We start from the raw sequence: 56,867 nt of genomic DNA, 5'->3' as shown, positions 1-56,867 counted from the left end.
TCCTACAAGAGAGACGAAGGCCGAAGCGTTCGCGCTGGCTACTTCGCCTTCTTCTCCGCCTGTTCCTTCTTCCACTGCTGGTAATCGGCGAAATGCGGCATCTCGCGCAGCAGCTTGCTGCGGGGATCGATGATCACCAGCGCGCCGGTAGGTGCGGCAATGCTGGCGTTGCCGCCATTCATGGGGACGGTCAGCAGCTTGTCGCCCACTTGCACATCGACGGGCATCGGAAACGGCTTGTCGTGCGGCACCTGCCAGTGCAGCGTGAGCATGTTGCCTTCCTGGCGCGTCTCCAGCTTCGGCAACGCGGCTTCGCGCAGATACACATCGAAGAACCAGTTGAGATCGCGGCCGCTCACCTGGTTCACGATCTCGATGTAGTCGTGCGTGGTGGCGTAGTGCGGCGCGAAATTGCCAGGCTTGGGATCGGGGCGTCCGTATACGAGCCGGCGAATGCTTTCGAAGAAGGCCTCGTCGCCGATCATCTGCCGCAAGGTGTGCAGCATCAGCGAGCCCTTGTTGTAGATGTCGTTGCCCGGGCCTTGCTTGGCGTTGTACACGTCCTCCTCGTACTGGCTGTGGCCCGCGACGATGGGATAGGCGTTCTTCACCAGGCTGCGTTCGTTCTGAAGCATCGAGAAATACGGCATGTCGCCATAGAGGTACTGGCCGAACAGCGGCTGCATATACGTGCCGAAACCTTCATGCAGCCACATGTCGTCCCAGTCGGCGTTGGTGAGCTGGTTGCCGAACCACTCATGCGAGAACTCGTGCTGCAGCAGCCAGTCGAAGCTGTACTCGCTGCGCGGATAGCCGTTGCCGTAGGCGTTGATGGTCTGGTGCTCCATGCCCAGATGCGGCGTTTCCACCACGCCCATCTTCTCGTCGCCAAACGGGTAGGGCCCGATCTCCCGCTCGAAGAAGTCGAGCATGCGCGGGAACTCGGCGAACAGCTGTTTGGCCTGCGCCTCGTGGCCGCGCAGATACCACATCTGCATCGGGATGGTGTTGCCGTAGCGGCTGCGGTAATCGCCCTTCAGCACGTCGAACGGTCCGATGTTGAGCGAGATGGCATAAGTGGTCGGGTGTTTCGCGCGCCAGTGATAGGTGTGCGTGGCGCCGTGCTCCTTGATGTCGACCAACACACCGTTGCCTGGCGCCGCCAGCGCTTTGGGCACGGTGACATAGGTATCCACCAGGTCGGGTTTGCCCTGCGGATGATCGATGCACGGCCAGAACAGATCGCAACCTTCGCCTTCTACCGCGGTGGCGACCCACGGCTGGCCGTCCTCGGTGTGGCTCCAGACGAAGCCGCCGTCCCACGGCGCCTTCTTGGCTACGTGCGGTTTGCCGCCATAGCGGATATCGATGACGACCTTCTCGCCCTTGGCGAGCGGCTTGGGTAGTGCCAAGCGCAGGCGCCCATCGGGATTGCTCCACTTGTCGTTGGCCAATGCCTTGTCGTTGACGGATAGCTTCGAAATGGCGAGATGCGGATCGAGATCGAGCAGCAGGGTGTCGGTTGCTTCGCGCGCCCTGAAGCTGAGGCGCGCGTCGGCATCGATGCTCTGCTGCGCGATATCCACCGTGAAGTGCAGCTCGGCGTGATCGAAGTTTACGCGCTGCTGTTCGGCGGGCATCGCGCCGCCGGTGCGTAGCGTTTGTTCGGTGAGCGGCGGCTGTTCGGATGGCTTCGCGTCTTCGGCGTGGGTGGCCGCGCAAAGCGCGAGGCAGAGAGCGAGTGTCAGAGGGCGCAGACGCGTCATGGGGAAGCCTTGTGGTGAATAGGGCGGAGGATGCCAGTCGATGGCGATGCTGTCACCGACCTGCGCCACACGAGCCGCTTCGCGCTACGCCCGCCTCTTGGCGTGACCGCTCCTCTTCGCACCACCGAACCTCCTGGCGCACCCCTACCTTTGTAGGAGCGCACTTGTGCGCGACCGCGGAGCTCCGTCGATTCCTCTGTGCAGAAAAGTGCGGCGACAACCGACCACAGGTATGACCTCAACCTCCGCGGTCGCGCACAAGTGCGCTCCTACAAGGGAGAGGCGGCCCCACAAAAAAAGGCGCCGCCATGCGCCGCCTTTTTTTGCCGATATCGGTAACGACTCAGCCCTTGTAGCGCTTCTGCAGAAACGCAAAGAACGCACGCAGACCTAGCGCCTCACCACCACGCGGCCGACCCTGCCGGTCGCCGTCGTTCCACGCATAAGTATCCAGATGCAGCCACGGCGTGGTCTCGGGAACGAAGCGTTCCAGATACAGCGCCGCAGTGATCGCGCCAGCGTGGCGCGATGCGCCGGAGTTGGCGATATCGGCCAGGTAGGACTCCAGCATCTTGCGATACGGACGCCACAGCGGCAGGCGCCACAGCGGATCATTCACGGCGCGGCCGGCGGCGATCACGCTGTCGGCGGCGTCATCGTTGTTGGCGAACAGCGCCGGCACGTCGGGGCCAAGCGCGATGCGTGCGGCGCCGGTGAGGGTTGCGTAGTCGATGATCAGATCCGGCTTCTGCTCGCCCGCATAGGTGAGCGCGTCGCACAGCACCAGGCGGCCTTCGGCGTCGGTGTTGTCCACTTCCACGGTGATGCCAGCGCGCGTGGTGATCACTTCGCCCGGACGCATCGCTGCACCCGACACCGCGTTCTCCACGGCGGGGATCAGCAGCTGCAGGCGCACCGGCAGCTTGGCCTGCATGATCAGGCCGGCAAGTGCGATCGCGTGGGCGGCGCCGCCCATGTCCTTCTTCATCCAGCGCATGCCGTCGGCGGGCTTCAGATCCAGGCCGCCGGTATCGAAGCACACGCCCTTGCCGACCACGGCGATCTTCGGGTCGCTGCTCTTGCCCCAGTTCAGTTCGATCAGTCGCGGCGAGCGATGGCTGGCGCGGCCCACGGCGTGGATGGTGGGGAAGTTGGCATCGAGCAGTTCATCGCCCACCCACTCGCGCACCTTGGCCTTGTGCGTCTTGCCCAGTTGCTTGACCGCATCGGCGAGATGTTTGGGGCCCATGTCCTCGGTCGGCGTATTGACCAGGTCGCGCACCAGGGTGGTGGCCTCGGCCAGCGGTTGCAGCGTGGCGAGGTCCGCGGCGGCGATGGCGAGCTTGGCCGGCGCGCGGCGCGCCTTGCGGTAGCGGGTGAATTCGTAGGCGCCCAGGGCCCAGCCCAGCGCGGCCTGCAGCTTGTCCTTGAGCACGCCCTCGTCGGCGAGGTGATAGGTCGCCTCCGGCAGCGTACGCGGCAGCGCGCCCAGCGCACTCAGTGCATCGCTGGCATCGACGCCGACCAGCACGCGCACCAGCTTGCCGCTCTCATCCGCAATCAGCGCGAACGTGCCGGGCGCCGCTTCGAAGGCGGAGTCCGCTACCCAACGACGCTGCGCGGCACTGAGGCGGCGTTTGGTGGCGGCTAGGTGCTGGATGTCGGTGGTCTCGATGGCGATGCTCTGGCGCTCGCCGGCTTTGCGTTCGATCAGGACGGACATGGAATTCCTTGCGCGGCGGCTGTGCGGGCGCGGTGGGCTTTTGGTGATGGTTAATGATGCGCGCTTTTGGGGGCGGGGGCGAGACGGTATTTGGGTGGGAGCCTGGCTTCCCCGCCTGGCGCCAACCTCTGTGGGAGCGCACCCTGTGCGCGACTGCCACGCTGGAGTGTGACGCTCCGTAGGCTTGTCGCGCACAGGGTGCGCTCCCACAGAGAAGGCGGTCGCGCGGCATGGGCTGCCACACCCTTGTAGGAGCGCACTTGTGCGCGACCGTCACGCTGGGGTGTACCGCTCCGTTGGCTGGTCGCGCACAAGTGCGCTCCTACAAGGGTGCGCTACGGGAAGAGCCGCGACGCCTCGCTACTGACCCTGCGCTTCCAGCCAATCCACCAGCGCGCTCATATCGCGCAGGTCGAGGTCAGGTGCGGTGCCGAGGAGGCCGGGCCAGGGATGGCCGTGGCGGTTGATCCACGCGGTGCGCAGGCCCGCATCGCGGGCGCCGACGACGTCCAGTTCCGGATCATCGCCAACGTGGAGGATTTCTTCAGGCCGCAGCCCGAGGTGCTCGGCGGCAGCCACAAAAATACGTGCATCGGGTTTGGCGATGCCGGTGTCGCGGGCGCAGATGTGATGCGCGAAGTGTTCGCGGATGCCGATGCGATCGAGGTCGGCGTTGCCGTTGGTGAGGCTGACCACCGGCCAGCGTCCAGCGAGGCGCTGGAGGGCGGGCAGGCTGTCGGGATAGAGCTCGACGCTGTTGCGCGCGGAGAAATAAACCTCCCACAGCGTCTCCAGCGGTGCCTCGTCGATGCCGCAGGCGGTGAAGGCCCGTTGCATGGTGATGTGGCGCTGCGCGGTGAAGTCGTGGGCCAGATCGGTGCGCTCGGCGGCGACCTCGGCACGCAGCGCACGCATGGCCGGGATGGGCCATGCGCGCGCGACGTCGGGATAGTGCTGGCGCAGGTACGCATCCAGATCGCGGTCCGCACGCTCCAGGGCCGGCAGTACCGGCCACAAGGTGTCGTCCAGGTCGAGCGTCAGGGCGCGGATGCGCACGTGCGGTGCGATCAGTTGCCGCTGACCTTCAGCACCTGGTCGATCTTCACGTTGTCGCTGGACAGGTCGTTCCACTTCTTGAGATCGGCCACCGACACCGAGTACTTCTTGGCGATCACACCCAGCGTGTCGCCCTTGGAGACGGTGTAGGTCTGGCCGGTAGCGCCACCCTTTTCAGCCGTCGGCGAGGTTACGGCAGCGGCCGTCGGTGCGGTCGGCGCGGTCACCGGCGTTGCCGTCGGGATCGGATCGGCGACCACGTCCATCTTGATGCCGTTCTCGGCGAGCAGCTTCTCGCGGCGGGTCTTGTCGTTCTGGGCCAGCTGCGGTGCATCGGTGTACGGCACCAGCTGGTGGGCGCGCGCCAGCGAACGCACTTCGTCGGTGTGCAGGAATTCCATGAAGGCAGTGATCTGCGCGGCCTTCGGGCTTTCCTTGTTGGTGACCAGATACAGCGGGGTGTACAGCACGTAGCTGCCATCGGTGACAGTCGACAGGCTAGGACGCACGCCGTCCACGCTGACCATCTTCACCTTGCTGTTGCTGGCCACCCCCGACAGGGTGGTCACGCCCAGTGCATTCGGGTCGAGCGTCACGGCTTCTTCCAGCTTGGCCGTGTTGACGTACAGACGCGGTGCGGCCACCGGCTGGTTGCCGCGACCGAAGATCAGGCGACGCAGGCTGTATTCCACGCCGTCACCCGGGCTGGCCACGGCATACAGGTTGATCGGCGCGTCCTTGCCGCCGACGTCCTTCCAGTTGGTGATCTTGCCGAAGTAGATGTCGTGCAGCTGCTTGACGGTGAGGTTGCCCGTGCCGTTCGACGGATGGGTGATCATCACCAGCGCGTCAAACGCGACCGGCGTGAACACCAGGTCGGTCTCGGTGCCGCCGGCGCTGTTGCGCGCGCTGCCGGCGATGTCGGCCAGGCCGTGTGCCACGGCGTCCAGGCCCGAGGCGGTGTTGAACGGCTGGATTTCGATACGGCCCTTGCCGCTCTTTTCCCAGGCCTTGCTCACGTCTTCCACCACGCCACGGGCGGTGGCGTAGTCGCCGCGCCACACGAGTGCCGGTGCGGTCGGGGTGGTCGGCTTCTTGGTGGTCTTGGTGGTCTTGGCGGCCGCGAGGGCGCCGGTGGTTGCGAATGCGGTAAGCATCGCAACGATGAGCAGGCGGGAAATGCGTGATGACATGGCGGTGGGGAACCTCGAATGATGATGATGGTTCGCAGGCCGCCTTAGCTGGGCGTGCGTGCAAGAAAGGTGTAACTCGGCTATTTCAGCCAGCCTGCACGCAAACCGCAAGCGAATTCCTGCCCTTGCATCGTGGAAAAACGCGACGACGGACACGCATCGCCAGTCGCGTTTATCCCCCGTTCCCGCATGTCACGACAAAGCGGCCTGTCGCAGCTCCATTGCGACATGAGCCGCCTTGTCGCGGCGGGGAGTGACATCAACGGATATCTACGTAGCGCACGCCATCATCGCCCGACACCACCAATACCAGCTGCCGCGGATTCACGCCTGCCAGCTGCTGCAGGGTGCGCAGGTCGGGAATACGCAGGTTGCCGATGCCGATCACCACGTCGTTCGCCTGCAGGCCCGCTTGCGCCGCGCGGCTGCCTGCACGCACGGTGCTCACGCTCACACCGCCCAGGCCTTGCGAGCGCAGGTTCTGCGGGAGCTCGCTGAAGGTCACGCCGGTCAGTCGTGCATCGAGCTTGGCCCCATCCACCGTGGCGAGTTTCTCCGGCACCAGCTTGGCGCTGACGTTGCGCACCGCGCCATTGCGTTGCACCGCAAGCGTCACCGTGCTGCCCAGCGGCAGCAGGCCTTCGGCGTTGCGCAGATCCTGCGCGTTGCGCAGCGGCTTGCCATCGAGCGCGGTGATCACATCACCCACCTGGATATCCGCACTCTCCGCCGCCGAGCCGGAGTTGACGCGCGTAACCACCGCGCCGTTGCTGTCCTTGAGCCCCAGCACCTTGGCGATGCGCGGCGTGATGTCCTGCGTTTCCACGCCCAGGTTGCCGCGGTTGACCTTGCCGTGGACAATCAGCTGCTTCATCACCTCCGTGCTGAGATTGGTGGGGATGGCAAAGCCAATGCCCACGTTGCCGCCCGACGGCGAGAAGATCATGGTGTTGATGCCGACCAGCTCGCCGCGCAGGTTCACCAGCGCGCCACCGGAGTTGCCGGGGTTGATCGAGGCATCGGTCTGGATGAAGTTCTGATAGCCCGTGCCGCCCAGGCCCGAGCGGCCCAGCGCCGACACGATGCCCGAGGTCACCGTCTGCCCGAGGCCAAATGGATCGCCGACGGCCACGACAAAGTCGCCCACGCGCAGCTGCGCGGAATCGGCCATCGGCAGTGCCTGCAGATTCGTACCCTGGATCTGCACCACCGCCACGTCGGTGTCCGGATCGGTGCCGACCAGCTTGCCCTTGAAGTCGCGGCCATCCTGCAGCGTCACCGTGATGTCGTCGGCGCCGCCCACCACATGGTTGTTGGTGAGGATGTAGCCCTTGGCCGCATCCACGATCACGCCCGAACCCAGGCTCTGTTCCACCCGCGAACGCGGCGAACCCTGCAGGCCGAAGAACTGCCGGAACAGCGGATCGTCGAAGTACGGATCGCGCACCTGCACCCGCGTCTTGGTGGAAATGTTCACCACCGCCGGCGTCACCTTCTCCAGCATCGGCGCCAGCGAAGGCAGTGGTTGTCCATCGATCGACACGGGTAGCGCGGCGTGACTGGCGAAGGGTGTCGCGGCAATCAACACCAAAACCGCGGCGGCCAGTCGGCGGACGAAACGAAGAAACATGGGGACTCCTTGTGCGTGGGTCGAATCGTTGGTCATTCGACTCGGCGCGGCGTCGGCGGTTCCACCGTTTGGTATTGACGAATTTACTTTACAAGGCGAAAGGGCAGCGGTAACTTTCCCTCGTTCGCGACCACAACATCTTGTGTGACTAGGCCGGGCCTAAACCCAAGAGCTGGTGTCACAGGGCACTCTCAGGGGGGAGTAGCCGAAGGGTCGGGCAGGGAACGCAAGGATCGGGCTCTACGCGCGGCTTTTGCTTTTCAGGCGCGACCCGATACGAGCGGCTTAGCCGAACAGAACAACACCAACACGGGGCCGTGAGGCCAAACCGAGAGGTCAGGAAGCCGATGAGCACCGCGCGTGCACCAGCCGTAACCCGCGATACCGTCATTCCGCTGCAGCCTGCGTCCTACGATATCTGGGACAAGAAGTACCGCCTGAAGGCGAAGTCCGGCGCGCCGGTCGATGGCAGCGTGGACGAAACCTACCAGCGCGTCGCCCGCGCCCTGTCCGATGTGGAAGCCACGCCGGAGCTGCGCGACCACTGGTTCGAACGCTTCCTGTGGGCGCTGCGCCGTGGCGCGATCCCCGCCGGCCGCATCACCTCCAACGCTGGCGCGCTGGAACACAAGCCCGCCACGTCCACCATCAACTGCACCGTGTCCGGCACCATCCGCGACTCCATGGACGACATCCTGGAGAAGGTGCACGAGGCCGGTCTCACGCTGAAGGCCGGTTGCGGCATCGGCTACGAGTTTTCCACGCTGCGTCCGCGCGGCGCGTATGTGTCCGGCGCCGGTGCGTACACCTCCGGCCCGCTGTCCTTCATGGATATCTACGACAAGATGTGCTTCACCGTGTCCTCGGCCGGTGGCCGTCGTGGCGCGCAGATGGGCACGTTCGACGTCAGCCATCCGGACGTGAAGGAATTCATCCGCGCCAAGCGCGAAGACGGCCGCCTGCGCCAGTTCAACCTCTCGCTGCTGATCACCGACGGCTTCATGCAGGCGGTGGAGCACGATCACGACTGGCCGCTCGTCTTCCCGGTGCACGTCAAGGAAAAGGACGAAGTCGACCTCACCGACGCCGAGAAAATCGTCTGGCGCGAGTGGCCCACCCACGAAAACTACGTGGGCCGCGACGACGGCCTGGTGGCCTGCAAAGTGTACGGGCACATTCGTGCGCGCCACCTGTGGGACATGATCATGGTGTCCACCTATGACTTTGCCGAGCCGGGTTTCATCCTGATCGACAAGGTCAACGAGATGAACAACAACTGGTGGTGCGAGCACATCCGCGCCACCAACCCGTGTGGCGAGCAGCCGCTGCCGCCGTACGGCTCGTGCCTGCTGGGCTCGGTAAACCTGACGACCTTTGTGCGCGACCCCTTCGGCCCCAAGGCCCGCTTCGACTGGGACGAATACCGCGAAGTGGTGAAGATCTTCACCCGCATGCTCGACAACGTGGTGGAGATCAACGGCCTGCCGCTGGAACAGCAGCGCCACGAGATCCTCTCCAAGCGTCGCCACGGCATGGGCTTCTTAGGGTTGGGCACCACGCTCACCATGCTCAAGATGCGCTACGGCACCGCCGAGTCGGTGGCCTTCACCGAAGAAGTCTCCCGCGAGATGGCCGTCGCCGGCTGGGAAGTGGCACTGGACCTGGCCAAGGAAAAGGGCCCCGCGCCCGTGCTCACCCGTGACTACACCGTCACCGGCGAGATGCTGCGCAAGCGTCCGGAAATGGCCACCGACGGCTACAAGGTCGGCGACACCATCCCCGGCCGCGTGCTGCACGCCAAGTACAGCCGCTACATGCAGCGTATCGCCAGCGTGGCGCCCAACCTGGTGGCCGAGCTCGCCGAAACCGGCGCGCGCTTCACCCACCACAGCTCGATCGCGCCCACGGGCACCATCTCGCTGTCGCTGGCCAACAACGCCAGCAACGGCATCGAGCCGAGCTTTGCGCACCACTACTCGCGCAACGTGATCCGCGAAGGCCGCAAGACCAAAGAGAAGGTCGAGGTTTTCAGCTACGAGCTGCTGGCCTACCGCGCGCTGATCAATGCCGATGCCTTGCCCTACTCGGACGACGCCAAGTCCAAGCTGCCCGAGTACTTCGTTTCGGCCGACGACATCTCGCCCAAGGAGCATGTCGACATCCAGGCGGCGGCGCAGCTGTGGGTGGACTCGTCCATCTCCAAGACGGCGAACGTCCCCACCGACTACCCGTACGAAGATTTCAAAGATATCTATTTTTACGCGTATAAGCAGGGTTTGAAGGGATGCACCACGTTCCGTTTCAACCCCGCGGCGTTCCAGGGTGTGCTGGTTAAAGAAGCCGACCTTGAGAGCACCCTCTACCGCTTCGAATTGGAGGACGGTAGTGTTGTCGAACTGAAAGGCAACGAAGAAGTGGAATACGACGGCGAAATGCATACCGCCGCCAATTTGTTCGATGCCTTGAAGGAAGGGTATTACGGAAAGTTCTAAACTATCCGCGATACCTGATCTCGGGTGTCAGCCCACTGCCAAGAGCAATACCGTAGTGTCCTTGCGGCAAGGCTCAACATAAAGTCCAGAATCCACGTCGGAGGGGATAACACGCATGTCCATCGATACCGAGTTTGATGTGAAAGAAGTAACCGCCCAGGTCGTAGACGCGCCGGTCGAGGTTCCCGTGGTCGAAGTGACCGCGGCAGCCAAGCCCAAGAAGGCTCGCGCCAAGAAGAAGGTGGCCGCGGCCAAGAAGGCTGCTCCGGCCAAGAAGGCTGCTGCAAAGAAGGCTGTGAAGAAGGCCGCCGGCAAGAAGACCGCCAAGAAGGCAGTCAAGAAGGCCGTGAAGAAGGCAGCTGCCAAGAAGACCGTGAAGAAGGCCGTCAAGAAGGCCGCCGTCAAGAAGGTCGCCAAGAAGGCCGTCAAGAAGGCAGCTGCCAAGAAGGTCGCCAAGAAGGCGGTCAAGAAGGCAGCCGCCAAGAAGGTCGCCAAGAAGGCCGTGAAGAAGGCAGTGCGCAAGTCCGCTGCCAAGAAGGCCGTCAAGAAGGTCATCAAAAAGACGGCCAAGAAGGCCGCCGTTAAGAAGGCGGTCCGCAAGGTCGCCGGTAAGAAGGCCGCCAAGGCGGTCAAGAGGTCCACTGCCAGCAAGAAGGCGAGCGTGAAGAAGGCCGTCCGCAAGGTCGCCAAGAAAGCCGCACGCCGTAAGTAAGCCGTAACGCGACCCGGCCCGGCGCTGAACACGCCGGGCCGGATCGTTCTTAAAAGTTCGTCATTCCGGCGCAGGCCGGAATCCAGTAGCGACACCGCCCAAACGCGCGACCACCTCAAGACGCCGGTTCTTAGCCAAACAAACCGCCGCGCCGCCAACCCGTCGGAAGAACACACCATGGCGATCAAGATCGAAAAGAAGATCAAGGGCTACAACGTCGTAAAGCCCGAGGACAAGGCCGCGTCCGCCGCTGCGCCCGCCGTTGCACCGGCAGCTTCCAAGGAAGCGCCCAAGGCGGAAATCATCCAGATGCACGAGAGCCTGGAGCGTCCCGAGACGCTGGTCGGCTCCACCTACAAGATCAAGTCACCGCTGTTCGAGCACGCGTTGTACGTCACCATCAACGACATCGTGCTCAACGTCGGCACCCCCTACGAACAGCGCCGCCCCTTCGAGATCTTCATCAACTCGAAGAACATGGACCACTTCCAGTGGATCGTGGCGCTCACCCGCATCCTCTCCGCCGTGTTCCGCAAAGGCGGCGACGTCACCTTCCTGGTCGAAGAGATGAAGGCCGTCTTCGACCCCCGCGGCGGCTACTTCAAAGCCGGCGGCGTCTACATGCCCTCCATCGTCGCCGAGATCGGCGCGGTCATCGAGCAACACATGAAGATGATCGGCCTGATCCACGACCCGGAAATGGACGAGTCCACCCGCAAGCTGGTCGCCGAGAAGCGCGCTGCCTATGAGGCGGTGACGAGCGGCAAGAAGGCTGCTGCCACCACCACGGAAACCGCTGCCACCGAATCCCCCACCGGCTTCCCGCCGGGCGCCACCCTTTGCGCCAAGTGCAATACGCAGGCGCTGGTGCTGATGGATGGGTGTCAGACTTGTTTGAATTGTGGGTATAGCAAGTGCGGGTGAGAAGCGTCTGACTCGAAATCAGGCGTACTTGCAAGCGTGCCGCGGGTTCGAATCCCGCCCTCTCAGCCAAGGAAATAGGGCTTGCATCGCTGCAAGCCCTTTTTCTTTACCCGGTTTGCGGGGTGTACGCGAAAATATTGATCCCTTTTGCATCTGTGCATTCGTAAAGATGCACGCGCTCCGGACGCCTAGTCATCATCCACTTCCAATCCCACCCCATTGCCGAATAGCTCTTTGCTGTGTTTGTCGACGTAGGGCGAAACAACAAAAGGGGTCAGAACACTTTTTCAGCCTTGCTTCGTGGCCGAATCTTCGCCACGCGACCTAGTTCTGAAGCAGTGAGCTTCCAGAAAAAGTGTTCTGCCCCGTTTGTTCTGGCCTACTTCGCCCCCGCAGCTGCCACAGGCTTACCGTCGATGAAGTTGTGAACCGCCGCGATGGTGGTGCTGGGGGCTTCCTCCATGAGCCAGTGACCGGCATGTGGGACGACCAGCTCAGTGACGTTGGTGGCGGCATTGCGCATCACAATGGCTTCGTTTGCGCCGAACGACTTTTCACCGCCGATCGCGAGCACGGGCATCGTGAGTTTGGTCGCCATGGCCGCCTGGTTGTCTTCGACGTCCTTGCGGAAGGCGCGGAACTGCGAGAACGCATCGTGCATGGCGTTCGGTCGGGCATAGAGTTCGGCGTAGTGCTGGCGCGATGCTTCGTCCATTTTCGATGGATCACCGGCGAACTCGTTCCAGAACCGGTCCAGGTAGATGCGTTCGCGGCCCGCAACGAGGCGCTCCATATCCGGGCCTCCGAAATCGAAATGCCATAGCGCAGGCCAGCGCACGATCTGGTCCCACGGCGGGATGCCGGGCACGGGGGCATCCATCACCACAAGGCGATCGGTCTTGTCCGGATAGCGGGCGGCATAGGCGTACGCCACCATGGTGCCGATGTCGTGCCCCACCACGGCCGAGTGATCAATGCCTAGCTTGGTCAGCACGCTGCGAATATCCGCGGCCTGTGTGCGCTTGTCGTAGCCGCTTTCGGGATGTGAGGACAGGCCCATGCCACGCAGATCGGGCACGACGACGGTGTGATTGCGCGCCAGGTCCGCCGCCAGCGGCGCCCACATGTCGCCGGTGTCCCCAAAGCCATGCAGCAGGACAACGGCGGGCCCTTTCCCGCCAACGCGAACGTGGATGGTGGCCCCGTCCGTCTGGATGTCCTGGACGCGGAACGATGGCGGAAAGGGTTGAACGGTTGCAGCAACGGGCAGGCTGGCGCCCGCGAACAGGCACGCCAGAAGCAATATGCGAATCATCAGCATGACTCCCTCAGGAAAGGCCGGGTCAGGTAATGCCCCAGAGGACCGCTGCCATAGGCTCGCCGGTCCGGGCGTAGTTCAAGGCAGGTCGCGTTATCTGGACGTGATCAAGGCGCTGAATAACGCGGACGGGTAGAGACATGGTGCTGACGTCTAGCCGGCCTTGCGCCGTCACGCATCACCTCACCCAGGTGGACACCCATCTCGCCGATCCCTGACAGACGTTGCCAACCCTGCTTGTTAGGGTCAGTCAGTCATTCGCGCTGTCGTATTGCACGCCCTCGCGAATGACCATGACCACCAGGTCATGAGGCGCGGGCCGTGTGTGCTTGCAACACCCACGACCCGCTAACCATCACCAACTTATAGAGAGTTGATCATGGCTACCCGCGATCATACGGTACGCATTCGCTCGTCCGTTCCCCCTGACGACACCCTCACTCCTCCGCCCGGCGACTCATCATGCACGTCTGTTGCATGGCCAGAAACCCCGCGTCTTGTCACTCGCGGTGACATCGCCCTGGCGGTGCTCACCTTCACGCGCCTGCGTCTCGACAGCGAGCAGTGCCGCCACGCGCAGTCGCGGGGATTCCCCGGCAGAGCGCTGCCATGGCCGCTTCCCATGGCCGTCACGGCCAGCCTGGGCACGGCCATCCACTGCCTGCAGCAATACGCCCGGCTGCTCGGTGACGAGCCTCGAGTGAACACCACACGCCTCCGATGATCGCCGTTGCAGCGCATCGGCCGGCATGGCGATGCGCCGCATTCGGGCGATCACCGACAAAGTTGCCAAGCATTCACTGACACGGAGCGCTGTAAGCGCTGAGCCGCTGTGCGGCCGTGTCCGACAGGGAGGAACCACCATGGAACTGATCCAGCTCACCCCGCATTCGGAAGTCGACCCCTCGCAACCCCTGCGAGCCCCCGGCGACATCCTGCTGCACGCGTACCTGATCCCCAACGCACTCAACCCCGCCCAACTCGCCCGCCGCACCGGCATACCGTCCAATCAGATCAAAGCCTTCATCGCCGACACACAACCCATCACGCCAAAGATCGCCTTGCGCCTTTCGCTGACCTTCGACACCACCGCCTTTTATTGGCTGGCACTTCAGGCGCGCTACGACTTGGAGAAGGCCAAGCCTGTGATCCGCGCTTACCGCCCTCTCGTGGATGACGGTCCGCTAACCACGACCAACTACTAAGGCGTTGATCATGGCCAAGTCCAAACACACGGGGCGCATACGCGGCAACGCTGCCACACCCAACCCAGGCAAACCCGTCAACCCGTTGAGCCGCCGCTACTGGATCTTCGACGAGTTTCCAGAACCGGCACAGCGTCTGGCGGCCACCAGCGCAACGCTTGCCGAAGGCATCCAGGCCGTGTCCTGCGTGCTGGCCAACAGCGAGGCCTACCGGCTCATCCAGGAAAGCTCGTCCGGCTATCCGCCCGCCAACTTGCCGCTCTCCCCCGCACTGACCGAGGGCCTGTTTGCGGCGCTCTGCATGTTGAACGAGCGGGCTGCGGAAATTGCCTGGGGGATGTTGGAGCTGGAGGAGGGGAGTGCTGTGAGCGGCTGAAGGCGCTCTGCCGGTGGTTGTGGCGCGACAAAAGGAAATGGGCGGGGCAAATGCGACCGCCCATCCAAAGAACGGCAATAATGGAGTCAAGTTCACTTCTCGCCGCCTTTGAAGTGAATCTGACCCCACCGCCACTACGGTGCCAAAAACGGGTCAGGTTCACCTTTCAAATGGAAGTCCATCGATAGACCTGAACCTGACTCCGTCATGGCAAGGATCTAACGTCGATCCGTGCGCGACTTAAGTAATTCAATACAGCAGATCATAGCTATCGCACCATAGACGAATACTTTGATGCTATGTGTGGAAAGGTTCCTTGCTGCAAGAGTCGCGAACATAAGTGCGAGAAGAGATAGAAATACCAATCTGAATAGTTTCTCATTCAATTAGCCACCTCGCAGGACAAGAAGGAGCACCGAACCACCCTTCTCGAGAAAAGTGGTCGGGGTACTCATCTCTCAGTAGAAAATCGCTCTGACCACTTTAGTTCTCTGACCACTTTAGTTCTCATCAAATGAATGTTGAGCGAGCCGCCGTTTGGGCCACCCCCGAGGCTTTCGTCAAAGATCGCTCTTATGCGGTAAGAATAATATAAACCAGAAGCCGAGACCGATAAGAGTTCCATTGAGCATAGACGAGAATGCAAATTCACGAAGCCGGAAGAAAGAGAGCCCTTCTCCAGCTAGTAAATGCATACCGCAGTAAGAAATAAAGCTAATACTGCCTATAAGACCAATTCCAAAAACAAGCATAAAAGAGACGATCCCGCGATCAGCAATCTGACGTCGTCTGTCGAGTTTCATATACGCACCCACTGGGGTCAGATATCGGGGCTCTATGCCGCCTCTCTGCTTAAAAGTGGGCGGCATAGAGGTCACACTTTATCGAACGCTAAGCGCATTTCGGCAATTAATCGATGCAGTCATTGCGCCCAGGCCGGCCCCCAAGACCGCGCCGCCCGCAGCGGAAAGGATGGCGCCCGGCCCACTGGCTGCTCCAGCAATGGCGCCACCAATGCCGCCAGTGATTGCTCCGGCCTGAACATTACTGACGAGGTTAGCAGTCGAGCAAGCGTCCGGCAGAACAAGCTTGCCGTTGATATAACGAGCCGTGCCAATATTGCCATCGGCAGTGCTACCACCACTAATGTTTTCGAACTCAGTAGCTCTAATAGAACGCATTGCGCGTCTCCTTAGTAGTTGTCTGGAATTGCCCGCCCAGACATTCGGTATCCTGCCCTTGCGGGCGAGAACTATCGGGCGAATTCACTTTGGCTTGTGCGCTCTTCAGGTTGCGCGCACTCGGTTTCGTGAGTTCTCCCATCTTCAACGGCCAGGATGTAATCCGCTGCCGCAATCGTCTCTGGCCTGTGAGCCACGTAGATTCGCGTGATGTTTAGCTCACGCAGCATGGCGTTGATGCGTCTTTCGCATGCCACGTCAAGGTGACTGGTCGCTTCGTCCAGAATCAAAATGTGTGGCTTGCGATACAGGGCACGCGCGAGCAGCAAGCGCTGACGCTGGCCACCGGACAGCGCAGCGCCCATGTCCCCGCACAACGTGTGGTAGCCCATCGGCATGGCCGCAATGTCGTCATGAATCTGGGCCAGCCGCGCTGCTTGTTCAATTCGCGTTTGCGAAGCGTCTTCAGCGAAGAAGCTGATGTTGTCGGCAACGGAGCCCGCTATAAGTGCGTCGTCCTGCATCACGCAACCGACCATCTGCCGGAACGTCGACTTGCCCAAACTCTTCAACGGGATGCCGCCGACGTATATGTGCCCGCGGTCGGGATCGACCAGGCCTAACATCAAGCGCGCGAGCGTACTTTTGCCACAGCCGCTAGGGCCGGTCAGCGCAACAGACCGTCCCGCCTCAATATGAAAGCTACAATCATTCACCACCCACGGCTCGCCGTCGGCGTAGCGGAAGCTCACGCAGTCGAATGACAGCGACGGGGCCGGCAGCGGACCGATGTAAGTACCATCTGTATCTGCCTCCGTGGGCGTCATAACGATGTCGGCTAACCGCTCCGCCTGGATGCGCAACATGCGCAGTTCGATGGCGTAGTCGACTAGGTTGCTGGCCCGACTGATGAACTGGTCGCTATAGGCCAGAAATGCCATCAGCATGCCCGCGCTGAACTGGCCGTCCAGTGCTAACCGTGCCCCTGTGCCCAACAGGCCAATCCGTAGCGCACCGCTCAACAGGCCTTGCAGCGAACCGTATACAAGGCCGAACTGCTGCACCTGCACGCCAACATTGAGTGTGTTCGTGGTGGCGTTGATGAACCGCGCCGATTGTTGGGGTACTTGATTAAAAAGGCGAATGGTTTGCACGCCTCGTACAGCTTCCATGAACTGACTCTGCTGCCTGGAGGCCAGCACAACCTGCTCGAGGTTCTTTTCGCGATAAAACCGATAAGTAAGCGCGCGAAATAGGCCGTACAACGCCAAGCCGGCAACGGTGAGCGCCGTCAACAGTGGGCTATACAGCAACAACATCACCAGCGTGAGCGACGCCATGATTCCGTCCAGCACTACCTCCACTGCGCGTGTCGTCAGAGTTTGCTGAATCACCCCGATGGCGCCAAAGCGGGACACCACATCGCCCAGATGGCGTTTCAAGAAGTACGCTTGCGGAAGGCGCAATAGATGCTGAAAAACGTTGGCTGTCCATTGAAGGTTGAATCGCGTACTCAGACACACCACTGTCCAGCTACGTACCGCCGATAGCCCGACTTGCCACACCAGAAGCACCAAGAAGCTCACGGAAAGAAACATCAAAAGGTCGTGATCACCATCGGCGATCACGTTATCCACTGTGATTTGCATGAACTGCGGTCCGAGTAAGCCGAACAGCTCCAACGCCAGTGCCAAGGCGAATACTGTCAGCAACGCGCCTTTCAATCCCGACACGCTGCCCGTCAGGGCACGTAGCGACATCTCCGTGGCCGGCGCCTTGCGCTCAAACGTAGGGCACGGAAAAAGCTCGATGGCTACACCCGTGAAATGCTTGCTCAGTTCGTCATAGCTCAGCCGGCGCTCGCCCGCCGCTGGATCATGAATCACGGCGTCGCGCGCGGTTGCTTTGTGCAACACCACAAAATGATTCAAATCCCAGTGCAAGATGCATGGCACTGACAATTGCCGCATTTCGTCTAGTTCTAGCCGCACTGGATTGCCATTCAAACCCAGCCCATGTGCTACTGCCAACAACTGCGTCAGCGTCATACCTTTGAGCGATGTAGCGAAGCGCCGCCGCAGTGTCTGCAGGCTGTGATGCTGGCCATGGTACGCCGCGATCATGGCGACACATGCGAGCCCGCATTCGGCCGCCTCGGTTTGCCGAATCATCGGCAGCCGCCGCCGCCAACTTAGTAAGGGGCCTGCTACGGCGTCGTCGACCGGTGACGCCACCGGGCTGCGCGCAGCCAGGATGACCTCCTTGTTATCGGTGGCCACTGCTCGCGTCATGCGTGACCACCCGAAGAGCGGCGACCGAGTCCATAAAGCGGCTCAAAGATCCATTCAACCATGCGGCGCTCTTCGAGCAGCAAATCTGCTTCCACCGCCATGCCGGGCCTCAAGCTTTCCGGCTGGTCGTACACGTCAATGTGTTGGGCAGGCAATGCCACATCGACGCGATAAAGCGATTCTTGCGCGGAGGCTTGACCGAGCACCGCGGCTAGTTCCGCGGGCGTCAGGGCACTACGTGAGACGGCCGTCACGGTGCCGCGCTGCGCCCCAAACTTTTGGTAAGGGTAGGCGGTGTAGCGGAGCACGACGGACGTGCCAGTATGTACAAAGCCAATTGCCTTGCTTGGCACCCACAATTGCGCCTGCAACACCGAGTCCTTCGGCACCAGCGACACTACGGCTTGGCCTGGCGTGATCGTCTGTCCCGGCTTGACCAGTACAGCAGATACGACACCGTCGGCGGGCGCGCGTAACACTGAGGTGCGCTCGGATTCGTTCTGTGCGAGCGACTGATTGACTTGCGCCAATTGGCGATGCAGGTCGTTGAGCTTGGCGGCTGTCGTGAGCGGCAGTTCGTTCAACTGGTTACGCGCGCTATCTCTTTGTTGCTGTAGCTCCACACGCTGGCGCATAAACGCCTGCGCTTGTTGTTCTGCATTGGCCTTTTGGTTGCGCTGCTGCTGCACCTCAATGACCGACACATAGCCCTTGTTGCCGAGGCCCTCGAAGCGGGACAGAAGGGCCGATAGCTCGGCTACTTGGCGCCGTTCCACCGCAATCTGTGCATTCACCTGGACCAATTGACGGTCAAAGGTGATGATCTGCTTACGCAATTCGCTGGCCTGCACGCCCGCCAGCTTCTGCGCGCCGTCGATGTCCGCTTGTAAGCGTTCCTGTTGCTGACGCAACTGCGCGCTAATGTCCGCCGCCGTATCGTCAAAGGTGGCGCTGCTGCGCTCAGTACTGATGGTGGCCAGCGCATCCCCCGCGCGTACTGTCGCGCCTTCGGTAGCATGTACCGTTGCGAGGTTACCGAGGACTCGCGCCGAGACGGTGAGGAGGCCCGCCTGGGGCGTCAGGTTGCCAACAACGCGCTCGCGCCGCGTGTAGTGTCCCACTCCAAGCCACACGCACAGACTGGCGGCAAAGCACACCCCAAGAGCGGCCCATACGCGGTGTGATAGTGGCGTGGCGAGACGAATAGCGCCGACGGTCGCGGGTGCCCGCGCCTGCAAAACCTCTCGCCGAAACAACGCGTGCTCAGCCAAATGTGGATCCATCCGTAGAAAGGTCTTGCCTTCGACGCTAAATCTATTCCGCGGGTACGATCAATGAGACCTATCTCAAAGTTGCCGCGATATCTCGCTTAAGGACGCTCCGCATAGTTGGCTTAGAATTTATTTCGGCAGCCAGGGCTTGGCTATCGGACGAGTCCTAACAAGGATCAAAACGGAGTCAGGTTCACTTCGCGCCGCTTTGGGAGTAAGCGTGACTCCATTTCCACTACTGTGACTGCGATGGAGACGACCTGCGAATGAGTTCATCAATCCTTCTTGCCGTGGCACTTGCAGCAGGATTCCCTGATGCGAGTTCGTCGCCTTCATTTCCAGCGACACCGCAGCTGACCTGCGAAATAGGCACCCGGAACTGGTGCTTCATCAGGATCGGCGCTGTCATCAGCATGAAGGACGCCGGTGCTGATCGGATTTGGACGGTGGAACAGAAAGGCGAGATGGCAGATGGGCCTCTAGTGATTGTCGAGAACAAATTGTGTTCCGAGAAATCAACCGCCAGCTTGAGGCTGCTGGGAAGCTCCACGCAAACCTATGATGGCCGTCCTTACGTATCGACAAGGTACCAGGTGACGTCTCAAGGCTGCGTGCTGGAGTTTCGCTGGCCTCAACAGTCGAAGCATCAAGGGGTCTATCGCGAGGTCATGCGATACGGGGTCTTTGTGGGCGATATGGAGGTAAACCCCGAGCGTTTGACTCAGTTGTATAAGGTTGAAGCCGTTGAGTGAGGGTGTCCGTCAAACTCGGGTCAGCTCAGGCTCACTACTCTCGCGTACAGAAATGACCCTGACTCTGAAGATCGACTTTGCCGCGGTTATCAACCTACTCACGAAGGGACCAATCGCTACATCTCAATCGGTGTTATGCGAATGGTTGGTTTAAATCCCCAGTGGTATCCCGTACGACTCCGGCGCTAGCCGTTGAGCCGCAGGCCGGAATATTTCGCTAGTGGTCTTTCCAGCATTGATCACACTGGAGATGGCAATGAAGATGCGCGCAAATTTCGTGCTCGTGTTTGTCGGTGTCCTCCTTTTCGCGAGTGGCCATGCGGGCCAGGGCTTGCCCAAGGCCGCCGCCATCGATCAGCGCTACGACCGATTCCACAACGCAGAGGCCGCGCTGGATGCATTACCGTCGGCCACCCGTCCGGCAGCCATCGTTGAACTCTATTCGACGAACATCGCGGACCAGCAGGAATCGGCAATCCTGCAGGAGCTGACCGAGGACTCGGTTGATCTGCTGTTCCGTGCCGCCTCCGACACGGCGTTCTACACGTTCGACCAGCGCTACGTTCGGGACATGCAGGCCGATCTCGATCGGCTGCGTGCGCTGCATGCTGATGGGGTGCGTCACTACCAGGACTTGTACGTGGCGCTGATAAGCGTGCGTGATTTCGACGCTGCTCATGCGGTGCTTGCCAGCTGGCCGACGGCGAGCAGCGATCCTGCTCCCACCGTCGTTGGTGCGCTGGCCGACGGCCGGGGACCATCTGCCTTGATCCTGACCGACGACGGCTTGTCGGCAAGTCTGCAGCCCATCCGGTTGAGCGGCGCAGTCGATATCGTGGTGATCGGACACCCGCAGTGCCACTTCTCCCGCGATGCGGTGGCGGCCATCGAAGCCGATCCCCGTCTGAAGGCCATTTTCGCCAGCCACGCCCGTTGGCTGATGCCCCAGGACGGCCGCATGCAACCTCGCCACGTCGCCGCCTGGAACGCCATGCATCCGCTTGCCCGCATGAACTACATCTATCGGCAAAGCGATTGGAAGGCCATCGACACGTGGTCAACGCCGACCTTCTACTTCTTCAGGGACGGGAGACAGGTGGGCAAGCTGGTCGGGTGGGGACCCGGCGACGAAAGCGAGCGGGCGTTGCGCAAGGAGCTGGAAAAGCTGGGGCTGCAGTGACCGACAAGGCGGTTTGGCCCGTGCGTGACGCCAGGGCGTTCAAGTCGTAGAAAGATGAATACGCCGAATCTTTGGGCGCTTCTTTTGGCTGGCCTTCCACAGGTCGTATCGCACCTGCATCTCCGCCCGCATCATGGCGCTGGTGCCCAGAGCATCTTCCAGGCGCAGCGCCATGTCGGCGGAAATGCCGTTGGTACCATTGAGAATGCGGGAAAGCGCGACACGGGTGACACCAAGCTTTTGTGCGGCGCTGGTGACGGTGATATCGCCCGGATACTCCCGTAGCACCTCGCCGGGATGCGCCGGGTTGTGCATGCGGTTCATCGGGTTACTCCCAATGCCAGACCCTGATTCAGCCAGAGAGGCAGCCCCAAAAAAGGAAATGGGCGGCGCAAACGCGACCGCCCATCAGTCCAGCCAGTCCCGTCGCTCGACGGGCCGTTGGTGCTCCGCCAGTAGGGCGGTCGCATGCTTGGCCGGGTTGTCCTGACAACTCGGGAGCAGGTTCAGATTAAGCGACCGATTGTTGCGCCACCATCAGAAGAGTCTTAGTAAGTCGTAAAAACACGACGCATATCGAACGAAATATCGTTTGGCGTGCACTTTCAGAAGATTCGCTGCCGGCTGCCGCGTAATCGAGTGCTTTGCGGCGGTTGAACGTACGCGGCTGTACGTTTCTTACCGCATCAAACCCGTTCGAACGTCCGCCCCGCACCCTTATCCAGTTATGCCTTGCCCGCTGGCTGGCGCGCAATCGTCGGATCGACCAGATCGATCGTCCGATTGGGTGCGAATCCAAAGACAGCCTCGAACTCCGCGCTGGTCAGCAACGCCGCCGCGCGCTGAAAGTAGGCCTGGTTGCGCGCATTCAGAGCCTCTGCCGATGGCATGACCTCTCCTTTGACAACGGCCTCCCTCTGGGCCAGCTGCTCCTTCCGCACGCTGTCACGCAATGCCAGCAGGGGTGCGAGCTTCTCCGACGCATTGAGCGACGCCAGCACCCGCTGGGCGTGGATGGCGAAGTCGTCGTTGGCGTCCATGGTGTTGACCGCACTTGGAGACGAAGGAGGAGCCGCGCAGCGCGAGATATTGGCGTTCCAGTCGTGATGCAGGATGCCGTACGCGCCATAGATAAAGCTGCTGGCACGGTAGCCCCGCGCCAACGCCACCGTCAACGGCGTCGTGCCCGTGCCACCCGTGGCCCAGAGCACCTGATTGGCTAGCTGGTGGCAGACCCCATCCAGGCCGTAGTAGTAAATCGTGCCGCAGGCGTTGGGCCGGGTTTGCGGAGGGATACTGTCCGACTCTTTGTTGGGAAGGCACAGGCACTGCGCCAACGCAAAGTCGCCGCTGGCGCTGCCGAGATAACCCTGGGGCTGTTCTGAGCTTTCGCCCTGGCAGTGAAAGTCGCCCCAGCAGTACCAGTAGTTCGCCTGAGCTTTCTCTACAGCCTTGATGCTTTTATACGGATCGATCCGGTTGTCGTAATCAGTGACAAACGTGTGGTCGACGGGCGAGTCGCTCGAGAAAGCCGGCGTGGCCCAAGCGTAAAGGGTCGTCATGGCCCGTCTCCAATTAGGTGGGAATGCGAAGCGCTGATGTGGCGCGCAACGCTAGCACCCAGTGTTGGAGGGGAACGATAGGTCCTAAGTTGTAAGTAGTCGCTGCGAGATCAGCTTTGGGAAATGACTCGCGTGCCTCGGCAACGCGGATAACTCGGGCATCCCCAAAATGCTTCGTGCGTGCGGCGATTTTCGCGGCGAATCATTTCCGATGCGCAAGTAGGGCATGTTGGAGCGACGCCGGAGGGCTTCGCCGCCGCCGTCGCGAGCGCCGGCTCCTGATGCGCGGGCGTAGCGGCCGTTTGCACGTTCTGAACCATCGCCAGGAGCTGATCACCATTGATCAATTCGATAGGCTTGCCCGTCGCGAACCGGCGGGCATCCGCGGTGTAGTCTCCCGTGGAAACGATGATCACGCTGCTTGCGTTGTGATGCGCGAGCAAGCCAAACATCTCGCGAACCACGGTGACGGGAACTTGTCTTGACCGCCACTGCTTGCACTGCACCAGCACCGTTTTTCCCTGCTTGCGCAGGAGCAAATCGATACCGCCGTCCGCGCCACCAAGACCTGTCTCTTCGACAGCATAGCCCTGTCGCCTGAAGGCCTCGCCGACCAACTGCTCGAAGGCTTGCCAGCTCATGGCGCGAACGCTTTCGAGACCGGTCTGGGATTCGAGTAGTCGTTTGCGGTATCGCTGGCGATAAAAAGATGAAACCGCACCGATCCAACACCCAAGTAGGACTACCCAGGCCATGGGTGCAAATGAACCGGCGGCACTGGCCTTCCCAATGCCAGCTAAGACTGGGTTATTGCTGGATGAAACCATCCACCCGATACTGTACCGGACGACCACGAATCCAATCACACCAAGCACAATTCCCACTTGCCATGGCATGAATGAAATAGTTTCAATCCCGCTTCCCCTGCGCTTAGCCACGGCTCTCCCCTTTGTGCCGCAATTCTCTGCAACATACAGGGGGTCAGGCCGCGAGCAAAAGTGGCCGATTGGCGCAGCGTTCTTGGGATGAATGGGGCGGGTAAGTTAAATTGGCCCGTTGTTAGACAGCCTTCGGCTTTGCCAGACCTTTGCCTAGCAGTCTGGATGTTATTTCTAGGGCACAATCGCAGAGTGCAAATAACCCGTTCGCACGACGGGCACACGCACGCCCACGATCGGTTCCAACGATTGCCCCGACAATCGCCAGAGACCGATTAGCCAGTTGTCTCCAACGCGCCAACCTAGGCTCGCCCGGCTGATCCTTCCCAGTAGCACTTCGCCGTGCCAGCGCAAGGGAAAGGTAATCGCGCCATCGCCGAAAGCGCTGTAGCCATCGTTGATTGTCTGGCCAAACGTGGGGAGCACTCCGCCCTGATCGTCCATGGATGCCTGCATGGTGGCATAGCTGGCCGCCTCCTCATCAGACAGCGCAGTGGCAGACAGCAGTTCTGGTATCCGGCTGCGGTCATAACGAGCGACATAGGTGTTCGCCAGTGCGATCAGGTCGCTGCAGCGCGGATTGTCCTCGGCGCAGAAACCCTGTGGGCTTTGCAATTCATAGTCGTAACGCACTTCCAACCGGTTCGGCGCGATCCACTTGCCACCGGTCAGCGCCTGCGTCCGGATGGTGGAGTCTGTCAGAGCGATTCCGAGCGACAGGGCGTGTGTCGCTCCCTGAAATGAGACAATGGTTCCTTGGGTCGTCCAGCAGTTCTGTTGCAGAACATGCGGTGTCATAAGAGCTTGTAATGTGCGGCCGCGCCAAGTGAAAAGCGCCCAGTTCGCGCAATGCAGCGTGCCAGCCACCGTGTACATGCCGCCTATGCCGAGATCGGGAAGCATTGCCAGCGTGATCCTCGTCGTGTCGCCGTTGTCGACGAGCTCGTTGATCAAATCCGTTAGCGGCTTGCCAGGATCAACAGGGATCTTGGAGCCGACATCTTTCGCATCGGCCCCCTCCTCCTGAGGTGCAAGGAAGATGGAGCCGTCGCCGCCAAGTGAATTCCAAGGGTCTTTGGGATAGCCACGGTCCTCGTCTTTGGAAAGCTTGCTTGCGATAGCGGTCAGTAGTGGCGAAGCATCCTTTCTGTCGCGAAACACGTGGCTCAAATACGCGATGCGATCCTGATAGAAGCGAGCCAGCGGCTTCTCCAGTCGGTCCTCTTTCGTGGTCAAGGGCTTCTCGCCAATCAGCCCATGGATCAGCTCGTTGCGCTCTGCCAGCCAGTGTCGCTGGTCGCGCAGCAGCTTCTCTTGCTCGCCGCGTGCCCGTTGTGCCGCTTCCGCATAGGCCTGGCCCATCTGTTCATCAAGGGCCGAGATCCTGTGGCTTTGACAGATCGCCTGATCAATCGAGTTCGAGGCCTTGTCGCAACTAATACCCGCCGCTGCGGCGAGTCCGCTGAGACTGCAAAGAACCAAAGCCGTCATTCGCCTAAGCCACATGGTGCTCATCCCTGGGGGCCGATTCGTAAGTCTCACATTTTTTTGAGGCCATATCGAAGCCCTCATTGAGGCAACTTGGAGGCACCAGAGGGAGATGGTTGTGAGGAAAGGCACAGAGGCGCGTGCCGCAACTTGCACTACCTTGGCGTGCTCGAAATATTGCTAAGAAAGGACCGAGGTCGCGGAGGCTGACTCTTGGTTGAGATCGTCCGCCGATTCCATCGCTCGCGTCAAAAGCGTTACGAACAGCTGCGCGCGAAAGCGGACGCTGGCAACTAACAGGCTGGCCCAGTAGAGCGAAACCAAAGCGAATCCGAGAATGAGTTCCGGCCACGTGGGGTGAGGCGGCCAGTGAAGGTCTTTGAACTGCAGATAGAGCGCCGCTACGACAGGTAGCGCGCCTAGCTTTTCCAGGCCACCCGAAAGCAGCGGGTACTTGTCTTTCAGCAGTTCGTGACGACGTGACGCATACTCCCCCATGGCTTCAATACGAGCCCTTGGAAAGGCACGGATCCACGCGACGAGGCGATCGTAGTGGTGTTGATCGAAATCCAGCTGCTCAGCGAATTGGCGCCGCTCCTTGGCAAAACCGGGAATGCGCCACGGTCGACGCGGTATGAGCGCAACGGCCAGCGCCACGACTTCGATCGTCAACATGGTCGCAGTGAAGACGACAGTCCAGGTCGAGTCTGGCATCGCCTTTCCAGCAATGAGACCGATAAAGCCAGCGCTGAACCCGAGAATGAAACCCCACCTTTGGCGCCTCGTCGGTGCTATCGCGAGGCTCTCATGGTCAGGCAGGGCGTCGATGCGCTCGTTCAAGGCAGAAAAAGTAAGTGTCGCCGAATCCATAGCTCCCCCTATTGGTTCATGCCAAGCATATGGCCTCTCGCGTGCCTATGGCCACGCGAACCCAGGCAGGCTGCGGTTCTCGGCGGCCCGTTTGAGTGAGATGATGCCTCCCTAACCCTGGACGCCCCGCCATGAACTCCTCCGACGACGATTTCGACACCACCCAGCCCTTCGACGATGACGACGACTCGCTCGACGCGCGCGTCTGGCAGTTTCTGCTGTTGATCAATCCCGGCGATGACGACGCGGCGTTTCAGCAGTTCGCGGGGTATCGCGAGGCGGTGGCGGAGTTGGCGGAGGATGAGATCGATGTTGCGCAGGTGGTGGGGCAGGTGGCGGATTGGCGGGCCACGTTCCATGTGGATGCCGGCGACACGCGGGCGCTGGTGCAGGCGATTGATGAGCTTGCCGCTCGCTGGAACCTGACCATCGATTGGGATGGCGATACGGACGAGGATGAATACCACGCCGATATCGACACCGCGGATCTGCTTGGCGTCGCTTACGACAATCTCGCGCCGCACGGTTACACGCTATGGGTGCGCGATACGGACGATGACAGCGTGGCGGGTTGGATGTCGTTGAGCCGGGATATCGAGCCGATGCGGGAGCTGGCGCCGGAGTTGGGGATTCATCTGCATCGCGGTAACGAGATCGGTTGAGCGCGGAATGCATGTGCGGTGTTCTCGTTTGAGTAACAGCCCTGGGTTGTGCTGTGGCCGGTGTGGGGCGTGATTTGAATCGAGGGGCGTGATGAAGAGCGTCGCGCACAGGGTGCGCTCCCACAGGGGAGGCGCTCCCACATCGACATGTCGCCGACAACGAAACACCACCCACCATGAAACACCACTCACCAAGAAAAGCCTTTGTGGGAGCGCACCCTGTGCGCGACTGACGTGCCTCACCCTTTCAACGGCCACCGATACCGAGATACGCGCTTTCGTTGAGATACGTATAGCCAGGCATCGCAGTTGCATCGCATGTTCTTGCTGATGCCGAGGCCATTTCGCGGCGCATGGCCTCGCGGGGTTTTCGCCGATCAAACGGTCTAAGTAAAACGCCTGACTACAGCGCTTATGCGCTATGGAGCATGCGCGGCGCCGGCGCTAATCTCCGCCGTGATTCGAACAGGGCGTTTGCGTGCTCGACGCTCTTCCTCCGCAGCATGCGGACCGTGGGTCAACGGAATATCTGCTCGCAAGAGGCCGCGCGCCTCTGCTGGAGAGCTGCCGTGTACGACTATTTCTTTTCAGGCAACCAATACATCCGCGTCGTGCGTGACGACACCGGTCCGGGCACGGTGGATGCCGGATATCCGCGCGGCATTTCGCCGAACTGGGGCTGGGGGTCGTTCGGTGCCAACGGCATCGACGCCGCGCTCTACAGTGGTTCGAAGTGCTATTTCTTTGCGGGTAGCCAATATATTCGCACCACGCGTGGCGTGACGGGGCCCGGTACGATCGACCCGGGTTATCCGCGGGCGATTGCGCCGAACTGGGGCTGGGGTGCGTTCGGGGCCAATGGCATCGATGCGGCGCTATACAGCAATTCGAAGTGCTATTTCTTCTCAGGCAAGCAATACATACGAGTGACCCGCGGCGAAACCGGGCCCGGCACGGTGGACGCGGGTTATCCGCGACCCATCTCGGTGTGGAACTGGGGATCGTTCGGCGAGAACGGCATCGACGCGGCGTTGTACAGCGGCTCGCGTTGCTACTTCTTTGCGGGCGATCAGTACATACGCGTCACGCGCGCCGATGAAGGTGCGGGTACGGTGGATGCGGGTTATCCGAAACCCATTTCGCCGAACTGGGGTTGGGGCAATTTCGGACGCAACGGCATCAGCGCGGCGCTCAACAGCGCAGGCCCATATGCAGCCATTCCACAGGCGGGCCTGGGCAGCAATTCGAATTACTTCCTGTATAGCCCGGGGCCGCGGGTTTCGGCGAGTGAGGCGGTCAAGCAGAGGATACGCGCGATACCCGATTTTCCCTGGTTTGTCTCGTGCAATCATTTGCGCGGGCTCTCGGTGCACATCATCGTGGACACCGACATCACGGGCAGCAATGGCTTCGGCTTTCAACTGAACGCGTACTCGGCCAGCGGCGCATACGACGGCGCGCAGCAGTATTGCGTGCTGCTGATTCCCGACAATACGTCGCCAGGCATGTTGTGCATCGTGGACAACTGGCACAACAAGCAGCAACAGGTGATCAATATCCTGCAGCGGCTGGCCAATCTGCCGAGCAATACCTTGCCTGCCGGCTATCAGATCATCATCAGCCTGTCGAATGATGCCGCGGACAACATCAACGGTGTCACCTTCACTCTGATCGACAATCACGGCCACACCATAGGCAACAAGACCGTATCGCTGAGCGGTCAGCCTGCACAGAATCTCGCGCCCATCGTGGCGTTTCAGGTCAACTTCGTGGGCGACATCAACGGCGCCACCACCATGCTTTCCTCAGGCGCGGGCACTATGACCTACTCGGCCGCCAATCTGATGTCGATCTTGAACACCGAGCCGCAGTGCGTGGACTGGACGTACAAGACCGTGGAGGCGGCCAATAGCGCCTATAGCTTTCTGCCCGATACGCCTAGCCACAACTTCACCCAGTCGTTCCGACTCAGTGCCGGCGGCAAGGTGATCCATCGTGTCGGCAAGATCGAGCACAAGCTGGTGTTGCCCAAGGGGGCGCAGCACAAGCTGTGAATCGATGACAGTCGGCTTGCTTGACCTGCCTGCGCGGCGATATCAGGCGTTTCCTTAAAAGAGAGCCGCTTGCGATGGATGAAGCCATACGACCGGCTTCATCGCAGTTCGTGGCGCAAGCGCGTATCGTGCGAGGCCATCTGCATCCGGCCATCGCCATGATTACGACCGCACCCTTCCCCTATGCCGCTTTTCTCGCAGCCTTGCAGGGAGCCGAGGCTCCCGCTGCGCTCGCACGCGTGCTGCCGGGGCAGGGCGAAGCTGACGCCCGCACGGAGACTCTGATGGCACTCCTGCAGGCTCGCAGGGCCACGCTGCAGGCGGCGTTCGATACCACCTTGGCCGCCGACGAATTGCGCCGCTATCAGAAGTACGCCAAGCCCGGGAAACCCTCGGCGCATATCGTGCAGTTGCGCCAGAAGCAGGCCGCTGCGCGTCAGGCCAGCAGCCTTTCGCGCCAGTCGCTGATCAAGGCGGCGTCCGCGTTCGTGCGCGAGGCAGGCATCGAGGTTCCCGAGCGGGTGGCGCTCGATGAGTTCATCATCCACTGGATCGACGCGAATGTGCCCAGGGACGCTATTCCGTCTTGAGCAACGCCAGCGCCTGATGCCGCGCCGAGGCACGCAACGATGTGCGCAACTGCGGATCATTGGTGGTGCGTGCCAGCACCATGCCGCCCACGCATAGCGAGACCATGGCGTCGGCGCGCCGGTCCGCATCGCGCATGCCGTCGAGCGCCACGCGATAGATGTGCCGCATGCCGCGGATCAGATCGGTATAGGCCTGCTGCGGTTCCAGCCCGGCACGCGCCACGTCCGAAGGCAGTGCGTAGAGCGGGCAATGCATGTCGATGTTCTCCAGCACTTCATCGCTGAGGTAGAGATCGATCAACATCCGCGCCATCTGTTTGGGATCGTCGATGGCCGGCGCCGATTGCGCCGATTTCACGGCGAACGGATTGCAGGTGGTGAAGCTGGCGACGGCGGCGGCGTAGAGTTCGTCTTTGCTGTCGAAGTGGTGATAGAAGGCGCCGCGGGTGAGCCCGGCGGAGGCCATCACCTGGTCGATGGTGACCTGTTCGAAGCCGTGGCGATTGAACAGGCGCCGCGCGGATTCGACCACGCGTGCCCGCGTCTGCACCTTGTGTTCGGGACTGTAAGGCATGGCTGCAACCTCCGTGGGACAGGTATAGCAGGCCCTCAAATTATGTTCTTTAACATATTTTGCGGCGGGGTAAGGTGGGCGCCGGCAACCCAACCAAGCAGCGGAGGAAGGCATGAAGATCTACTGGATCAAGGCCCAGGCGCCGCGCCGTGTGCTGGCGCTGGTCAAGCATCTGGGCATCGAGGCGCAGTGCATCGAGCTCGACCTGATGGGCGGCGGTCTGAAGACGCCGGCTTATACGGCGCTCAATCCCAATCGAAAGGTGCCCACCCTGGTCGATGGCGATACGGTGCTGTGGGAGTCGTCCGCAATCATGGCGTATCTGTGCATCAAGCAGGGTTCGGATATGTGGCCCGCGCACGAGCCCGCCGAACAGGTGGAAGTGCTGCGTTGGCTGTCATGGAACGACCAGCATTGGGCGAGTGCGGTGGCGCCGTTCTATTTCGAGCATGTGGTGAAGGCCACTTTCCATATCGGCGAGCCTGACGAGGCGGAGATCGCGGCAGTGATTCCCGAGCTGAAGAGGTTTGCCAGCGTGTTGGACCAGCACCTGGAGGGCCGAGACTTTGTCGCTTGCAGCCGCCTCACCATCGCCGATTTCCAGCTCGCTTCGATGGCGTGCGAGTGGCGGCATTCGCGCATGCCGCTTGGTGATTATCCGAACGTGGTGCGCTGGCTCGATGGGCTGATGCGCTTGCCGGCCTGGGCCGATCCCTGGCCAGCCATAACCGCGAAGAAAGCCGACGCACTGGCGTAGTACTGCAACGCGACCCTGGCACCATCCGTCCATCCACCCTGGAGGCAATCATGAAACAGTTTCTCGCGGTCTATATCGGCTCGGAAGCGACCCATAAGGCATCGGGCTGGGATGAGCTCAGCGACGCGGAGCGGCAGGCGCGCACGCAGCAGGGCATCCAGGCCTGGGGCGCCTGGGTGCAGTCGCACAAGGACGCCATCGTCGACGTCGGAGCGCCGCTCGGCAAAACGCTGCGCGCATCCAAGAGCGGCATCGAAGGCATCCGCAATCAGATGACGGGCTACACCGTGGTGCGGGCCGAATCGCAGGAGGCGGCGGCCAAGCTGTTCGAGGGCCACCCGCATTTTTCGATCTTCCCGGGCGATTCGGTGGAAATCATGGAGTGCCTGCCGTTGCCAGGGTAAGTCGGGGCGGGGTTATTCGTTCGCTCAGCCAGTTTGTCGCCGCAGGCCGCATAATCCCCACGGGACTAACCAGTGGGGTGTGAGATGGACGAGCAGCGTAAGCCGTGTCCGGCCTGTGGCGAGATGATCATGGCCACGGCGCACAAGTGCCGGTTCTGCGGTACGGATATCGATGCCTATGTGGCGGCGCGTGAGGCCACGACGGAACGGACTCTGTTCGAGGGACATCCGGCGGTGGTGTATTCGGCGGGACAGTACGTGCTGATCGTGATCACCCTCGGCATCGCCTTGCTGGTCTATTGGATACGCAGCCTCTCCACGCGTTTCACCATCACCACGCAACGCGTGCGCATCGAGCGCGGGCTCTTTTCCAAGATGCAGGACAACCTGGAATTGTTCCGTGTTGACCACATCGACCTGCACAAGCCGCTGGGGCAGCGCATGCTGGGCTATAGCACGGTGCACCTGCATTCGTCGGATGCGGGCATGACGTCCGTTTACTTGTATGGCATCCCGGATCTGGAGGCGATGGCCGATACGCTGCGCGATTGTTCACTGCGCGAGCGCTCGCGTCGTCGCGTGCTTCCGGTAGAGCAGATGTAGCGCATGGCGTCACGAGGTGCTGTCACAGCACCGATACAGAAGGCCGGCCGATGAGCCGGCCTTCTGCGTTTTCGGGCGTGCGTTCTTGAAAACCCAGGGTCGGCACGTGTGTTGCAATACCGGGGTGGACGCTCTTTTATGCGTAACGTCTAACGAAAATAAGTACTTGCAACGGCCGCTGTGCGTGGCTACTCTGCGCGTCCCGTCAACCCAGCCTTAGGAGGAAAGAACAATGATTGTTGTAGCTGCAGCCTCTGCCGGGTCGACGCGCTTCTGATGTTTCTGCCAGCCCTCGGCTGGCTGGCGCTTCATTCCTCGTTTCGCACCCCGGCACTTCGTTCGGCCGCTCTTGCGTGGCCGTCGTTTTCCTTGTTTCCAGGGTGTTTCCCATGTCTTTAGAGACGTTTTCGCTGCACCAGCTCGGCTGGCGCGCTGAGTACGCACAATCCTTGACCTTGGCCGATTTCGAGGCCGGTTATCCCGCGCGTGTGCTGGCGGTGCATCGCAGCGGGCTGACGGTGTTGTCCTCGCGCGGGCAGGCGTCGGTGGTGCTGCCGCATCATCTCGTTGCCGGCGTGGCGGTGGGTGATTGGGTATGGCTCGCGGACGATGCGGATCGCGTGCTGCGCGTGCTGGATCGCCAGTCGCTGATCGAGCGTATCGCCGCGGGTGGCGATCATCAGCGCCAGTTGATCGCGGCCAATCTGGATGTGCTGTTTGTGGTGTCCTCGTGCAATGACGACTTCAACCCGTCGCGCCTGGAGCGCTATCTCACGCTGGCGCTCAATGCGGGCGTGACGCCGGTGATCGTGCTGACCAAGGCGGATCTCGGCGAAGGGGTGTCGGGCTATGTGACCGAGGCGGAGCAGTTGATGCCTGGCGTGGCCGTTGTTGCGGTGAACGCGCTGGACGATGCCTCAGTGTCGCAGCTATCGCCGTGGCTGGCGCCGGGCAAGACGGTGGCTTTCGTCGGCTCGTCCGGCGTAGGCAAATCCACGCTCACCAACCGGGTGATCGGCGAGGCTTCGCAGCGGACCTCGGGAATACGCGAAGACGATGCTCGCGGGCGTCACACCACTACGGCGAGGGAGATGTTTCCCACCGCTTCCGCGGCATGGGTGATCGATACGCCAGGCATGCGTGAGCTGCGTCTTGCCACCGCGCATCCGGAACGGGATGCGGTGTTCGAGGACATCGCGGCGCTTGCCTCGCAATGTCGTTTTGGTGATTGCCATCACCACGGCGATGCTGGATGTGCGGTGGAAGCAGCGCTGGCTGAGGGCACGCTCGATGCACGACGCGTCGACAACTATCGCAAGCTGCAGCGCGAAGCGATGCGCACCAGGCAGACCTTGCGCGAGCAGCGTGAGCAAAGTCGTCAGTTTGGTGCGATGGCAAAGCAGGTGATGAAGGCGAAGCGGGAGAGGCTGGGGCGGTGATGGATCGCGCCATGGCGTTCAGAGATTCCTTTTGTAGGAGCGCACTTGTGCGCGACAGGTAACACCGCAACGCATCGTGGTCGCGCACAAGTGCGCTCCTACAAAGGAGAGGGGCTCTGCTATCTCCAGTTCAAAAGTTTGACGTGATGGCGAAGCTGGGGCGGTGCTGGATCGCGCCCCGGCCGGCTGTGATTCTTTATTGTAGGAGCGCACTTGTGCGCGACAGGCCACGCCGTGATGCATCCCGGTCGCGCACAAGTGCGCTTCTACACGGGATCTAACGCACTATTTCCAGCTGAGGTCGGCCACCACCGGAAAATGATCCGAAGGATACCGCCCATCCTTCTGCGTGGTCAGCGTCGCAAAATGCGTCGGCTTGAAGCCCCGCTCAAGAATGAAATCGATCCGCTCCGTCGGATTGCCGGTGAAGTTATGAAATGTCTTCTCAGGCCCTTCAACCTTGGAAGCAACGGCTCGCGTATCAACCAACTCCTTGGTCAGCAGAGCATACGTCGGACTACTGGCATCGGTATTCAGATCGCCGGTCAGGATGAAGGGCGCGTTCGCCGGTAACTTGGCAAGACGGCCAAGCATTTCCTTGGCACCTTTGACCCGCGCCGGTTCGTCCTGCTCCTGATAGGGCAGGTGGGTGTTGTAGTAGTAGAAGGAGCGGTGCGTGGTTTTGTCTTCGAACAAAGCCCAGGTCACCATGCGCGGATAGGGATGTCCCCAGGTGATGCTGCCCGGTACTTCGGGAGTATCCGACAGCCAGAAATTGCCGGAGTCCTTCAGGGTCAATCGGTCACTGCGATAGAACACGCCCATGTGCTCGTCGCTGTGGCCGCCGTGGCGGTCGATGCCGAACCAGGTGTATTCGGGCAGCTTGGAGACGATGTAGTCGCCCTGTTCCTGATGCAGCTCCTGCGTGCCGAGCACATCAGGGTGTTGTTCGCGGATGGTGCTTACCATCAGGTCGCGTCGTGCCTCCCATCGATTGGGGCCATCGGCCGCCACGGGTACCCGCACGTTGAAGCTCATCACGCGCAGGCTCTGCGCGGCGACGGGCAGGCTGGCGATGGTGGACAGGATGGCAAAGGTGGCGACTAGCCAGGCACGGGACGGGGACATGGAAGGGCTCCGCGGGTAGTGCGCCGACCGTAGCATGAGCGTTCGTTGGCGGGGCAGCCCGGACGCACAGGGCCGCGTATAGTGCGCGCGTCGATCCGCATCTTCGCCGCCCTCAAAGAGCCCGCCATGCCACAGCGCGTTGCCACCTGCAGTTGCCGCCAGCTGATGCTCCGGGCCACCGAAGAGCCCCTGCGCGTCTCCATCTGCCACTGCAACGCCTGCCAGCGGCGCACCGGCAGCGTGTTCGGCGTGCAGGCGCGCTTTCACGAAAGCGCCGTGGTGATACGCGGTAACTCGACGGCCTATGTGCGGCATGGCGAAACCGGCGGCTCGGCCACGTTCTACTTCTGCCCGCAGTGCGGTGCCACAGTGTACTACCAGCTGGACTCGGTCGAGGGTCTGGTGGGCGTGCCGGTGGGTGCGTTCTCCAATCCCGATTTTCCCGCGCCGAGCATTTCGGTGTACGAGGAGTGCATGCATCCGTGGGTCACGTTGCCGGATGGCATCGAACACATGGCGTGATGCGTTAGCTTAAAATCCGCGGGAGCTGCGTCGGCAAATGCCTACCGCGTAGCGCATCAAAGCTCCCATCAAGGATGCCCCTTGCTCCGCCGATCTCCCCTACAGGGTGAGTCATCCATCGGGGAGTCGGCAGCATGCGTGTCACCATTCGTTTGAAAATTATCGCGACCATGGGCCTTGCTCTGGTGCTCTCGCTCGTCGTCGGCGTGGTTGGCCTGGCTGGTGTGCGCAAGACGCATGTCATGGTCGACGACATGTATCAGAACAACGTGATGGCGATCATCACGGTCAGTGCCATGCGTGCGGCGATCGTGGATGATCGCCAGGCGCTCAATCAATCGCTGATCGATCCCTCTCGGCGGGATGCGTCGGCGCGAATCAAGCTCGGTCACGAGCGCCTGGCGGCAGCTTGGAGAACGTACTACCCAGCCATGGTTTCGAGCCCGGAGGAGTGCACCGTAGCCAAAGAGTTGGCCAGCTTGATGGCGGACGTCGGGCCTGAGGTGAGCCGCGAAGCCGAGATGCTCGATACCGGCAAGACCGATCAGGCACGCCAGCTGCATCTGGCCAAGGTGGCTGACGCCATGGGTCGAGCCACGGCACTGATCGATCGCCTGAGGATGATCAACGCGAAGCAGGCCGCCGACTCCAGGCAAGCCGCCGCGGCCAGCTTCACTCAGACCTGGCAGCTGGCGCTGGCCGTGCTGGCGATCGCTCTGGGTTTACTGGTTACTGCGGCCATCGCGCTGATACGCGCCATCTCGCGTCCACTCGAGCAAGCCCGCAAGCTGGCCAATGCGATCCAGCAAGGCAGGCTCAATAACGCGACGGTGATCGCAGGCAACGATGAATTCAGCGACACGCTGCGATCGCTTGACGCCATGGATCGCCAGCTCGCCAGCATCGTGACGCAAGTGCGCGACGTCGCCGAACAGGTGACGTCCGCCGCACGCGACCTGTCGCAAGGCAACGATGATCTGTCGCAGCGCACGCAGGAGCAGGCAAGCTCGCTGGAAGAAACGGCCGCATCGATGGAAGAACTGTCCAGCACGGTCAGGCAGAACGCCGAAGGCGCGAGCCAGGCGCGTGGCATGGCCATGCGCATGCGCCAGCGCGCGGACGAAGGTCGCGACGTCGCGAATTCCGCCGTCGATGCGATGGCCGCCATCACGCAAGTCAGCAAGCAAGTGGGCGAGATCGTGGTGCTGATCGATGAGATCGCCTTCCAGACCAATCTGCTGGCGCTCAATGCCGCGGTGGAAGCGGCCCGTGCCGGCGAGCAGGGCCGCGGTTTTGCCGTGGTCGCCTCGGAAGTGCGGGTGCTCGCACAGCGCAGCGGTGCCGCGGCCAAGAACATCAAGTGGCTGATCCAGGACGTCGCCGACAAGGTCGCCCAGGGCGCCACACTGGTGCAGCGCACGGGCAGCGCGTTGAGCGACATCGCGGACGAAGTGCGCGAGGTGAGCACCATCGTCGAGGTGATCGCCGCGGCCTCGGAAGAACAGTCGGCGGGCATCGGGCAGGTAAACAACGCCGTGCTCTCGCTGGACGAAGTCACCCAGCAGAACGCCGCCCTGGTGGAAGAGGCCAGTGCCGCCAGCCGCAACACGCTGGACTTGTCCCAGGTGCTGATCCATCAGGTGGCCTATTTCAGCCTGCAGGTCGCGGCGCCATGCGAGCCGGCGGCGCGACCCTCTGGCGCAAGGGCAGCCGGGACAACGATGTCCTTCAGGTCACGGAGCGCAGCGCCGGGCCTGGCTGCAGCTGATCAGGTGTGGACCGAGTTCTGAGTTCTGAACGAATCCGATGACCGCATTCAACCCATGGGTCGCTCGCGCGTTTCAAGCATCGTTCTACTTTCAGAGCGAGGCTTACGGGGGCACGCATGCAGACCAGGGAATTCGATCGTTGGGCCAGGATCCGCGCGCAGGGACGGTTGCGGTATGTGCTGTTGAATGGGGTGCTGCTCTATGGCCTCCCCATGTTCCTGATCATGACGTACGTGATCCCGCATCCGCGCCTGACCGTTGCGCAGTCCGCCCTGCTGTGGGGCGCGCTGGCGGGCGCCGGCTATGGCCTGGGCATGTGGATCGTGCAGGAGCGTCGTTTCCGCAAGGTGGCGGGGCGGTCGTGAGCCCCGTAGGTGCCCATTCTGCCGCCCGTATTCATGCGGTGTTTTGGATTTTTGGCGCATGGTGAGATGGACTGCGGCCATGAAAGACCTGGCTGCGGTCTTCGCGTGACCCGGTTTTGTGAATAGACGTCCAAACCCGTAATTTTACGCATTGGCGCCAGCTTGACGCCTGCCGTGCATACTCCTTGAGCGAATGCGCTCGCCGTGAATGCGGCGAGTGTTTGCGCACCGCTAACGAGAGGAGAACCCCATGGCAAGTACCAGCGCTCGTATCGGTCGTGGCCTGGTCGGACTGTTCGTGGTCGCGCTCTGCGGCTGCACCGGCTACGTCAAGAAAACCGACTTTGATGCCACTGTGGCAGAACTGCGCAGCAACGATCAGAAGCAACAGCAAGAGATCGATGCGATCACGCAGGAGATGCACACCAAGTTTGCGCAATACGACACCCAGATCACGGCCATGGCGGGCCGCATCAGCGTGGACACCATTGCGCACTTCGATACCAATCAGAGCACGTTGCGTGATGAGGACAAGCAACGGCTCGACGACTTTGCGAAGGTGATGCGCGATCACCACTCCAACGCGGTGATCACCGCCGAAGGCTTCGCCGACCCCGCTGGATCTGCCGGCTACAACCAGCAGCTGGCGCTCAAGCGCGCGCAAGCCGTGCGCGACTACCTCGTACAGACCGGCGGCCTCAATGCCGACCAGGTGCGTGCGGTGAGCTACGGCAAGGCGAAAAACCGCCAGGTGGTGAAGGGCGCGACAGGCGACCAGGGCATGCCCAATCGCCGTGTCTCGCTGGTGACGGACTTTGCGGGGAGCGCAGGGACCACGGCGAGTACAGCGGGCACAGGAAGCAGCTAAGCCACGCGCTTTCGCGTATCTCGCATGCCAACACAACAAAGGCCGCCCGTGGGCGGCCTTTGCTTTTACCGGTCGGACCACAGGCTGGTTATTTGCCGGATGCCTTGTAGGTAAGGTCGGTGTTGTAGCTGTCCACATGCGAATTCTGTTCTTGCACGGCATCGTTGAGCGACTTGCGCATGCTCTGTGCCTCGGGCTTGCCATAGACGCTCTCGACCATGGCCCACAACGGCGTGGCCGGTTCCTTGCCTATTTCCTCCCATGACTTGGCAGGAATCAGCACTTGGAAGTCGGGTGCATCGCCGCCCGCGTCGCGTATTTCGCCCGTGGCGTAGTAGTTCGGCCACTTCGATTTCTCTGCCGCTGCGGTGATCTTTTTCACCACGTCGATGAAGGCTTCGCGCGCTTCGTGTCCCTGTTTCAACTTGAAGCTGATCACTTCGAGATAAGGCTGGTTGATGGTCTGTCCGTTCGCCATGTGGCTAAGTTCCGGATGCACCTCCATGAAGGCGCTGATCTCGCTCTTCAGATGAGGATTGACGCCCGTGCGGATGGCGCCGTCGCAAGCCTTGCCTGCCGTGCGCATCGCATCGAACGCGGACCACGGCACCGGGTCGGTGACGTAGGAGTAGGAATACGTGTCGCCCGTTTCATGGACCCAGGCGCCCCAGTTGTATTTGAAGCCGTGCTGCGCGAGGCACTGGTTGTACGCCTTGATGCCCGCCTCATAGGCTTGCTGGTCGGCCGGCGCCACCGTGTCGGTGTAGTCGCGCACGACCATGGTCTTTGTGTTGTCGGCAGCGAGTGCCGCCGTGGTGCATGAAAACAGCAGCGTGAGTGCCAGCCCGAGCGTGGTGTGTTTCATCGCGTGCTCCTGTGGGGAAATCCCCGGTGGGTGTTGGATCGATCAGTCGGTAATTGGCACGGCCATGCATCGGCGCCATGGCGATGCGCGCGCAGGACATCGATGGGGAAGGGGAGTGACGCGAGCGAGCGGGTGACGAGCCACGCGAGCCTTGCAACAGGCTGCCGCTGACAACGGACGAGAACACATCGGTGGCCGGCTCCGCACAGTGTCCCAGCAGATTCGGACATCGCGTGCTGCGGCGGGTGCCGGCTCAACATCACGATGCATCTGCTTGGGTAACGCCGGGCGGCCGGCTCATGGTGGCGCGTCTGCGCGGCGCGGAAATAGGTCAAACAGCCTAGGCCGCCGCTTGGCTTCCCGCCGGAAAGCCTCGAGGGGTGCAACCTCGGCACGCAGCAAGGTCACCCACTGGTGTGGCGCTTACATCGCTGCGCTGGTTTGACGTATCAGAGAGGCCGGGCCGTGGCGGAATACAGTCTGCTTTTATGGATCATCCTCGGTGCCTTGGCTGGCTGCCTCGCGAGCGTGCTGGTGAAGAGCGATGGCTACGGTTTGTTTATCGACATCCTGATCGGTGTGCTGGGCGCATGCCTTGGCGGCGGGCTCGCCCATCTCGCCGGCATCAGCGTGGGCGATGGGTACATCGCATCGGTGGTGACGGCCATCCTGGGCGCCATCGCCTTGCTCTTGATGCTGCGCGTTTTCAAACAGTGGATGCGTTGAGGGCGTCGTAGCGTGTCGCGCCCATAAACAACAAAGGCCGCCCTGGGGCGGCCTTTGCGTAGAACTATCGACGGGCGATCAGCGCTTCATCGAATTGAAGAACTCGTCGTTGGACTTGGTGTTCTTCATCTTGTCGAGCATGAACTCCATCGCGGCCAGCTCGTCCATCGGATGCAGCAGCTTGCGCAGGATCCAGATCTTGGAAAGCATGTCCGGTTCGATCAGCAGATCCTCGCGGCGGGTGCCGGAGCGGTTGATGTCGATGGCCGGATACACGCGCTTCTCGGAGATGCGGCGGCTCAGGTGCACTTCCATGTTGCCGGTGCCCTTGAACTCTTCGTAGATCACCTCGTCCATCTTGCTGCCGGTGTCGGTCAGCGCGGTGGCGATGATGGTCAGGCTGCCGCCTTCTTCCACGTTGCGCGCGGCGCCGAAGAAGCGCTTGGGACGCTGCAGGGCGTTGGCGTCGACACCACCGGTGAGCACCTTGCCGGAGCTGGGCACCACGGTGTTGTAGGCACGGGCCAGGCGGGTGATCGAGTCGAGCAGGATCACCACGTCCTTCTTGTGCTCGACCAGGCGCTTGGCGCGCTCGATCACCATTTCGGCCACCTGCACGTGGCGCACGGCCGGCTCGTCGAAGGTGGAGGAGATCACTTCGGCACGCACGGTGCGGGCGATTTCCGTCACTTCTTCCGGACGCTCGTCGATCAACAGCATGATCAGGTGCGCGTCGGGGTGGTTGTACGTGATGGCCTGCGCGATGTTCTGCAGCATCATCGTCTTGCCGGACTTGGGCTGCGAGACGATCAGGCCACGCTGGCCGCGGCCGATCGGGGCGACCAGGTCCAGGATGCGGCCGGTGATGTCCTCACTGGAACCGTTGCCGCGCTCAAGCTTGAAAGCCTTGCGCGGGAACAGCGGGGTGAGGTTCTCGAACAGCATCTTGTTCTTCGACGCCTCCGGCGGATCGCCGTTGATGTCGTCGACCTTGAGCATGGCGAAGTAACGCTCGCCTTCCTTGGGGTGACGCACGCGACCGGTGATGTAGTCGCCGGTGCGCAGGTTGAAGCGGCGGATCTGGCTGGGCGACACATAGATGTCGTCCGGACCGGCGAGGTAAGACTCATCGGCCGAGCGCAGGAAGCCGAAGCCGTCCTGCAGGATTTCCAGCACACCCTCGGCCCAGATGCCGCCGCCGGAGCGGGCATGAGCCTTGAGGATGTTGAACACCACGTCCTGCTTGCGGGCACGCGCCACGCCTTCCTGCACGCCGAGGGACTCGGCGAATTCGAGCAGCTGCAGCGCATTCTTGCGCTTGAGCTCGGTCAGGTTGATCAGGCGATCGTTGCTGCCGGCATCGGCGTACTCGTCGTCCACCGGCAGGCCGTTGTTGTTGCGCGCGTGCGGCTGGCCGCCACCACCACCACCACCACCACCGGGGCCGCGAGGCTGGTTGCGCTCGTGCCGGCGGCGACGGCCACGACCATCACGGTCGTTGCGGTCGTTGCGGTTGTTGAAATTCGGGTTGCCGCCTTGCTGCTGACCACCTTGCTGCTGGCCGCCCTCGCGGGCCTCCTGCGGCTGGCGCTGGTTGCCGTCGCCAGGTGCCGAATCGGCAGCGGGTGCGGGAGCCGGCGGGGCATAGGCTTCGACGGCTGGCGGTGCGGCTCGTTCGATCGGCGGCAGCGGCGGCATGTCCAGCTGGGCCTGCTTCTCGGCCTTTTGGGCAGCAGCGGCGGCAGCGGACTTGCGCGGTGCGCGCGGACGGGGTTCGGCCACAGGCTTGGCGTCGGCGCTCTTGGCGTCGTTGGAATCTTTGCTTTCGATATCGGACACGGGCAAACCTCTGCGGGGCGCCGTTGAAAAAAGGAGGGAGGGTTGCGTCGCGCGGATGGCGCGGGGGACAGGACAGTCCCGACGAACGTGGATCGAATCTAGCACCCGGTCCGCGGCGGCGTAAAGCGCCGCGGCCGGTAAAGTTCAGAAAAGTTTTCTGAGTTGGCCTTATTGGCCTTGGACAAACAGGCCTTAGACGGCCTTGGCAGTCGGGGCCACGATGGCCTTGTCGATCAGCTGGGTCAGCGCGCCCTTGCTGACGGCGCCGATCTGGGTGGCTTCGACCTTGCCGTTCTTGAACACCATCAGGGTCGGGATGCCGCGGACGCCGTAGTTGCGGGGCGTCTTCTGGTTGTGGTCGATGTTGATCTTGGCGATGCGCAGCTTGCCTTCGTACTGCTTGGCCAGCTCATCCAGGATCGGCGCGATCGCCTTGCAGGGGCCGCACCATTCCGCCCAGAAGTCGAGCAGAACCGGGGTGTCGGAATTGAGCACTTCCTGCTCGAAGGCATCATCGCTTACATGGGTAATCAGGTCGCTCACCGGGGTCTCCGAAGGCTGCGGGTAGGGGCTTCACGACCGCGCGCCCAGCATCGGCTACACTGGGGTGCCCATGAAGCGCGGGGTCGTGCCGTAAGGAAGTCTGGTGCCGTTGCGGCAGGCCTCCATTCCAACGTAACTCGGGGCACGATTCAAGCGATTCAAGGGAGTCTGTAGGCCTGTTCGGTATGCTGAACGGGCTGTCCCCTCGCGGTGGACATGGATGGCTCCGTTGACATAGGTGAGAGAGATTCCTATGGCTGCCAGTGGTTTAGGCCGCCCATCCCTCTGACCTATGGCAGCGGAGCCGTCGAATACCATCGCTCCCGACGGTGTCCAGCCAGGGATACGTGTCGCCGGCACGCGCCATCCAAAAGGGATTGCGCCTGTCGCCACGTCCCGGTCGCGCCGACTATCCACCTTCCTTGTTGCGTCTCACCGGCAAGGATCCAGGCGGCTGCCCCAGGGCGCTGCCTCACTCGAGCTCCCTTTACGATGTCCCAAACTGTACTCACCGATACCTTTTTCACCAATTTCGATCTCCATCCGCTGCTCCAGCAAGGCCTCGACGAGGCGGGCTTCACCCGCTGCACGCCGATCCAGGCGCTGACCCTCCCGGTCGCGCTGACGGGTCGCGACGTCGCCGGCCAGGCCCAGACGGGCACCGGCAAGACCTGCGCGTTCCTGGTGGCGATGATGAATCGCCTGCTGACCACGCCGGCCGTGGCCGAGCGCAAGGACAGCGATCCGCGTGCCCTGGTGATCGCCCCCACCCGCGAACTCGCCATCCAGATCGAGAAAGACGCCAAGTCGATCGGCCGTTACACCGGCCTGCGCACCGCGCTGATCTACGGCGGCGTGGATTACGACAAGCAGCGCCAGCAGCTCAAAGACGGCTGCGACATCATCATCGCCACGCCGGGCCGTCTGCTGGACTACTTCAAGCAGCACGTGTTCAGCCTCGACGCCGTCGAAGTGATGGTGATCGACGAGGCGGACCGCATGTTCGACCTTGGCTTCATCAAGGACGTGCGCTTCATCTTCCGCCGCCTGCCGGCGCGCGAGCAGCGCCAGGTGCTGCTGTTCTCCGCCACGCTCAGCCATCGCGTGCTGGAGCTGGCCTACGAGCACATGCACAACGCCGAAAAGCTGGAAGTGGAGACGGAAAACGTCACCGCCGACCGCGTGCGCCAGCTGGTCTACTTCCCCGCCAAGGAAGAGAAGATGCCGCTGCTGCTCAACCTGCTCGAGCGCACCAAGGCCGAGCGCAGCATCATCTTCGTCAACACCAAGGCCGCGGCCGAGAAGATCACCGATCGTCTCAAGCGCTATGGCTACCGCGTCGGCGCGCTGTCGGGCGATGTGCCCCAGCTCAAGCGCCAGAAGCTGCTGCAGCGTTTCCAGGAAGGCCAGCTCGACATCCTGGTATGTACCGACGTTGCCGCGCGCGGCCTGCATATCCCGGCGGTCAGCCACGTCTTCAATTACGACCTGCCGCAGGACGCGGAAGACTACGTGCACCGCATCGGCCGTACCGCGCGCCTTGGCGCCGAGGGCGATGCGATCAGCTTCGCCTGCGATCTGTACGCGATGAGCCTGCCCGATATCGAAACCTATATCGGCCAGCGCATCCCGGTGGCGAACATCGAGGCAGAGCTGCTGGTGATGCCCAAGCCGCGTGAGCAGGACGCGCAGTACATGGCCGAAGTCGCTGCCGACAGCGCCGCCTTTGGCGACAAGGTCGAGCAGCGCGAGAAGGACGGCTCGCCCCGCAAGGGTCCGCGCAGCGGCGGTGGCCGTGGTGGCGATCGCCCGCGTGGCGACCGGCCGCCGCGTGAGCCGCGCAAGCCGCGCGTCGAGACTGCTGCTGGCGAAAGCACCGAAGTCGTGGTGACCAAGCCGGCCGCGCCGGCCCCCGCCGTGGCGGAAACCGGTGAGGCTGCCGAGCGCAAGCGTCGCCGTCGTCGTGGCGGTCGCAACCGTCGTCGCGAAGGCGATGCGGTGGCTGTCGAGGGCGGCACCAACGCGGCCGCCGAAGGCACGCGCGCACCGCGTGGCGAGCGTCGTCCGCCGCGTGAGCGCAGCAACGGCGACAACAACCACTCGCGTCCGTCGCGCCACGTGGCCATCACGCCGAGCAAGGTGGGTGACGCGCAGGACGCGCCGAAGAAGCAGGGCTTCTTCCGCCGCCTGAGCCGCTTCTTCATCGGCCACTGATCGACTCGCTTGCCAAAGGCTGTCGCGGGCTGAACCCGCGACAGCATGGCGATACAAAGCGACTGACCTTCACGCGTGCATCCCTTATCCTTGCCGCATTCGGGATTGGGGACACGCGGTGATCCGCTTCGACCAAGTCAGCAAACGCTATGAAGGCGGCCACGAGGCCTTGTCGCAGCTCTCCTTCGAGGTGGCGACAGGCGAGATGGCCTTTATCACCGGCCATTCCGGCGCCGGCAAAAGCACCTTGCTCAAATTGCTCGGCCTGATCGAGCGGCCTTCGCACGGCGTGGTCACCCTCGATGGGCAGAACCTGGCCAAGGTCGGTCGCGCGGGCATTCCCAAGTTGCGCCGTCGCCTGGGCATGGTGTTCCAGGACCATCGCCTGCTGATGGATCGCACGGTGTTTGCCAATGTCGAGCTGCCGCTGATGATCGGCGGCATGGCGCCCCACGAACGCGGCAAGCGCGTGCGCGCCGCGCTGGAGAAGGTCGGCCTGCTCGCCTACGAACGGCAGCTGCCGGCCACGCTTTCGGCGGGCGAGCAACAGCGCGTGGGCATTGCCCGCGCCATCGTCGCCAAGCCCACCCTGCTGATCGCGGACGAACCCACCGGCAACCTCGATCCCACCCTGGCGGTGGAGATCATGGGGTTGTTCGCCGAATTCCAGAATGTTGGCACCACCGTCGTGATCGCCAGCCATGATCTGCCGCTGATCAAGCGCATGAAAAAGCGCGTGGTCGTGCTCGATCACGGTCGCCTGGTGGCCGATGTGGCCGCGCAGGAGGTGCTATGAGCAACCAGTCCGAATTTCCGATGGAAAGCCCGCTGCTTTCCGACCAGAGCCGCGGCATCYGCACCAAGGCGCGCCCGGTGGCGAGCTGGCGCGAACACCACGGCTGGAGTGCGGCGGCCAGCCTGCGTCGACTGATGTCGCGCCCGGTTGGCACCTTGCTCACCGTTGCCGTGATGGCCATTGCGCTGGCGCTGCCGCTCACCTTCTATTTGTTGCTGGGTAACCTGCAGAAGATGGGCGATGCGCTGGGCCAGAACCAGACCATCAGCGTATTCCTGCAGCCGGGGCAGAGCGTCTCCTCCGCCGACATGATGGCCAAGAAGCTGCGCGAGCGCAGCGAAGTCGCCGGCGTGAAGCTGAAGTCGCCCGACCAGGGCATGGACGAGCTGGCCAAGATGCAGGGCTTCTCCGGCGCGTTGCATACGCTGGACGTCAACCCGCTGCCGTTCGTGCTGGAAGTGCAGCCCAAGGCGGGCGCGAGTGCCGACAGCGTGGATCGCCTCGTCGCCGACATGCGCGGCATGTCGGGCGTGGATCAGGTGCAGGACGGTGGCACCTGGCGGCAGCGCCTCGAGGCGCTGCTCGGCGTCGGCGAACGCATCGTGATGATTCTTGCCGGACTGCTGGCCGTGGCCGTGCTGCTGGTGGTGGGTAATACCGTGCGCGTGGATATCGCCAGCCGGCACGAGGAAATCGGCGTGTTGATGCTGGTGGGGGCGAGCCGCGCCTTCGTGCGTCGTCCGTATTTGTATGCGGGCATCTGGTACGGGCTGTTCGCCGGCGTGCTGGCGGTGGGCTTCGCCGTGCTGGTCGAGCTGGCGCTGGCCGAGCCGGTGCAGCGCCTGGGTCAGGTGTATGCCGGCAAGCTGCAGGTCGATGTGCTGCCGATATGGTTGCTGGCTGCCGTCCCGGTGGCTGCGGCCGTGCTCGGCTGGCTGGGCGCCCGCCTGGTCAGCGCCTGGCAATTGCGCAAGGCGGCATGAAGCGTGCGCCGGCTCACGCCCGGAGCAATGTTGTCATGCAAGCTTGGTGGGGATGGTGCAGCATGCCCGCTCGGGGTGACCGGGGAAGCACCGGCATGACGTCGGCGGGTACAGCTGGACACTACGTGGGTGATTGGGGATGAGCGGAAGTTTCAGCAGTCGAGTGGTGGGAACAGCGCCTAGGGTGCTGGTGGTGGATGGCTCCAAAGTCGTGCGCCAGCTGATCTCCCGCGTGCTCAAGAGCGAACTGCCCGACAGCGACGTGGTGGGTGCCGGCAGCGGCGCCGAAGCCAAGGAGCTGCTGGAGGCCGGTGCGTTCGACTTCATCACCATCGCGCTGCGCCTGCCCGACATGGACGGGCTGGAACTCGCCCGCCATGTGCGCGAATCCGCCGCCCAGGCTTATGTGCCCATCGTGGTCGTCTCGGGCGATGTCGACGGTCGCCTGCACAGTCGCACGCTGGGGGAGCACGTCACCGATTATTTCGACAAGTCGCTGGGGTTCCAGGCGCTGGCGGAGTTCATCCGCGGCTACGTGAAGCCCGTCGATTCGGCCGAGGGCGAAGTGCTCTACGTGGAAGACAGCCGCGTGGTCGCGCTGGCGACCCGCCGCATCCTCGAAAAGCACGGCCTGACCGTCTATCACGTGGTCAGCGTCGAGGACGCCCTGGTGCTGCTGGACAAGGCCAAGGAACAGGACAAGGTCGGCGCGGACATCGTGCTCACCGACGTCAGCCTCAAGGGCGAACTGACCGGCGGCGACCTGCTCGAGCGCATCCGCCGCGAATACCTCTACAGCAAGGGCAGGCTGCCCGTGCTGGTGATGACGGGCGATGAGAACCCGGCCAACCAGGCTGCGCTGCTGCGCGCCGGCGCCAACGATCTGGTCGAAAAGCCGATCGAGGAAAAATTGCTGATGACCAAGCTGCTCTTCCAGCTGCGTGTATCCCAGCACCTGCGCGAGCGGGGCGAGGCGGCGTGACGGAACATCCGGTAAGGCTGGAGCCGTCCTGGAAGGACCGCATCGGCGAGTATCTGGCGCGCCCGGACATGCGCGCGCTGTCCGACTTCCTGCGCAGCGAAAAGCAGGCCGGCAAGGTGATTTATCCGCCGGGTCCGGAGATTTTCGCCGCCTTCGACCACACACCATTTGATGCCACGCGCGTGGTGATCCTGGGCCAGGATCCGTACCACGGTCCGAACCAGGCGCATGGCCTGTGTTTCTCGGTACGGCCGGGCGTGGCCACGCCGCCGTCGCTGCTGAACATCTTCAAGGAGATCCAGCGCGACCTGGGTTTCCGGGCCCCGGACCACGGCTGCCTGACCCCTTGGGCCGACCGCGGTGTGCTGCTGCTCAATGCCACGCTCACCGTCCAGCAGGCCACCGCCGGCTCGCATCAGGGCAAAGGCTGGGAAGGCTTTACCGATGCGGCGATCGACGCACTCAACCGCGAGCGGGAAGGGCTGGTCTTCCTGCTGTGGGGCTCGTATGCCCAGAAGAAGGGCCAGCTGATCGACGGCAGCCGCCATTGCATTTTGCGCTCCGTGCACCCATCTCCCTTATCAGCGCATCGCGGTTTCATCGGCTGCGGGCACTTCTCGGCGGCCAACCAGTACCTGGAAAGCCGCGGCGAGCCGCCTATCGACTGGTCTTTGCCGATGCGGGCCGAACTAGCCTGAAACAGGCATTTCACGGCTGCTGAACCGCCCGATACGCATAGTGGAGCCTCCCCGGGGTGCCTGCTGGACAGGTGCCTCAAATTCCTGTACTATTGAGTACATCAAAGGTCCCGGAACCTTTCGGGGCCTTTAGCACTCGTAATACCCGAGTGCTAAGCTGATTCCCTCACAGGAGGTTCCGTCCATGTCTCAAGCTTTGGTGACCGCCAACCTGCCGGTGCCGAGTGTCGTCGGCAGCCTGGATGCCTATATCTCGGCGGTCCATCGGATTCCGGTACTCAGCCAGGACGAGGAGCAGGCGCTGTCGCGCCGCTACAACGAACAGGAAGACCTTGAATCCGCCCGCAAACTGGTCATGTCCCACCTGCGCTTCGTGGTGCACGTGGCGCGTGGCTACAGCGGCTATGGTCTGCAGATCGCCGACCTGATCCAGGAAGGCAATATCGGCCTGATGAAGGCTGTGAAGCGATTCGACCCGGATCAGGGCGTGCGCCTGGTGAGCTTTGCCGTGCACTGGATCCGTGCCGAAATGCACGAGTTCATCCTGCGCAACTGGCGCATCGTCAAGGTCGCCACGACCAAGGCGCAGCGCAAGCTGTTCTTCAACCTGCGCAAGAGCAAGAAGCGCCTGGGCTGGATGAACGCCGAAGAAGTGCGCACGGTGGCCAAGGATCTGGGCGTGCCCGAAGCGACGGTGCGCGAGATGGAATCGCGTCTGTCGGGCCGTGACATTGGCTTCGAAGCCCCGGCGGATGCCGAGGACGATGCCAAGCCGGCACCGGAAGCGTTCCTGATCGACGATGGCGCCGACCCGTACGACAACGTGGCCGATGCCGACCAGGCCGACAACCAGCTCGACACCTTGTCGGCGGCGTTGAAGAACCTGGACGAGCGCTCGCGCGACATCATCCAGCGCCGCTGGTTGAACGAAGACAAGGCCACGCTGCAGGATCTTGCGGACGAGTACGGCGTTTCCGCCGAACGTATCCGCCAGGTCGAGGCCAACGCCATGAAGAAGATGCGCGGCCTGTTCGCGGCCTGATCTTCTCTGTCGGCGTAAGATGACAAGCGGCCCCTCCAGGGGCCGTTTGCCTTTGCGAGGACACGGCTGTCCCCGCGTTCTCACCACCGGATCCCCGTTTGTAGTGCCGTCATGCCCCGAGTGCTGGTCATCGAAGACGACGAAACCACCGCGCGAGAAATCGTCGCGGAGTTGAGCGCGCACGGCATGTTCGCGGAATGGGTGGCCAACGGCCGCGATGGCCTGGCGCATGCGCTGCAAGGCGGCTACGACCTGATCACGCTGGACCGCATGCTGCCCGGCATGGACGGCATCGACGTGGTGGCCGAATTGCGCCGCGCAGGCAGCGACGCGCCGGTGCTGATGATCAGCGCCTTGAGCGATGTCGACGAGCGCGTGCGCGGCTTGCGCGCGGGCGGCGACGACTACCTCACCAAGCCCTTCGCACCTGATGAAATGTCGGCGCGCGCGGAAGTGCTGCTGCGCCGTCGCCAGCCGCAGTCGGTCCAGCGCCTGCGCGTGGCCGACCTGGAGCTGGATCTGGTCAGCCACGTGGCGTATCGCGGTGGCCAGCCGCTGACCCTGCTGCCCACCGAATACCGCCTGCTCGAATTCCTGATGCGCAATTCCGGGCAGGTGCTTACCCGCACGATGATTTTCGAGACGGTGTGGGGTTTCCATTTCGATCCCGGCACCAATGTGATCGACGTGCATATCGCGCGTTTGCGGCGCAAGATCGACGGCGCCGGCCAACCGGCGTTGATCCACACTGTGCGCGGCACCGGTTATATGCTCGCGGCCGCCAATGAAACTGCCCCGGTGGTGTCATGAAAGCACGTCCCAACAGCTGGCATTCGACCACCTCGAGGTTGATCCTCATCTACGGCGCCTTGTTCGTCGTATGGGGCGCGGTGCTGGTCGGCGCGATCCAGTGGGAAACCACGCGCTATCTCAACAGCGTCATCGACCAGATGCTGCAGCAACGTATGCATTACATCGCCTCGACCGATCCCGCCCGCCTCGCCACCACGGTGGATGCCGCCGCCGCGATCGATCCGCACGGCATCATGTCGGTGGGCTTGTTCGACAAGGACCATCAGCCGGTGGCAGGCAATATCGACCATCTGCCCACGTCGCTGCTGCGCGATGGCCAGGTGCACCTGCTCAAGCATGGCCTGCCGCGCTCCGACCGCGATGCGGAGCGCGTGCGCGCACGCGGCCTGGCTTCGACGCTGCCCAATGGCGACATCCTCGTCATTGCCAAGGACATCAGCACCATCGACGGCATCGGTGCGATCGTTCGTCGCGCGCTGCTTTGGGGCATCTCGCTGACCATCATTCCTGGCCTGCTCGGCGGTTTCCTGTTGCGCCGCGGTCCGGAGAAGCGCATCCGTGCGCTGCAGGATGCGACCGATCCTATCCGCCAAGGCGATCTTTCCAAGCGCCTGCCGATCAGTCGGCGCGGCGACGAGCTCGACCAGCTGGCAGGCATCGTCAACACGATGCTGGGCGAGATCGAGCGCTTGATGAATGAAGTGAAGGGCGTCTGCGACAACATCGCGCACGACCTGCGCACGCCGCTGACGCGCTTGCGCGCACGCCTGTATCGCACGCAGCAGCAACTTGATGGCGAGCCCGAATCGGCGCTGGTGGAATCGTGCATCGTCGATATCGACGAAGTGCTGACGCGTTTCCGCGCGCTGCTGCGTGTGTCCGAACTCGAAGACCGTCATCGCGCCGCTTGCTTCGACGAAGTGGACGTGGGGCAGGTGCTGCGTCAGGTGCACGAGTTCTACGCGCCTGTCGCCGAGGATCGTGGCCAGACCTTCGAGGTCGACATCCAGTCGCTGCAGCCCGTGCGCGCCGATGCGCATCTGCTGTTCGAAGCGCTGGCGAACCTGGTCGGCAATGCCATCAAGTTCACCCCGGCGGGCGGCAAGGTGAGCCTGCGCGCCAGCATGGACAAGCGTGGCCCGCGCGTGGACGTGATCGACAGCGGCCCGGGTATTCCGGCCGACGAGCGCGACGCGGTGACGCGTCGCTTCTACCGCGGCGACAACAGTCGCACTACCGGCGGCTCGGGCCTGGGGCTCAGCATCGTCAGCGCCATCGTGCGTCTGCACGGCTATGCGCTCGACATCGGCGATGCCAGCAGCAACGGTGCGCGACTGACTTTGTATTGCTACGCACTCGCGCCGGACGAAAAAGTCGGCACCTGCCTGTCCCGCTCCGTGCCGGAAGTCACGCCGATGACGGCCTGAGGGCCGATCGGCCAGATGAAGATAGTTTCATCTGCGTGCGCAATGCAGGCGCCACGTAGAACATGAAATTATCTTCATCCTCCAAGCTCTATTGAGAGTTTTCGCTGCATGCGAAAATTTGCCGCGACGCATCATTTCGCGCACGGAAATCCCCCGCATGCTTGGCATCGTCCGGATCGCGCTCACGCGGCCCTACACATTCATCGTTTTCGCCCTGACCATCCTCATCTTTGGTGTGATGTCGGCGGCACGAACGCCCACCGACATCTTTCCGGAAATCAATATTCCGGTGATCGCCGTGTCCTGGCAGTTCACCGGCATGACGCCCGACCAGATGTCCGGCCGCATGAACACGCCGTTCGAGCGCGTGCTCACCACGACCGTCAACGACATCGAGCACATCGAGTCGGAGTCGATCAATGGCATGGGCATCACCAAGATCTTCTTTCAGCCGGGCGTGAACATCGCCACGGCCAATGCGCAGGTGACGGCCATTGCGCAGACGATCCTGAAGCAGATGCCCGCCGGCGCCACGCCGCCGCTGATCGTCAATTACAACGCGTCCACGGTGCCGATCCTGCAGGTGGCGCTGTCCGGCAAGGGCCTGTCCGAGCAGCAGCTGGGCGACCTTGGCTTGAACCAGTTGCGTCCGCAGCTGGTGACGGTGCCGGGCGCGGCGATTCCCTATCCGTTCGGCGGCAAGACGCGCCAGGTGCAGCTGGACGTGGATCCGGCGGCGCTGCAGGCGCGCGGCCTGTCCACCCAGGACGTGGCGAACGCGCTGGCCAACCAGCAGCAGATCAGCCCGATCGGCACGCAGAAGATCGGCAAGTACGAATACGTGATGGAGCTGAACAACGCCGCCACTCACGTGGACGAGCTGGAAGACCTGCCGGTCAAGATGGTCAACGGCACCACGATCTATGTGCGCGACGTGGCCCATGTGCGCGACGGAGCCCCGCCGCAGACGAACATCGTGCACGTGGATGGCGTGCGCTCGACGATGCTGTCGATCCTGAAGAACGGCTCCACCTCCACCCTCGCCATCGTGGCGGGCGCGCGCCAGAAGCTGGTGGAGATGAAGGATTCGCTGCCGGACAACCTGACCATCAAGCCGATCGGCGATCAGTCGGTGTTCGTGCGCGCCTCCATCGATGGCGTGGTCCGCGAAGGCATCATTGCCGCGGCGCTGACCAGCTTGATGATCCTGTTGTTCCTGGGCAGCTGGCGCTCGACCCTGATCATCACCACGTCGATTCCGCTGGCGGTGCTGGGCTCGGTGTTCACGCTGTCGGCGATCGGCCAGACGCTCAACATCATGACGCTGGGCGGCCTGGCGCTGGCGGTGGGCATCCTGGTGGACGAAGCCACGGTGACCATCGAGAACATCAACTGGCACCTGGAGCAGGGCAAGGACGTCATCACCGCGATCGTGGATGGTTCGGCGCAGATCATCGTGCCGGCATTCGTGTCGCTGTGCTGCATCTGCATCGTGTTCGTGCCGATGTTCTTCCTGCCGGGCGTGGCGCGCTACCTGTTCGTGCCGATGGCGGAGGCGGTGATCTTCGCGATGATCTTCTCCTTCATCCTGTCGCGTACGCTCGTGCTGACCATGGCGAAATACCTGTTGCAGGCGCATCCGGCGACGGTGGACGAACATGGCCAGCATATCGAGCAGCCGGCGCCGAAGACGATGCTCGGCCGCTTCCAGCAGGGCTTCGTCAATCGCTTTGAGAAATTCCGTGCCGGTTATAGCGGCGTGCTGCATCTGGCGCTGGAAAACCGCAAGGTGTTCGTGATCGGCTTCCTCGCCTTTGTGCTGCTGTCGTTCGCGCTGTTGCCGGGACTGGGCAGCAACTTCTTCCCTGATGTCGACGGCGGCCAGATCCTTGTGCACGCACGCGTTCCCGTAGGCACGCGTGTGGAGACCACCGCGGCGGAATTTGCAGACATCCAGAAGGCCATCCGTCAGGTGATACCGCCGGACGAACTCGATGCCATGATCGACAACATCGGCCAGTATTCGAGCTCGATCAACACGATCTACAACAATACCGGCGAAGTGGGCGAGTCCGACGGCGATATCCAGATTTCGCTGAAGGAAGGTCATCACCCGAGCGCGGAATACGTGAAGGTCCTGCGCGAAAGGCTGCCGCGGTTGTTCCCGGGCACCACGTTCTCGTTCCCGCCGGCGGACATCGTCAGCCAGATCCTGAACTTCGGTTCGCCCGCGCCGATCGATCTGCAGATCCGCGGCAGGAGCCTGGAGAAGGACTTCGCGTACGCCAACATCCTGCTCAACAAGCTGCGCCAGATTCCCGGCGTGGTCGATGCACGCCTGCAGCAGTCGCAGGCGCAGCCGGCGTTCCGCATCGACGTGGACCGCACGCGTGCACAGTTGCTGGGCCTGACCGAAGGCGACGTGACCAACAGCCTGATCGCCGACCTTTCCGGTACGGCGCAGGTGGCGCCGACGTATTGGTTGAATCCGGACAACAACGTCACCTATCCGATCTCCGCCCAGGTGCCGCAGTACCAGCTGGACTCGCTGGCGCAGCTGAGCAATCTGCCGATCACCGCCAAGAGTGGCGGCAATCCGCAGGTGCTGGGCGCACTGGCCGACATCACGCGCACGCATCGCAACACCATCGTGAGCCAGTACAACATCCAGTCGATGGTGGAGATCTATACGGCCATTCAGGGCCGTGATCTTGGCGCGGTAGCCGGTGATATCCAGAAGGTGCTGGACGACACCAAGAAAGACCTGCCCAAGGGCGCGAACGTGGCGCTGCTGGGCCAGGTGCAGACCATGCACGACGCCTATTTCGGCCTGTTGTTTGGCCTGCTGGGTTCGGCGGTGCTGGTGTATCTGCTGATCGTGGTGAACTTCCAGTCCTGGACCGATCCGTTCGTGATCATCACTGCCTTGCCTGCGGCGCTCGCCGGCATCGTATGGATGCTGTTCGTCACGCACACCACGTTGTCGGTGCCGGCACTCACGGGCGCCATCATGTGCATGGGTGTGGCGACCGCCAACTCGGTGCTGGTGGTGAGTTTCTGCCGCGAGCGCCTGGCCATCCACGGCGACGCCACGCTGGCGGCGCGCGAGGCAGGCTTCGTGCGCTTCCGTCCGGTGCTGATGACCGCGCTGGCCATGATCATCGGCATGGTGCCGATGGCGCTTGGCCTGGGCGACGGCGGTGAGCAGAACGCACCGCTGGGTCGCGCCGTGATCGGTGGCCTGCTGTTTGCGACCACCGCCACGCTGATCTTCGTTCCCGTCGTTTTCTCCATTGTGCATGCGCGTTACAAGCACGCGCCTGACGCTGATTCGGCTGACCATGCCGGAGTACCCGCCCATGTCTGAACATACCCAGCTTCCTGAGGTCCACTTGTCGCCGCGTCGTCTGCGACTGGCCGCCGTGATCGCTGCCGTCGTCTTCGGCTCGATCGTGGTGATCGGCGTGACCACCCGCATCGTGCAGGCGCGCAACCTGCACCAGTGGACCGACGAACAGGCCATCCCCACCGTCGTCATCTCCGAACCCGAATCCGCCAACGGCTCCTCGCCGCTGGAACTGCCCGCGCAGATGGATGCGTTCACCAACGCTCCGATCTTCGCGCGCACCAGCGGTTACCTGAAGTCGTGGGACAAGGACATCGGCGCGCAGGTGAAGGCGGGCGATGTGCTCGGGGTCATCGATACGCCCGATCTTGACCAGCAACTGCTGCAGGGTCTGGCCGACCTGGCCAGTGCCAAGGCCAATGCCGCGCTCGCTGGCACCACGGCGAAACGCTGGCAGGTACTGCGCCAGACCGATCCCGATTCGGTCTCGCAGCAGTCGGTCGACCAGTTCAACGGCGATCTCGCCGCCAAGCAGGCACTGGCCAATTCGGCGCAGGCCAACGTCGATCGACTGAAGGCGCTGAAGTCGTACGCCAGGCTGGTAGCTCCGTTTGATGGCCGCGTGACCGCCCGCAACACCGACGTGGGCGCGCTGATCACCGCTGACACCAGCGGTACCGGCACGCCGCTGTTCACCGTCTCCGACACCAGCAAGCTGCGCGTGTATGTGCGCGTGCCGCAGGTGTATGCACCGGCCATCCATCGCGGCGACGAAGCCACGCTCAGCGTGCCTGAGTATCCGGGCAAGTCGTTCACCGCCAAGGTGGAAGCGGACGCCCGCTCGATCACGCCGACCTCGGGCACCACCCTGGTGCAGCTGCTGGTCGACAACCCCGACGGCAAGCTGCTGCCGAGCAGCTACGCGAGCGTGAGCTTCAAGATCGGTTCGGGCGCACTGGGTCTGCGCGTGCCGGCCGAAGCGCTGATCTTCGACGACAAGGGTCTGCATGTCGCCACGCTGGACGCGAGCGATCACGTGCACTTCAAGAAGGTCACCATCCGCCGCGACTACGGCAAGACCATCGAAGTGGGCTCGGGCCTGGTCGGCAATGACCGCGTGATCATCAACCCGCCGGACGGCCTGGCCGATGGCGACGAAGTGCGCATTGCGAAGAACCCGCAGGCGGGCAAGCCTCATGACAAAGCGTAAGTACATCGCCACGAAACTCGCCGTGACGGTGGCGGCTACGTTGGTGCTGGGCGCCTGTTCGATGGCGCCGACGTACAAGACACCGGACGCACCGGTGGCCGATCAGTATCAGCAGCAAAACGGTCCGTGGACGCCGGCACAGCCGGCCGACCAGTTGCCGCGCGAAGACTGGTGGAAGCTGTACGGCGACGATCGCCTCAACGGGCTCGAGGACCAGCTGATCGCGCACAATGCCGATCTCGCCGCGGCGCTGGCCAGTTATCGGCAGTCGCGCGACGTGCTGGCCCAGGTGCGTGCTGACTTGTTTCCGCAGATTTCCGCGGGCGCGGGTGCGACCCGCAATCGCCAGTCGCTCAACTCGCCGCTGCACGGCACGACGTCGCCCGAGTACTACAACCTGAATTCGGTCCAGCTGCAGGCCTCGTACGAAGTGGACCTGTGGGGCCGCGTACGCGACAACGTGGCAGCCGGACGCGCAGAGGTGCAGGCATCGGCAGCCGATCTCGCCTCGACTCGCCTCAGCCTGGAAGCGACGCTGGCCGATACCTATCTGCAGCTGTTGGGCGCCGATCGCCAGATCGACCTGTTGCAGAGTACGGTGGACGCCTATCAACGCGCGCTGCAGCTAACGACCACGCTGCACGCTGGCGGCGCGGTCTCCGGACTCGACGTGGATCGCGCGCAGACGCAGCTGTCGTCCACCAAATCCGCGCTCTCGCAGGCCAAGGCGCAGCGTGAGGTGTTGCAGCACGCGATTGCCGTGTTGGTAGGTCAGTCGGCATCCACCTTTGCGATCGATGCGAAGACCGATCTGCCGGCTCTGCCAACGGTCCCGGTCGGCATACCGTCGACGCTGTTGCAGCGTCGTCCGGACATCGCCGCGGCCGAACGCCGTACGGCGGAGGCGAACTCGCAGATCGGCGTGGCGCGTTCGGCGTTCTTCCCGTCGCTGACCTTGAGCGCGGCCGGCGGCTATTCCAGCGGCGCCTGGGGCAACCTGCTCAATGCGCCGAGCCAGATGTGGGCGTTGGGTCCGAACCTGTTGCTGAGCGTGTTCGATGGTGGCCTACGTCGCGCCAAGGTGGCGCAGGCGCACGCGGCGTTTGACGAAGCCAGTGCGCAGTATCGCGGTACCGTGCTCAGCGCCTTCCAGCAGGTGGAAGACAACCAGTCGTTGATCAATAACTTCGGCAATGCCTTGGTGGATCAGAACGACGCCACCAATGCGGCCGACAAGACGCTGAAGCTTTCCACTGCGTTGTACAAGCAGGGGGCCAATAGTTATCTCGACGTGGTGACGGCGCAGGTGGATGCGCTCAATGCGCATCTGAGTTTGTTGTCGCTGCAGACGAATCAGCTGCGGGCGAGCGTGCAGTTGGTGCGGGCGTTGGGTGGTGGGTGGACGAGTGATGATATTGCGACGGATCACTTGGCGGCAGACGCTAAGGCGCAGGGCCTCAAGTGATTTCTCTGGCGTGATTTGGATTGCCGGCGTTTGATCGTCATCCCGGCGCAGGCCGGGGTCTAGAGCCTCGGTGTTTGGTTGTCGCCTCGAGGCCAGGGTGCCGCCTACGCGGCGGGCGTTTCGAACGGCTGCCGCCGCTCGAGTCACTTTTCTTTTGCTGGCCCACGCACGCGCAGGAGCGCGTGCGAACGGCGAAGCCGGCCCGAAGGGCGGAGGGCAGGATGCCCGGAGTAAAAGAAAAGTAACCCAAAGAAA

Annotated in this window: 51 protein-coding genes; 30 read left to right on the top strand and 21 right to left on the bottom strand. The window is 62.6% G+C overall.

The window, feature by feature from the left end:
• Window positions 1–38: 38 nt before the first annotated feature.
• The 5 genes from AC1DKY_RS18180 to AC1DKY_RS18160 form a co-directional block, all read right to left on the bottom strand.
• Window positions 39–1,766, bottom strand: a complete 1,728-nt coding sequence (locus AC1DKY_RS18180; RefSeq protein ID WP_441605044.1) for a M1 family metallopeptidase — start codon at window positions 1,764–1,766, stop codon at window positions 39–41.
• A gap of 343 nt (window positions 1,767–2,109) precedes the next feature.
• Complete coding sequence (locus AC1DKY_RS18175) at window positions 2,110–3,489, bottom strand: leucyl aminopeptidase family protein (RefSeq protein WP_441605043.1); 1,380 nt, start codon at window positions 3,487–3,489, stop codon at window positions 2,110–2,112.
• A 360-nt stretch (window positions 3,490–3,849) separates the two neighbouring features.
• Window positions 3,850–4,545 (bottom strand): HAD family hydrolase, encoded by a 696-nt coding sequence (locus tag AC1DKY_RS18170; protein WP_441605042.1) that lies wholly within the window; start codon window positions 4,543–4,545, stop codon window positions 3,850–3,852.
• An 11-nt stretch (window positions 4,546–4,556) separates the two neighbouring features.
• Complete coding sequence (locus AC1DKY_RS18165; protein WP_441605041.1) at window positions 4,557–5,738, bottom strand: LysM peptidoglycan-binding domain-containing protein; 1,182 nt, start codon at window positions 5,736–5,738, stop codon at window positions 4,557–4,559.
• A 259-nt stretch (window positions 5,739–5,997) separates the two neighbouring features.
• The gene (locus AC1DKY_RS18160) at window positions 5,998–7,368 is read right to left on the bottom strand and encodes a Do family serine endopeptidase (RefSeq protein ID WP_441605040.1); all 1,371 of its coding nucleotides are present in this window, start codon (window positions 7,366–7,368) and stop codon (window positions 5,998–6,000) included.
• A gap of 347 nt (window positions 7,369–7,715) precedes the next feature.
• Here AC1DKY_RS18160 and AC1DKY_RS18155 point away from each other — a divergent pair, with 347 nt between their 5' ends.
• From AC1DKY_RS18155 to AC1DKY_RS18145, 3 genes are all read left to right on the top strand, one after another.
• Complete coding sequence (locus AC1DKY_RS18155; RefSeq protein ID WP_441605039.1) at window positions 7,716–9,860, top strand: adenosylcobalamin-dependent ribonucleoside-diphosphate reductase; 2,145 nt, start codon at window positions 7,716–7,718, stop codon at window positions 9,858–9,860.
• Between the two features lie 115 nt (window positions 9,861–9,975).
• Window positions 9,976–10,572, top strand: a complete 597-nt coding sequence (locus AC1DKY_RS18150; protein WP_441605038.1) for a histidine biosynthesis protein HisIE — start codon at window positions 9,976–9,978, stop codon at window positions 10,570–10,572.
• A 177-nt stretch (window positions 10,573–10,749) separates the two neighbouring features.
• Window positions 10,750–11,496 carry a TSCPD domain-containing protein gene (locus AC1DKY_RS18145; protein ID WP_441605037.1) on the top strand — a complete coding sequence of 249 codons (747 nt, stop codon included), beginning with the start codon at window positions 10,750–10,752 and terminating at the stop codon, window positions 11,494–11,496.
• Between the two features lie 379 nt (window positions 11,497–11,875).
• Here AC1DKY_RS18145 and AC1DKY_RS18140 read toward each other — a convergent pair whose 3' ends face one another.
• On the bottom strand, window positions 11,876–12,817 hold the full coding sequence (locus tag AC1DKY_RS18140; RefSeq protein WP_441605036.1) for an alpha/beta fold hydrolase: 942 nt from the start codon (window positions 12,815–12,817) through the stop codon (window positions 11,876–11,878).
• An 860-nt stretch (window positions 12,818–13,677) separates the two neighbouring features.
• Here AC1DKY_RS18140 and AC1DKY_RS18135 point away from each other — a divergent pair.
• Window positions 13,678–14,019 carry a HigA family addiction module antitoxin gene (locus tag AC1DKY_RS18135; protein ID WP_441605035.1) on the top strand — a complete coding sequence of 114 codons (342 nt, stop codon included), beginning with the start codon at window positions 13,678–13,680 and terminating at the stop codon, window positions 14,017–14,019.
• 10 nt (window positions 14,020–14,029) lie between these two features.
• Window positions 14,030–14,395, top strand: a complete 366-nt coding sequence (locus tag AC1DKY_RS18130) for a hypothetical protein (protein WP_441605034.1) — start codon at window positions 14,030–14,032, stop codon at window positions 14,393–14,395.
• Between the two features lie 560 nt (window positions 14,396–14,955).
• Here the strand turns inward: AC1DKY_RS18130 and AC1DKY_RS18125 are convergent.
• The 4 genes from AC1DKY_RS18125 to AC1DKY_RS18110 form a co-directional block, all read right to left on the bottom strand.
• On the bottom strand, window positions 14,956–15,198 hold the full coding sequence (locus tag AC1DKY_RS18125; protein WP_441605033.1) for a hypothetical protein: 243 nt from the start codon (window positions 15,196–15,198) through the stop codon (window positions 14,956–14,958).
• A gap of 78 nt (window positions 15,199–15,276) precedes the next feature.
• Window positions 15,277–15,576, bottom strand: a complete 300-nt coding sequence (locus tag AC1DKY_RS18120; RefSeq protein WP_441605032.1) for a hypothetical protein — start codon at window positions 15,574–15,576, stop codon at window positions 15,277–15,279.
• Between the two features lie 71 nt (window positions 15,577–15,647).
• The gene (locus AC1DKY_RS18115) at window positions 15,648–17,867 is read right to left on the bottom strand and encodes a peptidase domain-containing ABC transporter (protein WP_477180027.1); all 2,220 of its coding nucleotides are present in this window, start codon (window positions 17,865–17,867) and stop codon (window positions 15,648–15,650) included.
• A complete protein-coding gene (locus tag AC1DKY_RS18110) occupies window positions 17,864–19,150 on the bottom strand; it encodes an HlyD family secretion protein (protein ID WP_441605031.1) in 1,287 nt (428 codons plus the stop codon). Before AC1DKY_RS18110 ends, AC1DKY_RS18115 begins: the two co-directional genes overlap by 4 nt.
• A 254-nt stretch (window positions 19,151–19,404) precedes the next feature.
• On the opposite strand from AC1DKY_RS18110, the gene AC1DKY_RS18105 reads away from it, so the two are divergent.
• Window positions 19,405–19,890, top strand: coding sequence for a hypothetical protein (locus AC1DKY_RS18105; RefSeq protein ID WP_441605030.1), 486 nt, complete (start codon window positions 19,405–19,407; stop codon window positions 19,888–19,890).
• 217 nt (window positions 19,891–20,107) lie between these two features.
• Here the strand turns inward: AC1DKY_RS18105 and AC1DKY_RS18100 are convergent, their stop codons facing one another.
• A complete protein-coding gene (locus AC1DKY_RS18100; protein ID WP_441605029.1) occupies window positions 20,108–20,209 on the bottom strand; it encodes a hypothetical protein in 102 nt (33 codons plus the stop codon).
• 12 nt (window positions 20,210–20,221) lie between these two features.
• Between AC1DKY_RS18100 and AC1DKY_RS18095 the strand changes: the two genes are divergently transcribed.
• Window positions 20,222–21,070 (top strand): YbbN family protein, encoded by an 849-nt coding sequence (locus tag AC1DKY_RS18095; RefSeq protein ID WP_441605028.1) that lies wholly within the window; start codon window positions 20,222–20,224, stop codon window positions 21,068–21,070.
• 39 nt (window positions 21,071–21,109) lie between these two features.
• Here AC1DKY_RS18095 and AC1DKY_RS18090 read toward each other — a convergent pair whose 3' ends face one another.
• From AC1DKY_RS18090 to AC1DKY_RS18070, 5 genes are all read right to left on the bottom strand, one after another.
• Complete coding sequence (locus AC1DKY_RS18090) at window positions 21,110–21,394, bottom strand: HigA family addiction module antitoxin (protein ID WP_441605027.1); 285 nt, start codon at window positions 21,392–21,394, stop codon at window positions 21,110–21,112.
• A 401-nt stretch (window positions 21,395–21,795) separates the two neighbouring features.
• The gene (locus tag AC1DKY_RS18085; protein ID WP_441605026.1) at window positions 21,796–22,632 is read right to left on the bottom strand and encodes a hypothetical protein; all 837 of its coding nucleotides are present in this window, start codon (window positions 22,630–22,632) and stop codon (window positions 21,796–21,798) included.
• Between the two features lie 110 nt (window positions 22,633–22,742).
• On the bottom strand, window positions 22,743–23,570 hold the full coding sequence (locus AC1DKY_RS18080; protein ID WP_441605025.1) for a restriction endonuclease: 828 nt from the start codon (window positions 23,568–23,570) through the stop codon (window positions 22,743–22,745).
• 174 nt (window positions 23,571–23,744) lie between these two features.
• Window positions 23,745–25,061, bottom strand: coding sequence for a lysozyme inhibitor LprI family protein (locus AC1DKY_RS18075; RefSeq protein ID WP_441605024.1), 1,317 nt, complete (start codon window positions 25,059–25,061; stop codon window positions 23,745–23,747).
• A 177-nt stretch (window positions 25,062–25,238) separates the two neighbouring features.
• Window positions 25,239–25,928: a hypothetical protein gene (locus tag AC1DKY_RS18070; RefSeq protein WP_441605023.1), complete on the bottom strand. Its 690-nt coding sequence runs from the start codon at window positions 25,926–25,928 to the stop codon at window positions 25,239–25,241.
• A gap of 131 nt (window positions 25,929–26,059) precedes the next feature.
• Between AC1DKY_RS18070 and AC1DKY_RS18065 the strand changes: the two genes are divergently transcribed.
• From AC1DKY_RS18065 to AC1DKY_RS18055, 3 genes are all read left to right on the top strand, one after another.
• Window positions 26,060–26,590: a DUF6630 family protein gene (locus AC1DKY_RS18065; protein WP_441605022.1), complete on the top strand. Its 531-nt coding sequence runs from the start codon at window positions 26,060–26,062 to the stop codon at window positions 26,588–26,590.
• A gap of 569 nt (window positions 26,591–27,159) precedes the next feature.
• Window positions 27,160–28,644, top strand: a complete 1,485-nt coding sequence (locus AC1DKY_RS18060; RefSeq protein ID WP_441605021.1) for a hemopexin repeat-containing protein — start codon at window positions 27,160–27,162, stop codon at window positions 28,642–28,644.
• 74 nt (window positions 28,645–28,718) lie between these two features.
• Window positions 28,719–29,234 (top strand): hypothetical protein, encoded by a 516-nt coding sequence (locus AC1DKY_RS18055; protein ID WP_441605020.1) that lies wholly within the window; start codon window positions 28,719–28,721, stop codon window positions 29,232–29,234.
• Here AC1DKY_RS18055 and AC1DKY_RS18050 read toward each other — a convergent pair.
• A complete protein-coding gene (locus AC1DKY_RS18050) occupies window positions 29,221–29,808 on the bottom strand; it encodes a TetR/AcrR family transcriptional regulator (protein ID WP_441605019.1) in 588 nt (195 codons plus the stop codon). The two genes, AC1DKY_RS18055 and AC1DKY_RS18050, sit on opposite strands and share 14 nt — an antisense overlap.
• A gap of 112 nt (window positions 29,809–29,920) precedes the next feature.
• Here AC1DKY_RS18050 and AC1DKY_RS18045 point away from each other — a divergent pair, with 112 nt between their 5' ends.
• The 4 genes from AC1DKY_RS18045 (at window position 29,921) to rsgA (ending at window position 33,011) form a co-directional block, all read left to right on the top strand.
• On the top strand, window positions 29,921–30,565 hold the full coding sequence (locus tag AC1DKY_RS18045; RefSeq protein WP_441605018.1) for a glutathione S-transferase family protein: 645 nt from the start codon (window positions 29,921–29,923) through the stop codon (window positions 30,563–30,565).
• Window positions 30,566–30,615: 50 nt separating this feature from the next.
• Window positions 30,616–30,969 carry a YciI family protein gene (locus AC1DKY_RS18040; protein ID WP_441605017.1) on the top strand — a complete coding sequence of 118 codons (354 nt, stop codon included), beginning with the start codon at window positions 30,616–30,618 and terminating at the stop codon, window positions 30,967–30,969.
• A gap of 84 nt (window positions 30,970–31,053) precedes the next feature.
• On the top strand, window positions 31,054–31,572 hold the full coding sequence (locus AC1DKY_RS18035; protein WP_441605016.1) for a PH domain-containing protein: 519 nt from the start codon (window positions 31,054–31,056) through the stop codon (window positions 31,570–31,572).
• 389 nt (window positions 31,573–31,961) lie between these two features.
• Window positions 31,962–33,011, top strand: a complete 1,050-nt coding sequence (gene rsgA, locus AC1DKY_RS18030; protein WP_477180026.1) for a ribosome small subunit-dependent GTPase A — start codon at window positions 31,962–31,964, stop codon at window positions 33,009–33,011.
• 285 nt (window positions 33,012–33,296) lie between these two features.
• On the opposite strand, the gene AC1DKY_RS18025 is transcribed toward rsgA, so the two are convergent.
• Window positions 33,297–34,139, bottom strand: coding sequence for an endonuclease/exonuclease/phosphatase family protein (locus AC1DKY_RS18025; RefSeq protein WP_441605014.1), 843 nt, complete (start codon window positions 34,137–34,139; stop codon window positions 33,297–33,299).
• 126 nt (window positions 34,140–34,265) lie between these two features.
• Here AC1DKY_RS18025 and AC1DKY_RS18020 point away from each other — a divergent pair, with 126 nt between their 5' ends.
• From AC1DKY_RS18020 to AC1DKY_RS18005, 4 genes are all read left to right on the top strand, one after another.
• Complete coding sequence (locus AC1DKY_RS18020) at window positions 34,266–34,661, top strand: GFA family protein (protein WP_441605013.1); 396 nt, start codon at window positions 34,266–34,268, stop codon at window positions 34,659–34,661.
• A gap of 134 nt (window positions 34,662–34,795) precedes the next feature.
• Window positions 34,796–36,451, top strand: a complete 1,656-nt coding sequence (locus AC1DKY_RS18015; RefSeq protein ID WP_441605012.1) for a methyl-accepting chemotaxis protein — start codon at window positions 34,796–34,798, stop codon at window positions 36,449–36,451.
• Window positions 36,452–36,546: 95 nt separating this feature from the next.
• The gene (locus AC1DKY_RS18010; protein WP_441605011.1) at window positions 36,547–36,795 is read left to right on the top strand and encodes a hypothetical protein; all 249 of its coding nucleotides are present in this window, start codon (window positions 36,547–36,549) and stop codon (window positions 36,793–36,795) included.
• A 250-nt stretch (window positions 36,796–37,045) separates the two neighbouring features.
• Window positions 37,046–37,663 carry an OmpA family protein gene (locus tag AC1DKY_RS18005; RefSeq protein ID WP_441605010.1) on the top strand — a complete coding sequence of 206 codons (618 nt, stop codon included), beginning with the start codon at window positions 37,046–37,048 and terminating at the stop codon, window positions 37,661–37,663.
• Window positions 37,664–37,751: 88 nt separating this feature from the next.
• Here AC1DKY_RS18005 and AC1DKY_RS18000 read toward each other — a convergent pair whose 3' ends face one another.
• Window positions 37,752–38,528: a hypothetical protein gene (locus AC1DKY_RS18000; protein WP_441605009.1), complete on the bottom strand. Its 777-nt coding sequence runs from the start codon at window positions 38,526–38,528 to the stop codon at window positions 37,752–37,754.
• 465 nt (window positions 38,529–38,993) lie between these two features.
• On the opposite strand from AC1DKY_RS18000, the gene AC1DKY_RS17995 reads away from it, so the two are divergent.
• The gene (locus AC1DKY_RS17995; RefSeq protein WP_441605008.1) at window positions 38,994–39,254 is read left to right on the top strand and encodes a GlsB/YeaQ/YmgE family stress response membrane protein; all 261 of its coding nucleotides are present in this window, start codon (window positions 38,994–38,996) and stop codon (window positions 39,252–39,254) included.
• A gap of 78 nt (window positions 39,255–39,332) precedes the next feature.
• Here AC1DKY_RS17995 and rho read toward each other — a convergent pair whose 3' ends face one another.
• Entirely contained in the window at window positions 39,333–41,093 is a 1,761-nt protein-coding gene (gene rho / locus AC1DKY_RS17990; RefSeq protein WP_441605007.1) for a transcription termination factor Rho, read from the bottom strand.
• A gap of 192 nt (window positions 41,094–41,285) precedes the next feature.
• Window positions 41,286–41,636 (bottom strand): thioredoxin TrxA, encoded by a 351-nt coding sequence (trxA, locus tag AC1DKY_RS17985; protein WP_121883921.1) that lies wholly within the window; start codon window positions 41,634–41,636, stop codon window positions 41,286–41,288.
• A 492-nt stretch (window positions 41,637–42,128) separates the two neighbouring features.
• On the opposite strand from trxA, the gene AC1DKY_RS17980 reads away from it, so the two are divergent.
• The 11 genes from AC1DKY_RS17980 (at window position 42,129) to AC1DKY_RS17930 (ending at window position 56,612) form a co-directional block, all read left to right on the top strand.
• Entirely contained in the window at window positions 42,129–43,850 is a 1,722-nt protein-coding gene (locus AC1DKY_RS17980) for a DEAD/DEAH box helicase (RefSeq protein ID WP_441605006.1), read from the top strand.
• A gap of 118 nt (window positions 43,851–43,968) precedes the next feature.
• Window positions 43,969–44,646 carry a cell division ATP-binding protein FtsE gene (ftsE, locus tag AC1DKY_RS17975; protein WP_441605005.1) on the top strand — a complete coding sequence of 226 codons (678 nt, stop codon included), beginning with the start codon at window positions 43,969–43,971 and terminating at the stop codon, window positions 44,644–44,646.
• A complete protein-coding gene (ftsX, locus tag AC1DKY_RS17970) occupies window positions 44,643–45,629 on the top strand; it encodes a permease-like cell division protein FtsX (RefSeq protein ID WP_477180025.1) in 987 nt (328 codons plus the stop codon). The genes ftsE and ftsX overlap by 4 nt, the downstream gene beginning before the upstream one ends.
• 139 nt (window positions 45,630–45,768) lie before the next feature.
• A complete protein-coding gene (locus tag AC1DKY_RS17965; protein WP_441605003.1) occupies window positions 45,769–46,611 on the top strand; it encodes a response regulator in 843 nt (280 codons plus the stop codon).
• A complete protein-coding gene (gene ung / locus AC1DKY_RS17960; protein WP_441605002.1) occupies window positions 46,608–47,309 on the top strand; it encodes a uracil-DNA glycosylase in 702 nt (233 codons plus the stop codon). The genes AC1DKY_RS17965 and ung overlap by 4 nt, the downstream gene beginning before the upstream one ends.
• A gap of 184 nt (window positions 47,310–47,493) precedes the next feature.
• Window positions 47,494–48,351 (top strand): RNA polymerase sigma factor RpoH, encoded by an 858-nt coding sequence (gene rpoH / locus AC1DKY_RS17955; RefSeq protein ID WP_046971328.1) that lies wholly within the window; start codon window positions 47,494–47,496, stop codon window positions 48,349–48,351.
• A 111-nt stretch (window positions 48,352–48,462) separates the two neighbouring features.
• On the top strand, window positions 48,463–49,161 hold the full coding sequence (locus AC1DKY_RS17950) for a response regulator transcription factor (RefSeq protein ID WP_441605001.1): 699 nt from the start codon (window positions 48,463–48,465) through the stop codon (window positions 49,159–49,161).
• On the top strand, window positions 49,158–50,591 hold the full coding sequence (locus AC1DKY_RS17945; RefSeq protein ID WP_441605000.1) for a sensor histidine kinase: 1,434 nt from the start codon (window positions 49,158–49,160) through the stop codon (window positions 50,589–50,591). Before AC1DKY_RS17950 ends, AC1DKY_RS17945 begins: the two co-directional genes overlap by 4 nt.
• Window positions 50,592–50,748: 157 nt before the next feature.
• On the top strand, window positions 50,749–53,958 hold the full coding sequence (locus AC1DKY_RS17940) for an efflux RND transporter permease subunit (RefSeq protein ID WP_441604999.1): 3,210 nt from the start codon (window positions 50,749–50,751) through the stop codon (window positions 53,956–53,958).
• On the top strand, window positions 53,951–55,147 hold the full coding sequence (locus AC1DKY_RS17935; protein ID WP_441604998.1) for an efflux RND transporter periplasmic adaptor subunit: 1,197 nt from the start codon (window positions 53,951–53,953) through the stop codon (window positions 55,145–55,147). The genes AC1DKY_RS17940 and AC1DKY_RS17935 overlap by 8 nt, the downstream gene beginning before the upstream one ends.
• On the top strand, window positions 55,134–56,612 hold the full coding sequence (locus tag AC1DKY_RS17930; protein ID WP_441604997.1) for an efflux transporter outer membrane subunit: 1,479 nt from the start codon (window positions 55,134–55,136) through the stop codon (window positions 56,610–56,612). The genes AC1DKY_RS17935 and AC1DKY_RS17930 overlap by 14 nt, the downstream gene beginning before the upstream one ends.
• The last annotated feature ends 255 nt before the right edge of the window (window positions 56,613–56,867 follow it).

This window comes from Dyella sp. 01N448, assembly GCF_056399225.1.
The sequence above is the reverse complement of the archived record's forward strand: the minus strand, read 5'-3'. Positions and strand labels throughout refer to the sequence as shown.

What these genes read in the sequence shown, in the direction of transcription:
- AC1DKY_RS18180 (WP_441605044.1), bottom strand. Translation starts at nt 1,766, where the DNA reads ATGACGCGTCTGCGCCCTCTGACACTCGCTCTCTGCCTCGCGCTTTGC.
- AC1DKY_RS18175 (WP_441605043.1), bottom strand. Translation starts at nt 3,489, where the DNA reads ATGTCCGTCCTGATCGAACGCAAAGCCGGCGAGCGCCAGAGCATCGCC.
- AC1DKY_RS18165 (WP_441605041.1), bottom strand. Translation starts at nt 5,738, where the DNA reads ATGTCATCACGCATTTCCCGCCTGCTCATCGTTGCGATGCTTACCGCA.
- AC1DKY_RS18160 (WP_441605040.1), bottom strand. Translation starts at nt 7,368, where the DNA reads ATGTTTCTTCGTTTCGTCCGCCGACTGGCCGCCGCGGTTTTGGTGTTG.
- AC1DKY_RS18155 (WP_441605039.1), top strand. Translation starts at nt 7,716, where the DNA reads ATGAGCACCGCGCGTGCACCAGCCGTAACCCGCGATACCGTCATTCCG.
- AC1DKY_RS18150 (WP_441605038.1), top strand. Translation starts at nt 9,976, where the DNA reads ATGTCCATCGATACCGAGTTTGATGTGAAAGAAGTAACCGCCCAGGTC.
- AC1DKY_RS18145 (WP_441605037.1), top strand. Translation starts at nt 10,750, where the DNA reads ATGGCGATCAAGATCGAAAAGAAGATCAAGGGCTACAACGTCGTAAAG.
- AC1DKY_RS18140 (WP_441605036.1), bottom strand. Translation starts at nt 12,817, where the DNA reads ATGCTGATGATTCGCATATTGCTTCTGGCGTGCCTGTTCGCGGGCGCC.
- AC1DKY_RS18135 (WP_441605035.1), top strand. Translation starts at nt 13,678, where the DNA reads ATGGAACTGATCCAGCTCACCCCGCATTCGGAAGTCGACCCCTCGCAA.
- AC1DKY_RS18130 (WP_441605034.1), top strand. Translation starts at nt 14,030, where the DNA reads ATGGCCAAGTCCAAACACACGGGGCGCATACGCGGCAACGCTGCCACA.
- AC1DKY_RS18125 (WP_441605033.1), bottom strand. Translation starts at nt 15,198, where the DNA reads ATGAAACTCGACAGACGACGTCAGATTGCTGATCGCGGGATCGTCTCT.
- AC1DKY_RS18120 (WP_441605032.1), bottom strand. Translation starts at nt 15,576, where the DNA reads ATGCGTTCTATTAGAGCTACTGAGTTCGAAAACATTAGTGGTGGTAGC.
- AC1DKY_RS18115 (WP_477180027.1), bottom strand. Translation starts at nt 17,867, where the DNA reads ATGACGCGAGCAGTGGCCACCGATAACAAGGAGGTCATCCTGGCTGCG.
- AC1DKY_RS18110 (WP_441605031.1), bottom strand. Translation starts at nt 19,150, where the DNA reads ATGGATCCACATTTGGCTGAGCACGCGTTGTTTCGGCGAGAGGTTTTG.
- AC1DKY_RS18105 (WP_441605030.1), top strand. Translation starts at nt 19,405, where the DNA reads ATGAGTTCATCAATCCTTCTTGCCGTGGCACTTGCAGCAGGATTCCCT.
- AC1DKY_RS18100 (WP_441605029.1), bottom strand. Translation starts at nt 20,209, where the DNA reads ATGGCCACTCGCGAAAAGGAGGACACCGACAAACACGAGCACGAAATT.
- AC1DKY_RS18090 (WP_441605027.1), bottom strand. Translation starts at nt 21,394, where the DNA reads ATGAACCGCATGCACAACCCGGCGCATCCCGGCGAGGTGCTACGGGAG.
- AC1DKY_RS18085 (WP_441605026.1), bottom strand. Translation starts at nt 22,632, where the DNA reads ATGACGACCCTTTACGCTTGGGCCACGCCGGCTTTCTCGAGCGACTCG.
- AC1DKY_RS18075 (WP_441605024.1), bottom strand. Translation starts at nt 25,061, where the DNA reads ATGACGGCTTTGGTTCTTTGCAGTCTCAGCGGACTCGCCGCAGCGGCG.
- AC1DKY_RS18070 (WP_441605023.1), bottom strand. Translation starts at nt 25,928, where the DNA reads ATGGATTCGGCGACACTTACTTTTTCTGCCTTGAACGAGCGCATCGAC.
- AC1DKY_RS18065 (WP_441605022.1), top strand. Translation starts at nt 26,060, where the DNA reads ATGAACTCCTCCGACGACGATTTCGACACCACCCAGCCCTTCGACGAT.
- AC1DKY_RS18055 (WP_441605020.1), top strand. Translation starts at nt 28,719, where the DNA reads ATGGATGAAGCCATACGACCGGCTTCATCGCAGTTCGTGGCGCAAGCG.
- AC1DKY_RS18050 (WP_441605019.1), bottom strand. Translation starts at nt 29,808, where the DNA reads ATGCCTTACAGTCCCGAACACAAGGTGCAGACGCGGGCACGCGTGGTC.
- AC1DKY_RS18045 (WP_441605018.1), top strand. Translation starts at nt 29,921, where the DNA reads ATGAAGATCTACTGGATCAAGGCCCAGGCGCCGCGCCGTGTGCTGGCG.
- AC1DKY_RS18040 (WP_441605017.1), top strand. Translation starts at nt 30,616, where the DNA reads ATGAAACAGTTTCTCGCGGTCTATATCGGCTCGGAAGCGACCCATAAG.
- AC1DKY_RS18035 (WP_441605016.1), top strand. Translation starts at nt 31,054, where the DNA reads ATGGACGAGCAGCGTAAGCCGTGTCCGGCCTGTGGCGAGATGATCATG.
- rsgA (WP_477180026.1), top strand. Translation starts at nt 31,962, where the DNA reads ATGTCTTTAGAGACGTTTTCGCTGCACCAGCTCGGCTGGCGCGCTGAG.
- AC1DKY_RS18025 (WP_441605014.1), bottom strand. Translation starts at nt 34,139, where the DNA reads ATGTCCCCGTCCCGTGCCTGGCTAGTCGCCACCTTTGCCATCCTGTCC.
- AC1DKY_RS18020 (WP_441605013.1), top strand. Translation starts at nt 34,266, where the DNA reads ATGCCACAGCGCGTTGCCACCTGCAGTTGCCGCCAGCTGATGCTCCGG.
- AC1DKY_RS18015 (WP_441605012.1), top strand. Translation starts at nt 34,796, where the DNA reads ATGCGTGTCACCATTCGTTTGAAAATTATCGCGACCATGGGCCTTGCT.
- AC1DKY_RS18010 (WP_441605011.1), top strand. Translation starts at nt 36,547, where the DNA reads ATGCAGACCAGGGAATTCGATCGTTGGGCCAGGATCCGCGCGCAGGGA.
- AC1DKY_RS18005 (WP_441605010.1), top strand. Translation starts at nt 37,046, where the DNA reads ATGGCAAGTACCAGCGCTCGTATCGGTCGTGGCCTGGTCGGACTGTTC.
- AC1DKY_RS18000 (WP_441605009.1), bottom strand. Translation starts at nt 38,528, where the DNA reads ATGAAACACACCACGCTCGGGCTGGCACTCACGCTGCTGTTTTCATGC.
- AC1DKY_RS17980 (WP_441605006.1), top strand. Translation starts at nt 42,129, where the DNA reads ATGTCCCAAACTGTACTCACCGATACCTTTTTCACCAATTTCGATCTC.
- AC1DKY_RS17965 (WP_441605003.1), top strand. Translation starts at nt 45,769, where the DNA reads ATGAGCGGAAGTTTCAGCAGTCGAGTGGTGGGAACAGCGCCTAGGGTG.
- rpoH (WP_046971328.1), top strand. Translation starts at nt 47,494, where the DNA reads ATGTCTCAAGCTTTGGTGACCGCCAACCTGCCGGTGCCGAGTGTCGTC.
- AC1DKY_RS17950 (WP_441605001.1), top strand. Translation starts at nt 48,463, where the DNA reads ATGCCCCGAGTGCTGGTCATCGAAGACGACGAAACCACCGCGCGAGAA.
- AC1DKY_RS17945 (WP_441605000.1), top strand. Translation starts at nt 49,158, where the DNA reads ATGAAAGCACGTCCCAACAGCTGGCATTCGACCACCTCGAGGTTGATC.
- AC1DKY_RS17940 (WP_441604999.1), top strand. Translation starts at nt 50,749, where the DNA reads ATGCTTGGCATCGTCCGGATCGCGCTCACGCGGCCCTACACATTCATC.
- AC1DKY_RS17935 (WP_441604998.1), top strand. Translation starts at nt 53,951, where the DNA reads ATGTCTGAACATACCCAGCTTCCTGAGGTCCACTTGTCGCCGCGTCGT.
- AC1DKY_RS17930 (WP_441604997.1), top strand. Translation starts at nt 55,134, where the DNA reads ATGACAAAGCGTAAGTACATCGCCACGAAACTCGCCGTGACGGTGGCG.